Below are 54,453 nucleotides of genomic sequence, written 5' to 3'. Positions count from 1 at the left end.
TATGCACTCATCACCCGGTTGCCAACACTTTGAAACAACGAGGAATCCTGGTATGGAACAGCTATCGGATCGTTTCAGACGCTCAATAGTGTTTGCCGCGCTTTTGTCATTGACCGGGCTTGCCCACGCAGCCCAGACGGAAAAGACCAATATCCTGTTTATCGTCTCCGACGATACCGGCTATGGCGACCTGGGCCCCTACGGCGGTGGGGTCGGTCGAGGCATGCCCACGCCCAGCATCGATCAATTGGCGGCAGAAGGGGTCACCTTCTACTCGTTTTATGCCCAGCCCAGCTGCACTCCGGGTCGGGCGGCCATGCAAACCGGGCGTATCCCCAATCGTAGCGGCATGACCACCGTGGCCTTCCAGGGCCAGGGCGGTGGCTTGCCGGCAGCCGAGTGGACCTTGGCGTCGGTGTTGAAAACCGGCGGCTACGACACCTACTTCACCGGCAAATGGCACTTGGGCGAAGCCGATTATGCGCTGCCCAATGCCCAGGGTTATGACGTGATGAAGTACGTCGGCCTGTACCACCTCAACGCCTACACCTACGCAGACCCGACCTGGTTCCCGGACATGGATCCGGAAACCCGCGAGATGTTCCAGAGGGTCACCAAGGGCGCATTGTCCGGCAAGGCGGGGGAAAAACCGGTCGAGGAATTCAAGGTCAATGGCCAGTACGTGGACACGCCGGTCGTAGACGGCAAACCCGGCGTGGTCGGCATTCCGTTCTTTGATAACTATGTCGAAAAAGCCGCCCTGGAGTTTCTCGACACGGCGGCCAAATCGGACAAGCCGTTTTTCATCAACGTCAACTTCATGAAAGTGCACCAGCCCAACATGCCGGCGCCGGAGTTCGTTCACAAGTCCATGTCCAAGTCCAAGTACGCCGATTCCGTCGTCGAACTCGATACCCACATCGGCCGCATCATGGACAAGCTCAGGGCGCTCGGCCTGGATAAGAACACCCTGGTGGTCTACACCACTGACAACGGGGCCTGGCAGGATGTCTATCCGGACGCCGGCTACACCCCGTTCCGCGGCACCAAGGGCACGGTGCGTGAAGGCGGCAACCGGGTACCGGCCATTGCCGTCTGGCCAGACAAGATCAAGCCGGACAGCAAAAACCACGAAATACTCGGTGGCCTGGACTTGATGGCGACGTTCGCTTCTGTGGCTGGCGTGAAGTTGCCGGAGAAAGATCGCGAAGGTCAGCCCATCATCTTCGACAGCTATGACATGACCCCGGTACTCACCGGCAACGGCCCTTCTCCACGCAAGGAGTGGTTCTTCTTCACCGAGAACGAACTGTCACCGGGGGCGGCCCGTGTCGGCAACTACAAGGCCGTGTTCAACCTGCGCGGCGACAATGGCGCGCAAACCGGTGGTTTGTCGGTGGACACTAACCTGGGATGGAAAGGCGGCGAAAAATATGTGGCCGTCGTGCCGCAGGTCTATGACTTGTGGCAAGACCCGCAAGAGCGCTATGACCTGTTCATGAACAACTTTACCGAACGCACCTGGACAATGGTCCCGATCTCGGCCGCGATCATCAAGTTGATGAAAACCTACGTCGATTACCCTCCCCGCAAACTGCAAAGCATGGGTTATGACGGGCCGATCGAGCTGTCGCAGTACCAGAAATTCCAGTACGTGCGCGACGTCCTGAAAAAAGAAGGTATCAACTTGCCGATGCCAGCGGGTAACTGATCAGGCAGGCGAAGCATGGCGGCTTCATCAGGGGGTCGCCACTTCGCAAGCAGCGGAGAATGGAGCGATGGCAAATGACAGCTAAGCTTCCTCTGGAGTGAGCTCTTCACTACAACCTCGGAGGGGAGCCAATGAAACGCTTCGTCATGCTTATCACCATCACTTTGCTGACCACTGCTTGTCAGTCGGATGATTACGGCATCACCAAACTTGATAATTGTGTCTGCTATAAAACGCCCGAGGGACAACACATACAACTGTCGCAAGTGGCATCTATAGACCCTGACACCTTGCAGGAAAATTTCTCGCATTGCGTTTGCCGAGCCTTGGTTGACCTGAAGAAGGTCGATGATCCCGGTAAATTTTTCGTGCCCGGAACTGAAATCAAAACTCAAATCAAGTAAGGGTCTTGTGTCGGCAGCCTCATAGTTCGGGCATTGGCCGGCTTTCGTTCGGCGACGATTTATGCCACGGATAGCCCTTCGAACTGAGTTGAAAGGCGTAATCGAACAAACGCTTCATGTACTCGCCATCGAATTTGCGGGTGCGCGTAAAGTCAAAATCGGCGCCAATGTAGGCAAGGTTGAAGTCGGCTCCATCCTGCTGCGCCATACGGTAGATGCGCTCCAGGTCGCTGATCCCCTGGGTCTGGATCAACGCACTGATGGCCCGCCCGCCGATGCTCAACGTACGGCGCTTCGTCCCGGACCACTGCGGCTCCAATGTCCCGTTACGAATGACATAGAAATGCCGTTCCCGTCGCAAAGGGACTCCGGCAGCACGGTTCAGTCCCACCAAAGTGCCAGGCGGGTAAAGAAACACTTGGGTGATCACCCCGCCGTCCACGTGCATTTCATGAAACTGTTGGCCGTCTACTTCCACATCGATCATGACGGGTGAGACCGCGCCTGGAATGCTCATCGACGCGAGCATGATGCTACGGAACAGGTCGAGCGCGCCCGGTGCCTGGCTTGAGGCAATGGCGCCCATGTTCCAGGTGACGGGTCGCCCTGAATCAAGGTCGGTTGTGCCGATCAGCAGGATTCTTCCTTTGGCGTATTCCGAAGCTATCGCCGCAAGAATCCGCGTAGTGATGTATCTGGAAATGAGCCGCGACAGTGGCTTGCTGTCCGCGATACCGTCGCTGGCAAAACGGGTGAGCACGTTTCGCGAATGAAAGATGTCTTTGGGACCAACTGCGTTGGAGACGTAGCGAATCACACCGTCGTACTCAGGCCCCAGGTAAGCGAACGGGGCGATCAGGGCACCCGCGCTGATACCCGTGACCACCTTGAACACGGGCCGGGTTCCATGGGTAGTCCATCCAGCAATCAGCCCCGCGGCGAATGCGCCGGCATCACCGCCGCCGGAAACGGCCAACATGCTTGCCAGCGGCAGGATATCGTTCGGCTTCCCGGCCTTGGCCAGCTCCTCGCTTTCACGTTTGTTGGCCTGAACCGCATCCTGGATGAACGGTGTCAGGTCGTGGTCCAACCGGTAGCGGGCATTGGGTATACCCGGGATGACCGCTTTGTCCGTCAAGGTTTGCGGAACGGCGTCACGGCGAGGCAGACAGGCTTGAAGAAACATGTCCAGGGTCAAGTCGCCGGGTTTGAGCGGGAATGGTTTCACAACGCTTCCTCCGGTGCGTGAGACAGCTGCATGCCAGCCGAGCGCGACAGCTCATTCGAACGCCAGGTCGCTCAGTTTGCGCTCCTTTACAGGATAAAAAAACTTGAAAGCACCTGGCCGCGCTGCAAAGTTGTCTGTGAACCCATCCAACACTCATTCCAACAACGAAACCAACCGCGGCTCAATCAGACCGTCTTCAATTTCGAGCAATGCCAACGTCACCGGCAGCTTGAAACGCCGCGGCCCCGCGCTGCCTGGATTAAGGAATAGCCGCTCCCCACGCCACTCTATCCGCGGCTTATGAGAATGCCCGGTAATCACCAGCCTTGTACCTTCATCCAGTACCGCCGGTACGTCAGCCATGTCGTGAACCAGCAAGGTCAACCACCCATTGAGGTCGAAACTCAGGTGATCGGCGATGTGCTCCGCCCACGGGGCCGCCTGGTCATTGTTCCCGCGCACGACATGCAGCGGCGCAATCGCCGCCAGTTGTTCGAGGATTTGCGCTTTGCCGATGTCGCCGGCGTGAATGATCCGTTCACAGCCCTGCAACGCCGCGAGGGCTTCGGCGCGGAGCAAGCCGTGGGTATCGGAGATCACGCCAACTTTCATGCCAGGCTCCAGGAATGAATACAGGTCCCCATCGCGTTGTTTGCGTGTTCCGGGATCAGCTGCTTGACTCACTCCGGCACACGGTCAACGACAGGGATGTTCGCCAGCACTACCTTAGCCGAGTCCGGCCTGATCCACGATCTGCACTTTCATTGACTCAGGTCTGAAACCAGTGCGATTAGCTCTGGATAATATTTTTTTCAGGTTTTTCAATAGGCTATAGATGACCGCCCAACTCTTTGCTGTTCATGGCCTGGTGAGCTTCACGCTCGCTATCCTGCTGCTCTTCCTGGGCAAGACGCTGGTCCAGCACAGCACCTTGCTGCGCCAATACTGCATTCCCGAATCGGTGGTCGGCGGTTTTGTCTGTGCGGCGGTCACCAGCGTTTTGTACTTCGGTCTCAACATCCAGGTCGAATTTGACCTGCAAGTTCGCGACACCATGCTGCTGTACTTCTTTGCCGGCATCGGCTTGAAGTCGGACATGCGCCAGTTGATCAAGGGTGGGTGGCCGCTGATGATCCTGCTGGTGCTCGCCACCGTGTTCATCTTCCTGCAAAACGCGCTGGGCATGGGCATGGCCGAGGTCTTCGGGCTTGATCCCAAGGCAGGCCTGATGGTGGGTTCCATCTCCCTCACCGGTGGGATTGGCACTAGCCTGGCCTGGGCACCGCTGTTCGTCGAAAAGCTGGGCATCCAGAACGCGCACGAATTGGGGATCGCCAGCAACACCGTCGGCCTGATTGCCGCCTGTGTGATCGGCGGCCCTATCGCCAACCGGTTGATCCGCCGCCATCAACTCACGCCGTCCCGGGATGCGGGGCTGGAAGTCGGCATTCTCGAGCAACAGCAGAGCAAGCCGCTGGACTACTACGACGTGCTCTGGGCGTGGATGTGGCTCAACCTGACCTTGATGCTCGGTTATGGGCTCAACCTGGTGCTGGTCGACAGCGGGATCACCCTGCCCAAGTTCGTCAGTTGCCTGTTCGCCGGTATCGTCATTCACCACCTTGTTCGGGCACTTATTGGCGAGCAGCGCCTGAAGTCCTGGAGCGGTGCCAGCCAGGGCCTCGCGCTGATTTCCGACGTCTGCCTGGGCATGTTTTTGACCATGGCGCTGATGGGCTTGCAGTTGTGGCAGCTCAGCGGCGCGTTGCTGTTCATTGCTTGTGCGTTGACCCTGCAGATTCTGTTGACGGTGCTCTATACGTATTTTGTGGTGTTTCGTTTCATGGGTCGCAACTATGAAGCCAGCGTGATCGCTTCAGGCTTTGGCGGGATTGCGCTCGGTTCTACCGCGACCGCCATCGTCAATATGACCACCGTGACCCAGAAGTATGGTGCGGCGCACCAGGCGTTTCTTATCGTGCCGCTGGTGTGTGGGTTTTTCATTGATCTGGTTAATGCCGTGATCATTGGGATGTTCAGTGGTCTGTAGCGGGTGAAGCTCCACAAATGGCAGGCGCCTCGCAAGGGCGCCCGTTTTGCAGAAGCCACACAAAAATAATGCGAAATAAAATGTGAAGATTATTTCTCTCAAAGCGGATGAAAACAGCCAAAAACCCAATAATTTAGCGCTTGTTAAGCGGTCAACTATGTGAAATAAAATGTGAAGTCTTTTCACGCAGTGCAAACCGCTATGTCCCTGATCACATCAAAATCCTGGCTCGATCCGATACTTCCCGATGCGTTGCCCCCATCGATCATCGCCCTTGCGGATGCGCTGCCCAGAAAGACGCAATTTCTTGCTGGACGCTTACCGCCTGAAACCGCCGCACGCCTTCGCCGTCTCCTGCAAATCACCAATACGTACTATTCGAACCTGATCGAAGGGCAGTACACCGAGCCTGCCGATATGCAGAAAGCGCAGGCAGCCCCGGTCAAGGATCGCAAGCGGCTTAAAAGCCTGGCGGTTGAGCAGATGGCGGTCCAGGCTTTGTTCGAACGGACGTTAAGCCAGCGTGGACCGTTTCCCTGGAGCGCCATGTTTGCCCCTGAGCTGATAAGCACTGCACATGATCGGCTTTTTCGCGGTGCCAGTGATGCAGAACGCACGCTGTCCGATGGCTCAGTAATGCAGCCCGGCGCACTCCGGTCGATCACAGGCCAGAACGTTGTTGTGGGCAATCATGATGCACCGCACGCTTCTACAGTTGACGGGATGCTGCGACATCTCCAGGCAGGCTTTGGCCGGCAGACCGACCCGCGTCGTCAGCTTGTTTCTTCGCTTGCCTACCATCATCGTCTCGCATGGGTTCACCCCTTTGCTGACGGAAATGGTCGGGTTGCCCGGTTGATCACTCATTTGCAGTTGGTGCAACTGGGGCTGGAGCCGACACTCTGGTCGCTGTCTCGCGGACTCGCACGACAGCATCAGGATTACTACAGTGCCTTGACCATGGCCGACCGACCACGAGAAGGCGATTTGGACGGACGAGGCCAGTTATCTCAGCGACGCTACTTCGAATTTATCGAGTTCATGCTGCAGGTTTGTCACGATCAGGTGGATTACATGACCGCAGCGGTAGACCCGTCCAAGCTGCGAGAGCGCGTGATACGTGCGTTTCGCTTCAACGAGAAACTTCTACAGCAAGGCATTCGCCCGGAAAGTGCGCCAGCGATTATTGCGCTGATCACCCAAGGTAGCCTGCCGCGCAACGAAATAAAGACATTCACCGGCCTGACACCACGCCCGGCAATCGATGAGCTGTCGCGACTGATCAAAGTCGGCCTGGTGGAAAGCCGAACGCCCAAATCGCGAATCGTCACACCCGGACTGCCTGCGTGGTTTGCCCAGGATATTTTTCCGGATTTGCATCGACGGTTTCAGTAGAATTCATCGACCGCTTACGCTTCACGATGGCAGCTCCAGAGCTAGCGCGCAGCACTCCGGGTACCAGCAAACGCACTCGTACCCAGCCAGCGCCATAGGCTTTGCGCATCCTGCGCCGCGCCGTCTACCCGCAGCTCTTGCGACTGGAGCACTTCCTTAGGTGTACGGTCGCCCGCCCACACTTCGGTCAACGCGCGCACGCTGGAGTCGACGACGAGCGTCAATTCGCGTCCGGGGTCGTCGCGGCACAGGTCCGCCACACCCTCTTCGACCACCAGCCACCATTGCTGCTCACCGGGTCGCGCGTCGCGAAACTTGAACTGGATGATCACCGGCCGGGACGGGAACGTCTCGATGTGCACGAACCGGCGCACGTCCCACATGAGCAGGCCCGCGTCGAGTTGGTCGTCGCGCAGGCGACTGCCGATCCAGCGCGCGCCCCAATGCCCCAGCGCCATGATGATCGGGCGCAGTTCCTCACCCGCTTCGGTCAGGCTGTACTCCCAGACTTTGCCAACCGCCGTGCGATGCACCACGCCGATCTCTTCCAGATGGCGCAGCCGCTGCGCCAGCAGGTTGGTGGACATCCGGGGTACGCCGCGGTGCAGTTCATTGAAGCGTTTGCTGCCGCACAGCAGTTCGCGCACGACCAAGGGTGTCCAGCGCTCGCACAGTGCTTCGGCACCGCGCGCGACCGTGCAGAACTGACCGTAGCTTTCGTCCATCGCCTGCCCTCCCGCTGCTGCAACGCTTCAGATTCTGAACTAGCCGCGCGACTTCGCCACGCGCACGCTCAAGTCTCCTAACAGCCAACCGTCCCAGGAGAACGCCATGACCAGGATCGCCATCATTCAGCGCCCGCCCGTGCTGCTCGATCGCAGCGCGACGATCGCCCGGGCCGTGCAATCGGTCGCCGAGGCTGCGGCAGCGGGCGCCTCGCTGATCGTTTTGCCCGAATCGTACATTCCAGGTTACCCGTCATGGATCTGGCGGCTGGCGGCGGGAAAGGACGGTGCTGTAGTAGGTCAGTTGCACACGCGGCTGCTGGCCAACGCCGTCGATATCACCCACGGTGATCTGTGCCAATTGTGCGAGGCTGCCAGGGTCCACGCCGTGACGATCGTGTGCGGCATCAATGAATGCGACCGGTGCAATGGCGGCGGCACGCTCTATAACAGCGTAGTCGTTATCGGCGCGAGCGGCGCCGTGCTCAACCGCCACCGCAAGCTGATGCCGACCAATCCCGAGCGCATGGTGCATGGCTTCGGCGATGCGTCCGGCTTGCGTGCGGTCGATACACCGGTCGGTCGCGTGGGTGCGCTCATCTGCTGGGAAAACTACATGCCGCTGGCTCGCTATGCGCTGTATGCCCAAGGGGTGGAAATCTACGTCGCCCCCACCTACGACACCGGCGAGGGCTGGATCAGCACGATGCGTCACATTGCACTCGAAGGCCGTTGCTGGGTGCTCGGCAGTGGCAGTGCGCTGCGTGGCAGCGACATTCCCGATGACTTTCCGGCGCGTGCGCAACTGTTTGCCGATCCGGACGAGTGGATCAACGACGGCGACTCGGTGGTGGTCAACCCGCAAGGCCGGATCGTGGCCGGTCCACTACACCGCGAGGCAGGCATCCTGTATGCGGACATCGACGTCTCACTCGTGGCGCCAGCACGGCGGGCGCTCGACGTCACCGGGCACTATGCGCGCCCGGATATTTTCGAGCTGCAGGTGCGGCGTACGCCGGCGACCTCGGTTCACTACATCGACAGGTAAAGGCAGGCAACATTCAGGCGAGCGCTCGCCTGACCACTGATCAAGGAGTCATGCCATGAACAATGAACGGACGTACAAAGGCAGTTGTTTTTGCGGCGCAGTCCAGTTCACCGTCAGCGGAGAGCCGGCCGGGATGGGCTATTGCCATTGCGAGTCGTGCCGGCATTGGTCAGCCGGGCCGGTCAATGCCTTCACCTTGTGGAAGCCCGAGGCGGTGCACGTGACTCAGGGGGCTGACAACATTGGCACCTACAACAAGACACCACAGAGTTACCGCAAGTGGTGCAGGACGTGCGGCGGGCACCTCTTCACCGAGCATCCGGGGATGGGGCTGATCGATGTGTATGCCGCGGTCATCCCGGATCTTGAGTATTCGCCAGGGGTGCATGTCCATTATCAGGAGTCGGTGCTGCCCATTAAAGATGGTCTGCCCAAGTTCAAGGATGTGCCGAAAGAACTGGGGGGATCGGGTGTTAGCGTGGATGAGTAGGAGCAAGCTTGCTCGCGAAAAGATCGTGAACGATATTACGTGACCGGATACTTGCGACATCTTTGGATTTTTCGCGAGCGAGCTCGCTCCTACATTGGCATGACGGAGTTACCTACATGGAAGTTTCCAACCCATTGCAACCTGCAGAATGCACAGGAATGGAGGACATCAGACGCGAGATCGATGCCCTCGACCAGGCCGTTATCAAGCTGCTTGGCCGGCGTTTTCAGTACGTGCTGGCGGCTTCGAAATTCAAGACCTCTGCGGCTTCGGTGCGTGCCCGGGAGCGTTTCGATTCGATGCTGGTAACTCGTCGGGAGTGGGCTGAGGCAGAAGGCCTGAGCCCGGATGCGATCGAAAAGATGTATAGCGATCTGGTGAAGCATTTTATTGCCGAGGAGATGAAACACTGGTCGGCGCAATTGCCCGAGACCTGATTCTCAGGGATTGGATGCCCCTTTAATCAGCGGCGTGAATAAAAACGGACGCTGGGGACTTAAGCAGATCTGTAGGAGCCGGCTTGCTGGCGATAGCGCAGGTACAGTCGACCAAGTCTTCGCCTGACAATCCGCAATCGCCAGCAAGCCGGCTCCTACAGGATTGGGTCTTCACTGACATTTGTGCCGAGGACAGATCTTTTTCACTTCGACGCATTACATGGATCATCACGCCCACCAGGGGTGGGCCTCTGGCCCTATCAATCCCATCGATGTTCACAATCACCTCAATGAAGTTCTCTTAAAAACTCCGCGGCGTAACATCACCTCCATACCAACCAACAACACCCCGGAGTACACGATCATGAAACGCCAAACCCTCCTCAGCATCGCTTTCTCGGTTTTTGCAGTTAACGCTTTTGCCGCTACCTCCGTTCAGCCTGTTGTCGCTGAAGGTGGCTCGGATCGCCTGATTGAAAGCCGAGTGGCTGAGGGTGGTTCTGACCGCCTGATCGAAAATCGCGTCGCTGCCGATGGCTCGGATCGTCTGCAAGGCAACACCGTCGCTGCCGATGGCTCCGACCGTCTGCAAGGCAACACCGTCGCCGCCGATGGGTCCGACCGCCTGCAAGGCAACACCGTCGCCGCCGATGGCTCCGACCGCCTGCAAGGCAACACCGTCGCCGCCGATGGCTCCGACCGCCTGCAAGGCAACACCGTCGCCGCCGATGGCTCCGACCGCCTGCAAGGCAACACCGTCGCCGCCGATGGCTCTGACCGCCTGCAAGGCAACACCGTCGCCTGACCCCATCGCTACACCGCAGTACCCAACAAAAAGCCCGGCCTGATCAGCCGGGCTTTTTCGTGTTCACTGCGTTTCACCTGTCTATCAAGGCACTGCATCCATCTTGTTCACCGCCACTCCAGGCGCACCCCGGTTTTCAGCTTTTTCCATGGCCGCCACCAGGTCCTTGGCGCCCGCGCCCCATTTGGAGATGACTTTGAACGTATCGGTGAAGGACACGTCGAGGGGATGCACGCGGCTCGGCTCGAGGATGTAGATTGCGCCGGCCAGGGGTGTGGGTACCGAGGGGACGAAGATGGTGTAGCGGCCGTCGTCGAACACTTCGATGATGAACGCCGGGACCAGGGCATCTTCGATCTCGACCAGCGCGGGTTTCCACACGGTCTGGCGACTGTCCCCCGCTATCTGCTGGGTCAGGCTGCGGAACAAGCCATAGCCGGGAATGCGTTCGAACACGCCCGTCTCTACCCGTTTGCGGGCTATCTCGCCCAATCGGGTGCGCAGCGCCACGCCGATCAGGAAGCAGATCACCAACACCAGTATCAATGACAGGAGTTGCTCGGCCGGCAGCCATTCCGGAAGCAACTTCGTAAACGGTCGGACCAGTTGTCCGAGGGATTTCATGCCCTTGAGCAAGACCAGGATGGCGAGGTAGATGGGGATGATCACCAGCAAGCCGGCAATGACCCGTTTAGTGAAATACCCCAGTGCCTGGTTCATATGCGCTACCTTTTCTGGATGGGCAGAATGGCTCAGGACTTCTCGCGCCTGGGAGCTGAATTGGCTGCCGGCGCCCTGAAAAACAGCACTGCAAATGTGATATTTGACGATAGTACCCACCCGGCGGTCCCACAAGCACAGGCCGGTAAAGTTGGCTTGGTGGGACTATTGGGCTCGGAGTCGAAGGTATTGCGAGCAGATTTTTTTTGTTTGCTACTATCAATGCACGGCGTCGACGCCGAGGTCCGGGGTCTGCTCAGGCGGCCTGCATTTCCCGGCAATGATGCACTTATTGCAAATCTGCCTGACCACAGGGAGCTGTGATGCGCATTCCATTTTTCTACGCGTTGTCAGCGGTCCTTTTACTGAGCGGCTCCCCCTTCATGGCGCAGTCAGCGGATACAACCGCTACCCCGCCGCCCAACCCTCCCAGTACGGCACCCGTCGCGGCACCAACCAAAGACCCCGTATTCACCCAGGAACAACTGGACCAGATGCTGGCGCCCATTGCGCTCTACCCGGACCCGCTGCTGGCACAGATACTGATGGCGTCCACCTACCCCGGGGAAGTCGCCGAGGCGGTCACCTGGTCCAAGGCGCACCCGGACGCCAAGGGCGATGATGCGGTCAAGCAAGTGGCGAACCAGCCCTGGGACCCGAGTGTGCAGGCGCTGGTTGCCTTCCCGCAGGTTTTGGCGACGCTGGGGCAGGATCCGGTCTGGGTCCAGCGCTTGGGTGATGCTTTCCTCGCGCAGCCCGACGATCTCATGAACGGGGTGCAACGCTTGCGTCATCAGGCCCAGGCAGCCGGCAACCTGCAGAGCAACCAGTATCAGAACGTGACGATCCAGAATGCTGCGCCAGCGGCTCCAGCACCGGCGACCACGACTGCGGCGCCAGCCCCTGCTGAGGCCCCATCCAGCAGCAGCTCAACCATCATCATCCAGCCCGCCGATCCGCAGGTGGTATACGTCCCCACCTATAACCCGACAACCACCTACGGCACCTGGGCCTACCCCGCCTCGCCTCCTGCCTACTATCCACCGCCGCCCGCCTATTACCCCGGCCAGGCGCTGATGGCCGGGCTGGCGTTCGGTACCGGGGTGGCGATCGTCGGGGCGCTGTGGGGCGACTGTGACTGGGGCAATAACGACGTCGACATCGACGTCAATCGCTACAACAACATCAACGCCAACAACCGGATCGGCAACAATCAGAACAAGTGGCAGCATAACGCTGCGCATCGCAATGGCGTGCCCTATCGGGACAACAGGAGCCGTGAACAGTACGGCCGCCAGCTGGACGGTGCCAATCAACGTCAGGCCTATCGCGGCGACAACAACGCCCAGCGCGCCCAGGCGCGTGAAAATGCCCGCAGTTCAATGGACAGGGCCGGTATCGAACGGCCTGCCACCAGCAATCTGGAGGCCCGTGATCGGGCGCGCGAAGCCCAGTCCCGGGCTTCGGCCAGCAATCGGATGCAGGCCGGTGCAGACAGACCGAGGACTACCGACAGAAGCCAGGGCACTGCCAGAAACACCCGGGAGAATCAGCAGCCGAGGACTCAGCAAACCAGGAATCAGGCGAATCAACGCATACAGGGCAGCACACAGGCGCGCCAGACAACGCAAAAACGCCAGGCCGCACCTGCCGTCAATAGAGGCAGTGCCCGCAACAATGCCTTCGCAGGCGCGCGTTCACCGTCCCAGGCCAACATGCAAGCCAATCGTGGCCGGGCCAGCCAGGCATCCTATCAGCGCCCCAGCGCCTCACGAGCCGCCGGCCACCAGATCAGTCGGCCATCCAGTCCACCAGCGCGTTCAAGGGGGGGCCGCCGTTGAATAATCATCCTCGAGTAAAGGCAAGGGGCATGTTTGTACAGGCCCTGGCGATCACTGTCGGCCTGGCCTGGTCGTGCCTGGCAGCGGCGCAGCAGGAGTTTGCGACGCCGGAAAAGGCCGCTCAAGCGTTCGTCGAAGCGCTGGGTACGAAAAACGCCGATCAGAAACGCCTGACCGAGCTGCTGGGTGAAAACTGGCGCAGCTACATCCCTCGCGACGGCGCGGAACGCGAAGACGTGGAGGCGTTCCTCAAGCAATACCACCAGCAACACCAGATCGAAAAAATCGCGGACAACAAGGCGCTTCTATCGGTGGGAACTGACCACTGGACGCTGCCTATTCCCATCGTCAAAAGCGCGAACGGTTGGCGCTTCGACCCCAAGGGCGGCAGTGCCGAAATCCGTGCCCGGCAAATTGGCCGCAACGAGCTGGCCGCGGTGCAATCGGCACTGGCCTATCACGATGCCCAGATGGATTACGCCTCGGTGGATCGTGACGGTGACGGCGCACTCGAGTATGCGCAGAACATCTACAGCACCCCCGGCCAGCACGACGGACTCTATTGGGCCGACGACGATAGCGGCCAGATCAGCCCGTTGGGCCCCGAGTTCGGCAAGACCATTGCCGGCGAGCCCTGGCATGGCTACCACTTCCGTATCCTGCTGGGCCAGGGTCCTTCGGCACCGGGCGGGGCCTACAGTTACCTGATCGGCGACAAGATGAGCCGGGGCTTTGCCCTGATCGCCTGGCCGGCAAAATACGGTGAAACCGGGGTGATGAGTTTCATGATCAGTCATGACGGGCAGGTCTTCGAAAAGGACCTGGGACCGGATAGTGAAAAGTTGGCGCAGGCGATGAAACGCTTTGATCCGGATGACAGCTGGAAGGAAGTGCCGGACGACCAGGAGAAGCCGGATTGACTCCAGTTTTGGGCGGGCGAAGTCAATGAAATCGGGCGCGCCAGGCGCCCGTTTTTGTACTCGGTGTCCTGTCCTCAAGCCCCTTACCCGCCAAATGCGCATTAGTTGCCTCTAAAACTGACATTGTTCGCTGTCCACGCCATCGCTCACTTCCAGAGTGATGGCAAACAGCTACTCTCTTCCCGATTTCGCATGCACACCTCAACCAACCCAAAACGATGACCCTGTGGCGAGGGAGCTTGCTCCCGTTCAAACGTCCCGTGCTCGTGTGCAGCCGGAGCAAGCTCCCTCTCCACAGGGTCATCGTCATGAGTACCTGATTGGCAGCCCCCCCTGCTTCGTCCCGACTCCATGTCATGAAGTAAGCTTTCGTCGGTTTTTTTCAGCCTCCGCCAGTGCCTGGCGAACCAGCGCCCGCGCCGCCCAGGCGCTGGCGTCGAGTGACTCCTCTAGACTCGCGCCACTGATATCGCGCACGGCAATCAACGCTTCGGTGCCCATCACAATCGACAGCGCCTGCTTCAGGCGTTTGCGCGCCCTGGGAGCAAGCACGTCCTTCATCGAGTCGACAATCGGCTCGATGTAGCTCAGGCGACGGCCCGGTCGCAGGGGCTCGTGGGACTCGTTTTCGAGCCACACGGTCATGAACGAACGCTCCATCACGTGCAGGCCGACCTCGTCGCCGAGCAAGAGTTTGTTCAGCGCATTCGCCGCCAGGCCGATGCCCTTGACCGGATCGTCGCCCGGGCGCCAGACGCGCTCCAGCGGCGGCATGTCGCGATCGGCCGCCGTCTCGCTGATCAACGCTTCAACCGTGGGAAAGTAGCGATACGCCGTGGCGCGCGAGACCTTGGCGCGCTCGGCTGCTTGCGCCACCGTGGGCTGATGGCCCTCGTCGCGCAAGGCGACGGCGGCCTCGATCAGCGCCTGGCGGGTGCGCAGCTTCTGGTTGACGCGGCCTTGCGAATCGCCGTCGCCGACCGACGGGCCTGGCTCGGATCTTGACTTGGGGCTGGACATGGAATAAATGATACCTTGTCTTGTAATGAGACTCTTGTCTCATGATAGACCCACGGCACCGGACCTGCCACCGCACTTGCGGTCATCACGATTTCAGGGATTTTCCAGCAACTGAGCGCGCCTCAGGGCGCTTGAGGTGAATGCCATGAATCACACTCCCCGTTCGCGAACCTGGTTTCGACTCGCGGCCCTCTACTTTGCCATGGGCGTGCTGCTGGGGGTGGCCATGGGCGCCTCCGGCGACCACTCGCTGTTCGCGGTCCATGCCCATATCAACCTGTTGGGATGGGTGTCGATGGCGCTGTTCGGCGTCATCGCCACGTTGCACCCGTGCATGACCGAAGGTCGCGTTGCCACCGTGCAGTTCTGGACCTACAACCTGGGCGTGCCGGTGATGCTCGGCGCATTGACCCTGCGCATGAAGGGCTTCCCGGCGGTCGAACCGCTGATTGGCGTCGCATCGATCCTGATTGGCTTGAGCGTGCTGCTTTTTCTGTGGCTGGTGTTCTCGCGCATCGGCGTGGCTGCCGGGTACTTGAGCCGCGGGACAGGCGAATCGCGCCTGTCCTGACGCGGGTGACCGGCTCGTCACCCAGCCGAAGAACGCTGCCGTTTTATCCGGTACATATCGTCATCCGCCTGGCTGAGCAGCGTATCGGCGTCCTCCCCGTCCGCGGGATAACAGGCGATGCCGATACTGCAGGACGGCATCTTGACTGCACCGGATTCAGCGTCCAGCGGCTCGGCCATGACCGCGAGAATCCGCGCCACGGTCTCGCTGACGGCGCCCTCGGACTGGATGTCCGTCAGCAGTACCGTGAATTCATCGCCGCCCATTCGGGCCACCGTGTCCGTCTCACGCACGCAGCCCTCCAGCCGCCGTGCAATCGTGCTCAGCACACGATCGCCCGCAGCATGGCCATGGACGTCATTGATGCCCTTGAAGTCATCGATATCGAGGAACAGCAAGGCCAGCGTGCTGTTGTGCCGGCGCGCCGTGCGCAGGGCCGTGTCCAGGCGATCATTGAACAGCGCCCGGTTGGCCAGGCCTGTCAGCGGATCATGATGGGCGAGGAAACGCAGTTCCTCCTCGGCCTGCCAGAGGGCCGTCACATTGCGCGCGACACCGATGCGCGCCCCCACTTCCTCGGACCAGAAGGCCGCCCACAGGATGTGGACGATGCCGCCATCCTTGCGGACATAACGGTTGCGGAAGTCGACGTGAGGCTGGCCGTTCATGACCCGGACAATGGAGGCCCGAGTGATCGCCAGGTCGTCAGGGTGCATGTAGTCGGTGATCGCGGTACCGGTCAGCTCGTCGGCACGGTAACCGAGCAGTGCCTCGCAGGCATCGCTCACGAATACGATCTGGTTATGCCTGTCGACCACGAAGACCGTGTCCAGCATCAGATGGATCAGTTTGGGGTAGAGCGCTTGCAGGTCGACGGGCATAGGTCAGGGGAGTCCCGGTTCATATAGCCCGATCATGCCTGATCGCGAAGGGAGGCGGCTAGGCGTCCGGCAGACTTTTGGCTGGCGTGTGCAAAGTCGGGTGAGGGACAGCAAGCGGCCAGCAGCGATGGCCTGCGCAAATTGCGCAGGCCACAATACCGAACAGCTCGCCAGATGCGTCCCTAGCCAGCGCTGATGTTGCCGCAGAACAGCTCGCGACTGCCGTCTGCCGGGCTGGTGCGAACCAGCAAGGCATAGCCGCCCTTGGTCAGTTCGCTCAGCGCCACCGGTGCCTGGGCCCAATGCTGGGTACGCGGGGCCAGCGATGGGTAGTCGACACTGTTGGCCTGACGGGTCCGGTACGCCGGTTGTGCTCCCAATTGCTGGCACGAGCCTGCGTAGATAGCCGTGTCGAGGCGGCTGGATACGGCCATGTCGTGGGGGACCCCGCCGACAGTGAGCCAGATGCTGGTTTGGTTGCCCACCGGGCTGAGGGTGGCTCGAGCGATATGCTCTGCGTTTTGCGGGGTAGCATCGAGGGGGACATCGACAACATCATTTCTGCTCGCGCAGGCTGAAATCGTCCCAACCGCCACTACCAACGCCAGCCAAGATGTTCTGTTCATCACAGGTTTCCTGATTTGAGGTGCGTTGATGTCATCCCCCCTGTGAAGTCTAGTGGCCTGCTCCGGGCGCGGGCGCTGGCTGATGGGTGGTTATTGCTGGAGAGAATTGGCCGGGAAAAGCGTTAACGTGGTTTAACAGGCCAGGTGCAAAGCTGCCGTTGGTCGAAACGACATTGTTCTGTAGATGCAAGATGACTATCTTTGAATCTACAGATTCAAGGATAGGTAATGCAGATGGCCGTCGCCGCCCAGCCCCGCTCTTTCAGCAAAAACCAGTGCGTCACCGGCCTGCGCGCCGCCGTGGGCATTCTGGAAAAGTGGCGCGCCAGCAGCGAGCAGGCCTGCCAGATCCTGCGCATTTCCCGCAGCACCTACACCCGCGCGCGGCAGCCTGACCCCGACTGGTCGGTGGCGCTGGATGCCGATCAGATGCAGCGCATCAGTTTTGTCCTGAACATCCACGCCACGCTGCGCCTGGTGTTCGATAACCCGGACAACGTCTATGGCTTCGTGTCCATGGCCAACGACAACGAATTTTTCAATGGGCGTTCGCCGCTGGCGATCATGGCCCAGGGCGACATGGTTTCGCTGTACGAGACCTTTCGGCGCATCGATATGCTGCGGGGCGCGTTATGGTGAAGTTGAGCGCGCTGGCGGATTTTGCCGGGCAGGCGTTGCAGGCTTATCGGCTGGTCAACTCGAAGTTTCCACCGATTGCGTTGTTCGATGACGTGGCGAGCGCGGATGAATTCGAGGTGCTGTTCGAGATTCAGGCGCTGACCAATCCACGACTGAAGAATGAAGTCGGTCAGCTTGAGTTGATCCCGCGGGGCGAGATCCCGTTCGGGATTGCCGGCTGCTCGTACGCCACCGCCCCCTTCACTCACATCAACCCGGCGGGCTCGCGGTTCAGCGATGGCAGTTTTGGCGTGTTGTACCTGGCCGACTCCATGGAAACGGCCCTGGCCGAGGTGCGGCATCACCAGAGCCTGTACTGGTCGAAGCTGCCGGCCCTGAACTATGAGCGGTTTGTGTTCCGCGGCCTGACCTGTTCATTCATGGATACGGGAATGAAAGACGCCACCGCCCTGCCGATCAACGATCCGGTGTATGCACCTGACGACTACAGCCACTCCCGCGTGCTGGGCCGGGCGATCAGGAAGGCCGGTTGCCCTGGCCTGCGTTATCGTTCGGTGCGCCTGCCGGGCAGTGTCTGCTGGGCGCTGATGACGCCCCGGCCTGTCACTTCGATTATCCAGACCGCCCATTACGAGATGGTCTGGAACGGCCAGATCACCAGCGTCAGCCAGATCAACGAGGCCTGAGGCCAGCAGCCACGACCTGTGTCTGGACTCTCGATCTCAATGCCTGGACATCAGCCCATGCAGCACGCCCAGTCTCAACCCTGGTTCGGAGGGCGTCATGTGCAACACGCCAAACACCTTGAACGCCGCCAGCATCGCCACCAGGCCACCGGGCAGGATGCTCAGGCGATGGGCTTGCAGGCCCGCCAGCTTGAGTTGCCTGACATGCCCGACTTCCAGCAGGCGCAATGACAGGCGCAGCAGGCCGCTGTAGGTGATACCGTTTTGGCCGTCGTCGTTCAGCCCGTTGGCCTTGAGCACCTTGGCCAGCATCCGCGCGGTACCGGAAGAGCCAATGGCCTGCTGCCAACCCAGCGCGCGATAACGCCGTGCGACCTTTTCGAACTGCAGGGTGGCGACCCGCTCGGCTTCGAGCAGCGCCTTGGCCGTGATCACCCCGCCGGCAAAGTAGCGCGCCCCCAGGGTACCGCTGCCGATGGCGATGCTTTCGGTGACGAGGGGTTGTGCGCCCTTGCCCAGGATCAACTCGGTGGAGCCGCCGCCGATGTCCACCACCAGCCGCATGCGTTCGGGGTCGGGATTCGTATGCGCAACCCCGGCGTACACCAGCCGGGCCTCTTCATGCCCGGAGATGACATCGATACGAAACCCCAGGTGGCGCTCGGCGCTGGCGAGGAACAGTTGCGCATTTTCGGCTTCGCGCACGGCACTGGTGGCCACCGCCCGCACGCGACCGGCTTCGAAGCCGCGCAGTTTTTTGCCGAAGCGCGCCAGGGCTTGCCAGCCACGGTCCAACGCCAGCTCGTCGAGCGCGCCGCCCTGCAAGCCTTCCGCCAGACGTACGGGTTCTCGCAGGGTCTTCACTTCCTGGATCACGATCTGCTGGCTGCGCCGGACTTGTTGGCCAATCATCATGCGAAACGCGTTGGAGCCCAGGTCAATGGCCGCAAATAGCGAGGCGTCGCCTTTCATGGTGGGGGTTCCTGGCAAATTCATCGGCCCGTGACGGGTCTGTCGCCCATGGCGGTTGCGCGGATGTTGCCATGGGTTCAGTGACACCCTGATGACAGGGTGCACGCTCGGGTAGCCCGTCGATCAAGTACGGGTTATCGATTTCCAGGAAGAGCGCTGGCTGGGGCGGACATTCAAGCGCCTACAGGCAACAGCGTTTGCCGATCCGGCAAAAACACGATGCCGAAATCTCCACATCCGCCCGGGCCATGGCCAGGTTGAGGCGAACCTGCGCAGCGCCCGCTTCGGCATCGCGACCCAGTCGCTTCAAACATTCCACGTAGCCGTGCAGGCTCCACACATTGTCCAGGTGCCAGGACGAGCGACTGAGGGTGTTGTCCAGGCCCAGGTCGGCACGGTAGGCCTGCAGGGCTTCTTCCACCCTGCCCTGCTCCAGCAGCAGTGCGCCCAGGGCGTGGCGCACCGGTTGCATCCAGCCCCAGGGCTCGTCGTAAGGCAGGTGATCGTCCAACGACTGCGCTTCACGCAGATGCGCGAAGGCTTCGTCGAAGTTGCCTTTGCGGTACTCGATTTCGCCGCGCAGCATGCCCGCGGCCACGGCCAGGATATCGTTGCATTGGTTGTTGAAGAGGTAGCGTGTGTCCGGCACACGGGCCCAGGCCTCGAGGAACAGGTGATGCTCGGTTTCGGCCTCGGCGACCTGCCCGCAGGCCGCATGGGCCACGCCTTTGGCGTAGTGCAGCATGGCCGTGGTCACGCAGTACAGCGCCTGGTCGGCGGGCAGTGGCGTGGCGAGGATGTCTTGCCATCTGCCGAAGCGGATCTGCACGTGGAGCTTCATCGACACGAAGCTTTCCAGCCAGTCGGCCATGGGCGGTTTTTCCACCCGCAGCAGGTCTTCCTTGATGGTATCGGCCAGTTGTTCGGCGGCTTCCAGGGCCGGTTGATACTGGCCGAGGAACATCGCCGAGTAGAGTTTGAAGTGATAGTTATGGCTGCGGTACAGGGTGTAGAAATTGATCGGACCTTCCTCGGCCAGATACAGGCTGTCGGCCTGGATGGCCCGGTGATTGGTGATCATGGCCCCGCGGTAATCGCCGCAGAGCACGTCGATGTGCGACGGCATATGGCGCAGGTGTCCGGCATCCGGCACCAGGTCACGCAGGACATCACCGGCGCGCAAGGCCCGTTCCGGGTACGGCGACATTTCCAGGGTGTGGACGTACATGTGCAGCACGCCGGGGTGCGGTGCGTCGCCGTGTTGCTCCATGCGGTGCAGGGCCCGTTCGAGCACGGCCACCGTTTCGAGGGTGTCGGCACCGGCTGCTGGCTCGCCGGTTTTCAGGTCCCACAACTGCCAGGGCGTGCGGTCGATCAGCGCTTCGGCGAACAGCGCCACCACGTCGGGATCGTCGGGAAAGCCGTGGTAGACATCGCGCATGGACGCCGCATAGGCATCGTTCCAGGTGAAGAGTTCATCAACGCTGCTCGCCTGTTCGGCCTGGTAGCGTTGCTGCAGCGCGCGGATCAGGGCCTCTTCCACCGGCGTCGCGCCGTCGAGGTGCACCAGGGCGATTTGCGTCGCCAGGCGCGCCTGGGCCACGGCCTCCTTGAGCTCTTGTTCGATGAAGGCGTCCCAGCGCTTGTTGTAGTTGGGCCCCGAGGCATAGGCGATGCCCCAGTAGGCCATCGCGCAGTTGCGGTCGTGTTCCAGAGCCTTCTGGAAACAGCGGATGGCTTCGTCGTGGTTGTAGCCGTAGCACCACATCAGGCCGCGGTCGAACCACAGCTGGGCCTGGGGTGAACTGGTCGTCACGGGGCGGCTGTAGGTGCCCAGATCGTAATAGTCGTGCATCGGTTTATCCTCTCGATCAGAGTGCGGAACCTGCGAAAAACCAGCATACCCCTGCGCACCTGGCCCGGCGCCGCAACTGACGACAGGCTACGCCCTGTCATCACGCTCGCCACAGGTGTGGCGCTTGCTACATCAATACCGTCGATGTTCACCATCACGTCAATGAAGTTCTCTTAAAAATCCTGCGGCGTAACATTGGCTCATACCAACCAACAACACCCCGGAGTACACGATCATGAAACGCCAAACCCTCCTCAGCATCGCTTTCTCGGTTTTTGCAGTTAACGCTTTTGCCGCTACCTCCGTTCAGCCTGTTGTCGCTGAAGGTGGCTCGGATCGTCTGATTGAAAGCCGTGTGGCTGAGGGTGGTTCTGACCGCCTGATCGAAAATCGCGTCGCTGCCGATGGTTCTGACCGTCTGCAAGGCAACACCGTCGCTGCCGATGGCTCCGACCGCTTGCAAGGCAACACCGTCGCTGCCGATGGTTCGGACCGCCTGCAAGGCAATACTGTCGCCGCCGATGGCTCCGACCGCCTGCAAGGCAACACCGTCGCTGCCGATGGCTCCGACCGCCTGCAAGGCAACACCGTCGCTGCCGATGGCTCCGACCGCCTGCAAGGCAACACTGTCGCCGCCGACGGCTCCGACCGCCTGCAAGGCAACACTGTCGCCGCCGACGGTTCGGATCGTCTGCAAGGCAACACCGTCGCCTGACCCTATAGCTTCACCGCACCGACGAAAAAGCCCGGCCTGATCAGCCGGGCTTTTTCGTCGGTGCAATCAAGCCACGGCGTTGCAGGGTTCTTCCCCTGGTTCGTGATCGTCTATCCTGTGGGCCCGATTCTACCCGTGCCGCCGGAGACACCTGTGCCACCCCTGACAGCCCGAGAGGTTTACCAGCAACTGCGCGATGCCGCCCTGGGCCTGCGCCCGCTCAAGCGCCTTGACGAACGACCCGGTCCGGTACAGGTGGACATCGAGGGCTGGCGTTTGAGCCTCGATGTCGACGACAGCCGCCTGCACCACTGCCTGCATTGCCAGAGCCCGGACGGCCGAGCGTTCGACGGCGGGCCGCGTTTCGGTACCGACCCGGTGAGTTTGCTCAGCACCTGGGAGCTGGCGCAGATCGAGCGGCTGTTGGCCGGCGACTGAATTCGGACCGAGGCATCGCGAAAGTGTTCGTTCAACTATCGTTCATCTGTCTCAGCTGTGTTACATAAGACTTGATGCGCATCCCGTCACCAAGAGGTTGCTTATGTTCCACTGCCCACGCTTGCCGCAAGCGCTGACTTGCTCGCTGTTCGGCTTACTCGCCAGCGTCGCCAACGCCGCTGCGCCCTCCCCGGCACCCGAAACGCTGCAGCCACTGCTGAACACCATCAACGAGCGCCTGAACGTTTCCGATCTGGTGGCGCTGACCAAGTGGGACACAGGCAAACCGATCCAGGATACCGCCCGGGAAACCCTGCTGATCAATAACGCCAGGAAGCAGGCAACCGGTAGCAACGTGGACCCGGACGAAGCCGCCGACTTGATTGCCGCCCAGATCGAAGCCAACAAACTGGTGCAGTACGGCCTGATCGCGCAATGGCAAGCGGCGCACAAGGCGCCCGACATGCCACGCCCGGACCTCACCCAACTGCGGGCAAAGCAGGATGAGTTGCAAGCCCGCCTGTTGCAGCAATACGCCGATTTCGTGCCCTATCGCGTCGACCCGGAATGCCCGCAGTGGCTGGCTGAGCAGCGCGCCAGCCTGATCAAGGATGCCCTGCATGGCCAGGCGCTGATCCGCGCCACCGGGGAATTGTGCGTTACGGATCTATGATCGAAACCAACTCAATTCTCGCATCCATACTCGATCTACTGTGAGCGAGCCGGCTCCGGGGGGTGTTCCGACGATGGAGGTCGACGATGACGCGGGGAGCCTGACACCCCGCGGTGCTCTCAGGTTTTTCGCGAGCAAGCTCGCTCCTACAGAGTCTCGCGACAGACCATCAACGCCATCGAAAATGGCCGCTATGATCCAAGTCTGCCACTGGCATTTCAGATTGCCGGGACGTTTGTATTGCCCATCGAAAGCATTTTCGACGATGAATTCACTGGCTGATTCACCACACCCGCCAGGCAAGCTTCACACAACAACAAAAAACAGGAGTTGACTATGTCTGAGCTGCAACTGCACCCCAAAGCCGCAGAATCCTTGAGCCTGTGGCACGCGATGATCCGCACCGGCGATTTGCAGGCCTTGCCTGCGCTGCTGGACCCGGACGCGGTGTTTCGCTCGCCGATGGCACATACGCCGTATCCAGGCGCGCCAGTGGTTTCGATGATTCTCAACACGGTGTTCAACGTATTCGAAGACTTCACCTACCACCGCGAACTGGCGAGCGCCGACGGCTTGAATGTGGTCCTCGAATTCAGCGCCAGGGTCGGCGAGAAACAGCTCAAGGGCATCGACATGATCCGCTTCAACGAACAGGGAAAAATCGTCGATTTCGAAGTGATGGTCCGCCCCCTCAGTGGCCTGCAGGCGCTGGGCGAGGAAATGGGCCGGCGCCTGGGCGCCTACCTGGCCGCCAGCAAAGCCTGATCGTCGTGCAGCGCCGGTCGAACCTTGGATACCACCTGCAACTCGACCGGCTCACCGAGAAACGCACAGCAGCGCGAGCGTAACCAGCGCTGGCCGGGGTCATTGTGCACCGCTGCGCGCCAGACCATGGACAGTTCCGGCACGGGCAATTGCAGCGGTACCGGTTCGACTCGCATGCCTGCCACCGAGGCCATCGCCTTGGCCACGTAATCCGGCACGATGGCCAGCATGTCGGTTTGCGCCAGCAATCCCGGCAACGCACTGAACTGCGGCACGGTCAGCACCACTTTGCGCTGCCGGCCCAGCAGGCTCAGGGCATGGTCGGTGTCATCCGACGCATTGCCCATCGACGACACCAGCACATGAGGGCGCCGGCAAAACGCGTCCAGCCCCAACGGCCCGGGCCGGGTGTCAGACCGCAGCAGCATCGGGCGAATCGGCCGCAAGCCTTTGCGCCGGGCATTGGCCGGCAGGTCGAGGGTGTGACTGATGCCCACGCAGATGTCGCCATTGCCCAACCTTTGCGCCATCTGCTGTTGATCGACACGGCGCACGATCAAGGCGATGTTCGGCGCCTCGATTCGCAATTGTCGCAGCAGCCGCGGCAGCAGCGCGTATTCGACATCGTCCGACAGGCCGACATGAAACGTCGTCTCGCTGGTGCGTGGGTCAAACGACTGGCAACGGCTCAATGCAGCAGCGATGCCGTCCAGCGCCGGCGCCAGGTTGGCGAAAATTTCCTCGGCACGTGCGGTCGGTTCCATCATCCGCCCGCAACGAATGAACAGCGGGTCATCGAACAGTGCCCGCAAGCGGCCCAGGGCACCGCTGATGGTGGGTTGCCCGAGGAACAGCTTTTCGCCGACGCGGCTGACATTTCGCTCATGCATCATCGTCTCGAAAACCACCAGCAGGTTGATGTCGGCACGACGCAGGTCATTTCTGTTCATGAGGTTCACTACCCGGCACGCGGCCATTGAGTTCGGGAAGGGTATGAACAGGGTATGGCAGCGAATGAAAAACGTCTGTCGTACCTGGGGACAGCGCGATCATGCGTTAGATAACCGACTTGATACTTCGGTATAGCCCCCACTGAAAAACCTTAATTTGATTAATGACTTACGCACACATTCGAGCAGTGGGCGATTCGATGCCATGGCAGCTTTTTCGGGTTTTTTGTCCTAACGGGAGGCGACCCCGTGCTTCTAGGATTACTGAACCGATTCTCCGCCCCAGCCCGAACAAAAAAACGAGGCGCGCATGATCGACAACCAAAAAGGAACCTGCAGCAAAATGCTGTTCAACTCAGGCCAAAGGATCTCTCGCCTCTTGTCCGGTTTCAGCCTCAAGCCGGTGGAAAACGCCCTGGTGTGGTTGATGGGCCTGATCGTGGCCTGCGGAATCCTGCTCAATTGCGAAACCCGGACCGACTTCGCCACGACCACGCTGTACATCGCGTTGCTGCTGATGGCGATCAACCTGTTGTCGATCAGCGCGGTGATCGTGGTCGCGCTGTTCTGCATGCTGGTGCTGACGTCGATGTGCCTGTATCAGGGTGGCTTTCACCGCTGGGAGTCGACCATGGATTTGCTGCGCAGCCTGACGGTGCTGGCGGCGATCATCTTTCTGGCGCTGCGCAGCAAGCGGGTCTGCGACAGCCTGCGCCACAAGGAAGTCTACATGACCGGTGCCCAGCGCCTGACCCAGACCGGTTGCTTCGGCTTTCGCGCAGACCTCGCACGCATGGGCTGGTCGGAGCAGGTGGCACGCATGCTCGAATACCCGGCGGGCATGCCCTCCTCTGCGTCCTTGTACCTGGAGCGCACCCACCCCGATGACCTGCCCCTGGTGCTGGCCGGTTTCGAAAAGGCGGCGCGCCATGCGACCCTGATCGAGGTCAGGCACCGCCTGCTGATGCCCGACGGGCGCATCAAGCATTTGCACCTGTTCGCCACCCCGCTCTTCACCCGACACGGATGTTTTGAATACCTGGGCGCGCTGATGGACGTGACCGCCAGCAAACAGGCCGAAGAAGCGCTGTGCCGCGCCCAGACCCAGTTGGCCCATGTCACCCGCGTGACCTCCCTGGGTGAACTGGCCGCGTCCATCGCCCATGAAGTCAATCAACCGCTGGCGGCGATCACCAGCAGCGGCGAAGCCTGCCGCAACTGGCTGAGCCGCCCGCAGCCCGATCTGCTCGAAGCTCGCCAGGCACTGCAGCGGATCATCGCCAGCGCCCATCGAGCCAGTGAGATCACCCGCCGCGTTCGGGCCCTGTCGCGCAAGAGCGAGCCGCTGCGCCAGAACGAATCGCTCAACGACATTGTCAGCGAAACCTTGGGCCTGGTCCGCCATGAACTGGCGCATCACAAGATCAATCCGAACATCGAGCTGAGTGCGTTCGGCGGCCAGGTCAGTGCCGATCGCGTGCAACTGCAGCAAGTCATCATCAACCTGATCCTCAACGCCTGCCAGGCCATGGACGCGATCAACAGCGCGCAACGGGCCTTGTCGATTCGCACCTGGGTCAAGGACAACGAGGCCGTGCTGGAAGTGGCCGACCAGGGGCCGGGCATTGCCGCCGAGGTCCTGCCGCAACTGTTCACGCCGTTCTTCACCACCCGGGAAAACGGCCTGGGCATGGGGCTTGCCATCTGCCGCTCGATCATCGATTTCCACGAGGGCCGGATCTGGGCCACCAGCACACCAGGCCAGGGCAGTTCGTTTCTGTTTGCCCTGCCGATACGGGTCGCCAACGATGCGGGGTACGCCGCGGCCATTTGATACACAGGTATGAGTGCCGCCAGCCCGACCTGCATTAAAAGTTGCGCCCCGCGCCAGGAGCACAGCGCCGGGCGGCTGCACGTCCAACCCTTGGGAACCCGCCATGAACGAACAACACCCGCTCAACAAGATCAACCACAACGAGTCCCTGGTGTTCATCGTCGACGACGATGCGCCGCTGCGCGAATCCCTCGGCAGCCTGCTGCGCTCCATCGGCCTGCGGGTCGAGTTGTTCGGCTCGGTCGCCGACTTCATGAAGTACCCGCGCCCGGACACGGTCAGTTGCCTGGTGCTGGATGTGCGGTTGCAAGGCAGCAGTGGCCTGGACTTTCAGAACGAACTGGCCGCCGCCGGCATCAACGTACCCATCGTGTTCATCACCGGGTACGGTGACATCGCCATGACGGTACGGGCAATGAAAGCCGGCGCGGTGGATTTCCTCACCAAGCCCTTTCGCGAACAGGACCTGATCGATGCGGTGTGCGCCGCCCATGGCCGCGACAAACAGCGTCGCGAGTCCTCGCGACATGCCGAACAACTGCTTGCGCGCCACCAGACGTTGACCGCCCGGGAACAGACGGTGATGGCGCTGGCGGCCTCGGGCTTGATGAACAAGCAGATAGCCGGGGAAATCGGCCTGAGCGAAATCACCGTGAAGATCCACCGCGGCCAGGCCATGCGCAAGATGGGCGCGCGTTCCTTCGCCGATCTGGTGCGCATGGCCGAGGCGATCTCGTGCCAGCCCGCTAACCGCTGACTATACCCACGTATACTGTGCACCCTTTCAGGACGGCGTATCTTGCAATAATGGCGCGGTGCCTCTAAGTGCTCTGCGCTACCAGGCAGGACACCGCTATGCACAAAGAGGCAATGATTGCTGTAGTCGATAACGATGAATCGGTTCGAATGGCCCTGGACAGTTTATTGCGATCCAGTGGATATACCGTGCGAACTTATTCGGGGGCCCATGAGTTTCTCATTTCAGAGGGTCCGCTTATTACCACCTGCCTGATTTCCGATATACAAATGCCGGAAATGGACGGGATCAGCATGTATGAGGAACTGGCAACCAGGGGCATGCATATCCCGGTGATCTTCATTACCGGCAACCCCTGTGCACAGCGCCAGCCGGGCAGCCACGCCATGAAACCCATCGCCTTTTTCCCCAAACCCTTCTCCAGCGAAAAGTTGCTCGCCTGCATCGAAACGGTGCTCGATCGAAGCCACTGAAATCTGTTTATTCAAGCAACTAACACTTTGGTATAGCCGGTTAATACCTAGTCATACTCGCGCTGACCCTATGTAGCAGTGCCAGTTTCAAACCCCTCGAATAACATCTGTTCCAGATCCAGCCGATGCCGACTGTTTCGCATTGTTTAACGACATCGCAGACGATCAGCCACAGCGGTTATGCGGCAACAACTTTTTCATGCCCTCGATTGTTCTTCAGGAGCTAAACAATGAAACAGCAAATCTTGATTATTGGTGCAGGGTTCGGTGGGGTCTGGAGCGCGTTGAGCGCTGCCCGTCTGCTGGACAAGCATGATCGAAACGACGTCGAGATCACCGTGTTGGCTCCCCAGGCCGAGCTGCGCATCCGCCCGCGCTTCTACGAGCCGAACGTGCACACCATGAAGGCACCGCTGAACGAACTGTTCGACGCCGTGGGGGTGAAATTCGTCAAGGGTGCGGCCGAGTCCATCGATGAGCGCAGCAAACAGGTGAGCTACACCAACGCCGCGGGCATCCAGGGCACGCTGGGCTACGACCGCCTGGTACTGGCCGCCGGCAGCAAGCTGATGCGCCCGCCGGTCGACGGCATGCTCGAGCACGCCTTCGATGTCGATGAGATCGAATCCGCCACGCGCCTGGAAGCTCACATCAAGTCGCTGAAGGACAAGCCGGTCAGTGCCGCCCGCAATACCGTGGTGGTGGCCGGCGGGGGTTTCACCGGGATCGAAACCGCCACCGAAATGCCGGCGCGCCTGCGTGCCGTACTCGGTGAAAACGCCGACATCCGCGTAATCGTGGTTGACCGTGCCCCGCAAGTCGCCGCCGCCCTGGGCGATGGCATTCGCCCCTCGATCGTCGAAGCATCGGAGCACCTGGGCATCCAGTGGGTGCTCAACGCCACCGTTGCCGCCGTCGATGCCAATGGCGTCACCCTCGCCGATGGCCAGCGCATCGAGTCCAACACGGTGATCTGGACCGTGGGTTTTCGTGCCAACTCGCTGACCGAGCAAGTACAAGGCACCCGCGATCATCAGGGCCGCCTGCATGTCGATCAGCACCTCAAGGTGCGCGGTCACGCCGATGTGTACGCCAGCGGCGACGTGGCCTATGCCGCCACCGATGACCTGGGCAACTTCGCGGCCATGTCCTGCCAGCACGCCATCGCCCTGGGGCGTTATGCCGGCAACAACGTCGCCGCCGAACTCCTGGGGGTCGAGCCAATGGCCTACAGCCAACCCAAGTACGTCACCTGCCTGGACCTGGGTGCCTGGGGCGCGGTATTCACCGAGGGCTGGGATCGCCAGGTAAAACTGGTCAAGCAGGAAGCCAAGGAGCTCAAGACACAGATCAACACGATGTGGATCTATCCACCGGCGGCTGATCGCGCCGCGGCGCTGGCGGCAGCCGACCCGTTGATTCCAGTGGCCTGAAGACGATCGATGCGGCCGTGGCAACCACGGCCGTCACTCCCCTGGCACCGCCCGGGTGATATGAAGTTTCGCCTGTATCCCGACCAGCCCACTCCTTGCTGGACCGGGGCCTTTCCCAAGCGCCCGCCACTGGTTTTTCTGGCGGGCGTTTTTTCTTCAGTCCGATCAAGCACCAATCCCTCAAAGAGTTTGCCCGGCATCAGCGATGCCTTGCGAGTTGCCGTTCGATAGCAAAAATCCGGAAGAACAAATGTCTATCATCAAACGTTGCAAGAGACTTTTTTTTTCAGACCCGGTCGCCTGGCTGGCCGCCATTGCGGTCGGCAGCATGATCTTCATTACCAACTCGTTGCTCGACCTGGATGTCGCACCGACGCTGCTGTACATCACGCTGGTGTTCATGTCGGCGAACATCTTCTCCGTGCCGGTCTTCCTCGCCGTCGCCTTCAGTTGCGTGGCCATCCTGACCGCCAGTTTCATTATCGATGAAGGCTATCGTGATCACCGGCTCATCGCCGGCTTCGTGCGCTGCCTGATCGCGCTGACCACCATCACCCTGCTGGCGCTGCGCAGCAAGCGCGCCACCGACACGTTGCGCCGCAAGGAGGCGTTCTTTCTGGGTGCGCAAAAACTCAGCCATACCGGCAGTGTCGGCTTGATCATCGATGACCAGGTGATCGTGTCGTGGTCGGACGAGTCTTCACGCATTTTCGAATACCCGCTGGACGTTACGCCGACGCTTGGCATGGTTCGGGCGCGCACTCATCCCGATGACCTGTCGATTATCGACAGTGTCCTGGAGCAGGCCGCACGCCGGGAAAACCTGATCGAAGTGGAACATCGACTGGTCATGCCCGATGGGCGGATCAAGCACGTGCAGATGCTCGCCAACCCGCTGTTCAACCACGGTGGACGCATTGAGTACGTCGGCGCATTGATGGACGTGACCGCGTCCAGGCAAGCCGAAGAAGCACTGTTTCACTCCCAGGCCAAACTCGCGCATGTCACCCGGGTGACCTCCATGGGGGAACTGGCCGCCTCCATTGCCCATGAAATCAATCAACCCCTGGCGGCGGTGATCACCAGCGGGGAATCGTGCAAACGCTGGATCAATCGCCCTGAGCCGAACCTCGAAGAAGCCCGCCGTTCGCTGGACCGGATCATACAAAACTCGTCCAGGGTTGCCGATGTGATCGCCTGTATCAGGGCGCTGTCGCGCCAGAGCGAGGTGCAACGCAAGGCCGAAGCATTCGACGAGATCGTCCGCGACTCACTGACGCTCATGCAACATGACATCGGCAACCATCAGGTTCGCCCACACCTGCAACTGGGCGCACCTGGCTCGCACATAAAAGGCGACCGGATCCAGCTGCAGCAAGTCATCATCAACCTGATCATCAATGCCTGCCAGGCCATGGCCAACGTGCATGACCGCGCGCGAACGCTACGGATTCACACCTCGGTACAGGACAACGAGGCCGTGCTCGAAATCGCCGACTCCGGCACCGGCATTGCCGAAGACGTTCTGCCCTCGTTGTTCGATCCGTTCTTTACGACCAAACCCACCGGCCTGGGAATGGGCCTCTCGATCTGCCGCTCGATCATTGAATTTCATGGCGGCCGAATCTGGGTCAGCAGCACCGTAGGGGTCGGCACGCAGATGCTATTTGCGATTGCGCTGACACCCCCCGTACACGATGAATAACCTCATCCACCTCTGACGCCACGATTCGGCGACCTGGAGACAAGCAGTGCCCATCAATGAAATGAGCGACAACCTTGGAACGGCACAACCTCGCAGCATCATCTTCGTGGCCTATCCGCAAATGGGCTTGCTGGACCTGACCGGTGCCCAGACCGTGTTCTGGGCGGCGACCCGCAGCCTGGCCGAACGCGGTTTGCAAGGTTATGCCTTGCACACGGCCAGTCTGGACGGTGGGTCCATTCGCACGGGCGAAGGGCTGGAGGTACAGACCCGGCGCCTGAGTGAGTTCGCCGGTAGCCCGATGGATACGCTGATCGTTCCCGGCTCCCCGCACATCCGCCAGGCCATGGTCGAGAGCGCCCCGCTGGTGGAGTGGTTGCGCGCCGCTTCCAGCTCGGCCAGGCGTACCACGTCGGTGTGCAGCGGCTCGTTTTTTCTGGCCCGGGCCGGCTTGCTCGATGGCTTGCGTGTGGCGACTCATTGGGTGATGGCCGACCTGTTCGAGCGCCTGTTCCCGCAGGTCGAGCTCGACCGCGAAGCGATTTTCGTCCAGCAAGGGACGATATGGACCTCTGCTGGTGTCAGCGCAGGCATTGATCTGGCCCTGGCGCTGGTCGAGGCCGATCACGGTCGTGATGTGGCGATGCAGGTCGCCCGGCGCATGGTGGTGTACTACCGACGCCCGGACAACCAGGAACAATGGAGCCCGCTGCTGCGCTCGCAATACCCCACCGCTCATACCCAGGTATGACGGGCCTGACCCGATGTGCTAGCACGCTGTCTTGAGGTAGGAGTGTTATCGCGCACCCGTCGATTTAGGCTGGTCACCTCGAATGAATCAACTCATCGCGCCGATGCGCTGACCTGGGGACGATTGCCATGAACGCATTGCAAAAGCTGTACATCGTCAGTCATCCGCTGCGCATCAGTCGTTATGGCGCGCATACCTCCCTGTCCTCCGCCGAGCGCGTGGAGGTCATCGATGCATTGACGCAGACGCTGGGCACCACCCTGGGCATGCTCGCGCAACTCAAGCGGGGCCAGCAGCAACTGCGCAATGTCAGCTTCCTGCCAGTGCAACAGCTGTTCCGCCGCCTGGTGCGCGCCAATGCCGACTATGCCGATTTCCTCGCCAGTGCCATCACCGACCTGGGCGGCCACATCGAAACCGCGGCGCTCTACAGCCTGAACGACACCCGCGAGCCGCAGTGTTTTGCCGACTGCCTGACTGGTATTTGCCAGGGCAAGCTGCGACTGCGGGCCGTCGATGCCTTGCTGCATGATTGCCTTGAACGCGCCATCGCCAACAAGGACAACGCCAGCAAACGCTTTTTCGAAGCATGCGCACGGCACAACGCGCGTTTTCTGTCGGTGATCGAGGACAACCTGCCCCATGAACAACCAGGGTGAGGCAAACCGCTCAATGATATTGATAACCCATCGCAACTAACGCGAAATAACAACCCAACATACCCAAGTATACTATTGCACTTTTCTGCAGCGCGTATCTTGCAAGTATGGCGGGCGCCACTTAGCGCCACCCGCAACAACGCAAGGTTTCTACATGTTCAACTCAGCTATTATTTCGGTTGTTGATGATGACGAACTTATTCTTGTCTCACTGGACAGTTTGTTGCGTTCTTACGGTTACAGGGCAATCACCTACAACAGTGCCTGTGCCTTTCTTGAATCCAGCGGACCTGCGCAGACAGACTGCCTGATTTCGGATATTCAGATGCCCGGCATGTGCGGGGTGGAAATGTACGAAACGCTGGCGCGCAGAAACATCCACATCCCTACGCTGTTCATTACAGGAAAGCCCGGCCTGCCGCCGCAATTCAGTGCCAGCGTGCATAAACCCGAAGGCTATTTCCCCAAGCCCTTCTGCACCCATGCGCTGCTGGCGTGTATTGAACGGGCCTTGAAGCGCCGGGTTCCCGAGTGAACTGCAAGACGCCGCCATAACAAATAACGTTTTCTTTTTCAGCTTTCGGTTAGTTAAGCCGTTCACTCTTGCCACTCAACTAAAGTCCCAACTTGGAGAACCGTGCCATGCCCAGGAATAAACTGACTTCGATCAACGGCGCACCGGTCGTCGACAACTTCAACATCCAGACTGCCGGCCCCCGTGGCCCCGCGTTGTTACAGGATGTCTGGCTGCTGGAAAAACTTGCCCACTTCGATCGCGAGGTGATTCCTGAGCGGCGCATGCATGCCAAAGGCTCCGGCGCCTACGGCACTTTTACCGTCACCCACGATGTGACGCGCTACACCAAGGCCCGGCTGTTTTCGCAGGTGGGCAAGCAAACGCCGATCTTCACCCGTTTCTCCACCGTTGCCGGTGAACGCGGCGCTGCCGATGCCGAGCGCGACATCCGTGGTTTCGCCTTGAAGTTTTATACCGAACAAGGCAACTGGGACCTGGTGGGCAACAACACCCCGGTATTTTTTTTCCGCGATCCATTGCGCTTCCCCGACCTCAACCACGCTGTCAAACGCGACCCGCGCACCGGCATGCGCAATGCGCAAAGCAACTGGGATTTCTGGACGTCATTGCCCGAGGCCTTGCACCAGGTGACCATTGTCATGAGCCAGCGCGGCATTCCGCGCAGCTACCGGCACATGCACGGTTTCGGCAGCCACACCTTCAGCCTGATCAACGCCAACAATGAGCGGCACTGGGTCAAGTTCACCTTCAAGAGCCAGCAAGGCGTTGAGAACCTCAGTGATGAACAAGCACAACACCTCATTGGCCGCGACCGGGAAAGTCACCATCGGGATCTGTTCGACAGCATCGAAGCGGGCGACTTTCCACGCTGGACCTTTTACATCCAGGTCATGACCGAAGACCAGGCCCATGACCACCCGGTGAATCCGTTCGACCTGACCAAGGTCTGGCCGCACGAGGATTACCCGTTGATCGAAGTGGGTTACTTCGAACTGAACCGTAACCCGCAAAATGTCTTCGCCGAAGTCGAGCAAGCCGCGTTCTCGCCGTCGAATGTGGTGCCCGGTATCGGCTTCTCACCGGACCGCATGCTGCAGGCGCGCCTGTTTGCCTACGGCGATGCCGCGCGTTATCGCCTGGGGATCAATCACCACCAGATCCCGGTCAACGCGGCCCGTTGCCCGGTGCACAGCTTCCACCGCGACGGCGCCATGCGCGTGGACGGCAACTACGCCGAACAACTGGCGTACGTGCCCAACAGCGAGGGCGCCTGGGCCGACCAACCGGACTTTCGTGAACCGCCGCTGAAGATTTCCGGCGCTGCCGGGCATTGGGATCATCGCCTGGATGAAGACCACTTCGAGCAGCCGGGCAATCTGTTCCGCCTGATGTCCGACGCGCAGAAACAGGCACTGTTTGAAAACACTGCGCGTTCGCTCAGTGGCGTTTCACAGGAGGTGCAGCAACGGCATATTGCGCACTGCACCAAGGCAGATCCGTTCTATGGGGCCGGGGTGTCCAGGGCGTTGGCAGAACTCGACCGGTAAACACACACACCCTGTAGCAGCAAGCTTGCTCGCGATGGTCGCTAACGATAACGCTGGAAACCTGACACCCCGAGGCGTGCTCAGGTTCTTCGCGAGCAGGCTCGCTCCCACAGGATGATCAGTGGATTCAAATCCTCAGTGCGGCACGAAACTGGGAGGCTTGAAGCACTGGCGAGCATCGGCTGGTGAACAAAATGACCTGTGGGAATGAGCCTGCTCCCACAGGTGGCATCGGGATCACGGATGCGCAAGCCGAGCGTCGATGGCATCATCACCCGCTTCGAAGGTTTCGATGCCGACGGTGAACGGGTCATTCCGTTGTTCGGCGTACCCTGGCCGAAACCGCCACCGTCCTGAACGACTAAGGAAGCGTCCTGATGCGTATCAAATCACTGCTGGCCTGCGCCAGCGTGCTCCTGAGCCAAATGGCCGTGGCCGACGCCCCGCCCCAGCGCTGGGTCAGCGCCGGTGGCGCGTTCAGCGAATGGGTGGTCGCCCTGGGTGGCGAGGGCAAGCTGGTGGGTGTCGACAGCACCAGCCAGCACCCGCGCTCCTTGCACAGCCTGCCGAGCGTCGGTTACCAGCGGGCGCTGGCGGCCGAAGGCATTCTGGCGTTGAAGCCGGACATTCTGGTGGGCAGCGCCGAAATGGGGCCGCCGCCGGTTTTGGCGCAACTCAAGGCTGCCGGCGTGCGCATTGAGCTGCTCTCGGCCAAGGCCGACGTCCCCTCGTTGCAACACAACCTGACCGAGCTCGGGCAACTGCTCGGCAAACCGGCTGAAGCGCAGGCGCTGATGGCCGATTATCAACAGCGTCTGGAGCAGCAGGCAGCGTGGGTTAAACAGGTACAACAGCATAACCCCAGCCCTCGGGTGTTGCTGCTGCTCAGCCATGCCGGCGCCAATCTCCAGGCCGCGGGCAAGGACACACTGGCCGCCTGGATGATCGATCAGGCCGGCGGGAAAAACCTCACCGAGCACAACGGCTACAAGCCGGTATCCAACGAAGCCATGCTGGCCCTGGACCCTCAGGTGATCATTTTCGCCGGTGCCAAGCTTGAAGGCGATGCCGCGGGGGCAGCGCTGCTGGAGCAGAATCCGGTCCTGGCGCAAACCTCGGCCGGTCGCGAAGGCCGGGTGCTGGTGATCGACCCCACGCTGCTGGTCGGTGGCCTGGGGCCGCGTGTGCCGGACGCGTTGAACACACTGTCGAAAGCATTCTATCCGTCGGCACAGGTGCAGACTGCCGAGCGCAACCGATGACGGCCATCGTTCGGCCGCGGTCGATGCTGATTACTTTGGGTCTGTTGTTGGTGCTGGTGTTCTGGCTGTCCCTGGCCCTCGGGCCGGTCAGCCTGCCGCTGGGCGATACTCTGCTGGCCGGGCTGCGCTTGCTCGGGATGCCGGTTGACGGTGGTGACACGCAACAGGCGGAGCTGATCCTCGGCCAGATCCGCCTGCCGCGCAGTCTGCTCGGCATCGCGGTGGGTTCGGTACTGGCACTGTCGGGTGTGGCGATGCAGGGGTTGTTCCGCAACCCGTTGGCGGATCCGGGTCTGGTCGGTGTATCCGGCGGTGCCGCACTGGGTGCAGCCGTCGCAATCGTCGGCGGCAGCATGCTCGGCGGACTGCCGCCGGCCATCGAACCCTACCTGTTGTCAGTGAGTGCCTTCGTCGGTGGCCTGATCGTCACGGCGGTGGTGTATCGCTTCGGCCGCAGCGATGGCCAGACCAACGTCGCCACCATGCTCCTGGCCGGCGTGGCGATGACGGCCATGGCCGGGGCCGGCGTCGGTCTGTTCACCTACCTGGCCGATGACGCCACGTTGCGCACCCTGACCTTCTGGAACCTGGGCAGCCTCAACGGCGCCAGCTACCCGCGCCTGTGGCCGTTGCTGATCGTGGCAGTGGGCGTGGCGTTGTGGTTGCCGCGGCGCGCGGCGGCGCTCAATGCGATGCTGCTGGGCGAATCCGAAGCCCGTCACCTGGGGTTCAATGTCGAGCGGATCAAGCTTGAACTGGTGTTGTGCACGGCGCTGGGCGTCGGTGCCGCGGTGGCGGCGGCAGGCCTGATCGGCTTTATCGGTCTGGTGGTGCCGCACCTGATGCGCCTGCTGGTTGGCCCGGATCATCGGGTGTTGTTGCCGGCGTCGTTGCTCGCCGGTGCCAGCCTGCTGTTGCTGGCCGACCTGGTCGCCCGCCTGTTGCTGGCACCGGCCGAGTTACCGATCGGCATCATCACCGCACTCATCGGTGCACCCTTCTTCCTTTATCTGCTGGTACGGGGGCGTTCCTGATGCTGCGGGCCAACAATTTGCTGGTGCGGCGCGGTAGTCGCACTGTGCTGGCGGACATCGATATCGAGTTGCGTCCGGGTGAAGTCCTTGGCGTGCTGGGGCCCAACGGCGCCGGTAAAAGCACCCTGCTCGCCGCCTTGTGCGATGAGCTGCCGGCCAATGAAGGCACGGTCAGCCTCGACGAGCGTGCACTCGCCGACTGGCCGGGGCAGGAACGGGCCAGGCGCCTGGCGGTATTGCCGCAAAGTTCGAGCCTGAACTTCGCCTTCTCGGTCAATGAAGTGGTGGGCATGGGTCGTTTGCCCCATGCCAGCGGGCGTGTGCGCGATGCCGAAATCGTCGCCCAAGCCCTGAGTGCCGCCGACGCCTTGCACCTGGCGGGGCGCAGTTATCTGGCCTTGTCCGGTGGCGAACGCCAACGCGTGCACCTGGCGCGGGTGCTCGCGCAATTGTGGCCGGGTGCCGAAGGGCAGATCCTGCTGCTCGACGAGCCGACTTCGATGCTCGACCCCTTGCACCAGCACACTATTCTGCAAGCGGTGCGCGACTTCGCCGGGCGCGGTGCGGCGGTGCTGGTAATCCTGCACGACTTGAATCTGGCGGCACGGTATTGCGATCAGTTGCTGCTGTTGCATGAGGGACGTGCGCACGCCTACGGTCCACCGGATGAGGTACTGAACGCCGAAGCACTGCAGACGGTGTACGGGTTGCAAGTACTGATTCAGCGGCACCCGGAGCGCGGTCACCCGTTGATTATTGCGCGCTGATAGACGTCTACCGTCCAACAAGGAGATCCGATGCGCATCCTGCTGTTATGCCTGGTCAGCCTGCTGGCTGCCTGCCAATCCCATGACGTCACACCGCCACCGCCGGCGATCGCCTCGCAAGGGCGAGATCACGCCGATCTCGGGGTGATCCGCGAACTCGCCAGCGGGCGCACCCTCACCCCGCAAGAGCTGGTCGAGCGCCTGGCCGCTGCGCCGCGGGTGCTGGTCGGTGAACAACACGACAATCCCGACCACCATGCCTTGCAATTGTGGCTGCTGCGCCAACTGGCGGCGCAACGTCCGCAAGGCAGCCTGTTGCTGGAAATGCTCAACCCCGACCAACAGGCGAAAGTCGATGCCGCACAGGCCGCCAGCCGTGCCGGTCAAGCGCCGGCCGACCCGTACCAGGCGCTGTCCTGGCAAGCCAATTGGGACTGGAGCGTTTACGGCGCACTGGTGACTTACGCCCTGCGTCAACCCTACCCGCTGCTGTCGGCCAACCTGGACCGGGCGCAGATCATGCAGATCTATAAACAGCGCCCGACGCTCAGCGGCGAAGCGTCCACCACCCGACAGGTGCAAGCGACATTACTGGACGACATCCGCGAGTCCCATTGCGGCTTGCTGCCCGAAGCGAAGATGCCGGCGATGCTCGCCGTGCAGCAGCAGCGTGACCGACGCATGGCCGAGCGCCTGTTGGCGGCCCCGACGCCAGCCCTGTTGCTGGCCGGGGCGTTTCATGTGCGCAAGGACCTGGGCGTGCCGTTGCACCTGAAAGACCTCGGCGCGGGTGAAGGTAACGCGGTGCTGGTGCTGGCCGAGGTGGGCAAGACGGTCAGCGCCGATAGCGCGGATTACGTGTGGTACACCGCAGCGCAACCGGAACAGGACCACTGCGCGCAATTTCGTCGATAACACGCCCCCCTGTAGGAGCTGCCGAAGGCTGCGATCTTTTGATCTTGCCCTTGAAAGCAAATCAAAAGATCGCAGCCTGCGGCAGCTCCTACGGGATCGAGGTACATCCACCAGGATCAGGGTGTCTGGAAGGTCTGCAAGTAGGCCAGCAGATCATCGATTTTCTCCTGATCGCTGATCCCCCAGAAAATCATCCGCGTACCCGACACCACCGCCTTCGGATCCTCGATGTACGCGGCGAGTTTATCCCGGGTCCAGACGATCCCGGATGATTTCATGGCATCGGAGTATTGATAGTTCGTGGTGCTCCCGGCGGTGCGCCCGACAATACCGTTGAGCTGCGGACCAAAAAACGCCCGTGCGCCCTCACCGACCTGATGGCAGCCACCGCACACCCGCTTGAACAGTTTCCCGCCCGCCTCGGCATCACCTTGTGCGTGCGCCTGCATGCCGAACAGACCCAGGCTCAGGGCAAGGGTCATCATCGCTGTTTTGTTCATCAAGCCAGTACCCACGCAAAAATGGCCGCCATTTGATCATGATCCGGCTTCCTGCGAAATAAATGCCTGCCGTCCATCCCGCCAATGCATCGCGTTGTTATCCCCGCCTAGACTTGAAGGTCAGTCCATCTCCACCAGGCTCACGCACACCCAACAGACGGAGGCAAACATCATGAAAATTGTCGTGATCGGCGGAACCGGGTTGATCGGCACCCAGCTCTGCGAACGGCTGCGCGAGGATGGGCATGATGTCCTGCCCGCCTCGCCGAAATCGGGGGTCAACGCGGTGACCGGGGAAGGCTTGCAGGCTGCCCTGCAAGGCGCCGACGTGGTGGTCGACGTTGCCAACTCGCCCTCGTTCGAAGATGCCGCCGTGCTCGATTTCTTCGAAAAATCCGCGCGCAACCTCGCCGCTGCCGAGAAGGCCGCCGGGGTCAAGCACCACGTCGCACTCTCGGTGGTGGGCACCGAGCGGATGCTCGAAAGCGGTTACTTCCGCGCCAAGATGGCCCAGGAGGAATTGATCAAGAAAGCCGGCGTGCCCTATTCGATCCTGCGTGCCACGCAGTTTTTCGAGTTCATCGGCGCCATTGCTCAATCCGGTGCACAAGGCGACAGCATCCGCCTGACTTCCGCCGCCCTGCAACCGATCGCCTCGGCCGACGTGGCCTCGGCACTGGCCACGATTGCCGTGGCGGCGCCCACCAACAAGACCTCGGAAGTGGCAGGTCCAGACAAGCAGCCGCTGGTCTCGTTCGCCAAGACCTGGCTGCAACACAACAAGGATCAGCGGGAAGTGATTACCGACGACAACGCCGGCTACTTCGGCGCGATCATCAACGACCAGTCACTGACCCCGGGCGCCAATCCCATCGTCGGCAAGACTCACTTCGATCAATGGCTCAAGAGCGCCGGCGCCTGACAGTCAGCCCGCCCACTTCATCAGGAGCGTCCCATGCGAACCCACGTTCTCCTCGCCCTGCTTGCACTGTCCACCCTGCCGCCCCAGGTCCTGGCCGCCGACGCACCGCCCCCGGACGTCAAGGAGGTATCTGTCACCGCGCTTCCCGATTACCCCGGCAAGGAAGTGCTGATGCTCACCGTCGAGTACCCGCCGGGCGGTGCCGACCCGGTTCATCGGCACGACGCCCACGGCTTCATCTATGTGCTCGAAGGCTCGATCGTCATGGGGGTCAAGGGTGGCAAGGAAGTCACGCTGATGCCCGGGCAAAGCTTCCACGAAGGCCCCAATGACATCCACACCGTGGGCCGTAATGCGAGCAAGGACAAGCCGGCGAAATTCGTCGTCTTTCTGTTGAAGGATCAGGGCAAGCCACCGGTCCTCCCGGTCGATTGACGGTCGCTGGTCATACTTGCGTATAAGGCGCCAAGAAGGCGCCACCGACCGCATCAAGGAAAGACAACTGGCCGCCGACGGGGCGGAGCGCCTCAAGCAGGATCAGGTCGCTGAAGGTGGCGCTGATCGTCTGAAGGAACGGCAACTGGCCGAGGGTGGTGCCGATCGTTTGAGAGAGCGGCTACTGGCATCGGACGGTTCCGACCGGCTGAAGCAAAACAGCGTTGCCGCGGGCGGTTACAACTCGATGCGCGGTACTCGGGTTGCAGAAGGCGGCTCTGACCGGTTACGGCAGAACCATTACGCAGATGGCAGCAATGGCTACGATGCCAGCTCCGACGTCATGCCCTATTTCTGTATGGAATGCCGCTGATCAAAAACCTGTAGGAGCCGGCTTGCTGGCTCCTACAGGGTTTCACCTGAGTCAGTCCTTGAAATCGGTGGACAGCGCCAGCTCGTTCCACTCGGCCAGTTCCTGGGCGACAAAGCGGTTTTTCGCCGCTATGCGCGCGATGGTATCGCTGCCCAGCGCCAGCCGTTGCGGCGGTTTCGGCGCATTGACCAGAGCGAGCATGGCCTCGGCGAATTTCACCGGGTCACCCGGCTGGGCGTGGTTGGCGGCCTCGGCATGCTTGCGCATGGCGCCCACGGTGTCGTCGTAGTCCGACAGTTCCAGCGCGGTCTTCACCAACGACTGCTCGTCGAGGAAGTCGGTGCGGAAGAAGCCCGGTTCCACCACCGTGGCGTGGATGCCCAGCGGCGCCAGTTCCTGGTGCAGCGCCTCGCTGATGCCTTCCACCGCGAACTTGGTGGAACCGTAGACGCCCCAGCCCATGTAGGCCTGGTAGCCGCCGATGGAGGAAATGTTGATGACATGCCCGCCGCGTTGGCGACGCATGTGCGGCAGCACCGCGCGGGTCACGTTGAGTACGCCGAAGACGTTGGTGGCGAATAGGCGCTCGGTCTCGCTCGCACTGGTTTCCTCCACCGCGCCCAGCACACCGAATCCGGCATTGTTGATCAGCACGTCGATTCGGCCGAAACGCTTGATGCCTTCTGCCACGGCCTGATGCGCTTCTGCTTCGCGGGTCACGTCCAGACGCACGGCCAGCAGGTTTGGATGATCGCCGAGTCTGGCGATGATTTCTTCGGGTTTACGGGCGGTGGCAATGACCGCGTCGCCGGCACGCAGAGCACGATCTGCGATGAGAGTACCAAAACCACGGGAAGCCCCAGTAATGAACCAAGTACGCATTTCAACTCCTCCTGGCAGCGACCCGAACGTTATTGTCGGGCCTTCTTGATGAGTTGACGCAACTTTAATTCTGCATTACTGATGTGATAATCCCAGTAATTTTGCATGACTTTGTGAACGGTATTCACATATGAAGGCCCCTTCGGCGGCAGATCTCTCGACCTTCCTGTGCGTGGCCAACCACCTGAACTTCAGCCGTGCGGCGGTGGAACTGGGGCTGACCCCTTCTGCGCTGAGCCATGCGGTGCGCACCCTGGAGAACCGGCTTGGCGTGCGGCTATTCAACCGCACCACCCGCAGCGTCGGCCTGACCGAGGCCGGCGAGCGTCTCTTTGCACGATTGAAACCGGCCTTTCGCGATATCGACGATGCCCTGGAAGACCTGAACCATTTTCGCGAAAAACCCTCGGGCAACCTGAGAATCACCGCGGGTCGCCAGGCCGCCGAACTGGTGCTGCTGCCAATGGCCGGCCGGTTCCTGGAAGCCTATCCGGACGTGAAACTGGAGATCGTGACAGACGACGCGCTGGTCGATGTGGTGGCTCAGGGCTTTGACGCCGGAGTGCGCTTCGGTATTCGGTTGGAGGCGGACATGGTCTCCCTGCCGATTGGCAGCACCCTGCGCTCCGTGGTCGTGGGCTCCGCGGAATTTTTCCGCAAGCATCCCGTTCCACAGAAACCCGAAGACCTGCATGGCCTGCCGTGCATCCGCCATCGCTTCCCCAGTGGCACCTTGTATCGCTGGGAGTTCGAACGTGGCGGGATCACCCAGGAAATCGAGGTGGACGGCCCGCTGACCCTGGGCGACGTGAGCCTGATGGTCGGCCCGGCGTTGCAGGGTGTCGGCATGGCTTACGTCTTCGAGGACATGGTCAAGACGCAGATCGCCGACGGCAGCCTGGTTCAGGTGCTGGGTGACTGGTGCCCCTACTACCCCGGCCTGCATCTGTACTACCCAAGCCGACGACATGTGCCCGCAGCGCTCAAGGCTTTCATCGAGTTTGCCCGTACCGCACGGGGGAATGTGTTCTCTTGAGATCAGGTCGTCTGTCAGGCCGCCATCGCCGGCAGGCCAGCTCCCACAAAATCGCTCTGCGCCATGGCGTCCACCAGGCCTGTTGTCTACCATCGGCGGCGAGCACTTCATAAACTTAGTCAGCGAGAAAAAAGATGGTCACCTGCTACCTGAAATATGTGCTGGACCCGTACAAGCTCGACGCATTCGAACACTACGGCAAACTGTGGATTCCACTGGTGGAGAAATTTGGCGGCCAGCATCACGGCTACTTCCTGCCGTCCGAGGGTGCCAATAACATTGCTCTGGCGATGTTCACTTTCCCAAGCCTGGCGGCCTACGAAACCTATCGCCAAGAGTCGATGAACGACGCTGAATGTATCGCCGCCTTCAAGTACGCGGAAGAAACCCGCTGCATCCTCAGTTATGAACGCTCCTTCTTCCGGCCCGTGTTCGGTGAGCCGAAACAGTAAACCGCTTGATCGTAGTCAACGAAAATGTCGCCTGTCGGGCGGCATTTTTTATTTCTCGAACATGGGCTGTCACTGCGCAATAAAACGTCAGATGAATGGTCAGCCAATACAGGGCGAGTTGCCATTGGTAGGACTAACTTTATAAGTCCGCATTGCCAACCCGGCATTCTTACCGCGGTGACCTCCCATGGAAAACATCTCTGTCACCCGCATCACTGGAGCAGTTCTTGCCCTGACCATCGGATTGAGTACACCAACAGCACAGGCCGATGAAGCCTATGCCAAGACGCTGCTCAAGAAGATGTCCGACTATATGTCAGCGCAAAAAAATATATCGTTCAACTACGACACCATCCTTGAAGTGGTCACCAAAGATAAGCAACGACTGGCACTGGCAGGCTCCGGTACAGTCGCCATCACCCGGCCTGACAAGTTGCGCAGTACCCGCGCCAGTGGTTTTGCCGACCTGGAGATGGTGTTTGATGGCAAGACCCTGACCCTGTTGGGCAAAGGCAAGAACATCTACACCCAGGTCGAAGTCCCGGGCACGCTGGATCATCTGCTCGATACGCTACGGGATAAATACAACCGGCCGCTTCCCGGCGCAGACCTGTTCATGTCCAATCCCCAGGATCAATTGATGGCCGGCGTGACCGACATCAAGGATCTGGGCAGTGGCGTTATCGGCGGTACCGAATGCGATCACCTGGCTTTCAGGAAGAAAGAAGTTGATTGGCAGATCTGGATCGCCCAGGGCGACAATCCCTACCCTTGCCGTTATTCCATCACTTCAAAAACCATTGCCGGCAGTCCGCAGTACAGCATTCAGCTCAGCGACTTTAAAAGTGGCGATGCCGCACCGGCTGATGATTTCGCCTTCAACAACTCGACCAATGCCCAGAAAATCGATCTGAAAGACTTGCCTAACGCCGAGGACCTGCCCAGCAACTTTGTGCGAGGAAAAACCAAATGAACCTCTTGATCAAATCCTGCGGCTTCCTGCTGATGGGATTGGTAGCGGTGTGCGCGCTGGAGCTTGGAGAAACCTTGTCGATCCCAGGCGTGCACAGTGTTATTCCTCAAGCCGAGGCGGTGGTCGGGCGTCCACTGACGCCGGTCAGTGTTGCCGGCGTCGCGAGGCGATCGGCGCGGCGCGATTGACAGCTTGAAAAACGATCAACGCTGCAAGTCCAGGCAGTAGGTGTAGTAGCCCGAATCGCGCACGTAACCCAGGGACTCATACAGACGCTGGGCACTGAAGTTGTCGGTGGCGGTTTCCAGGGTCATGCCCTTGGCGCCCATCAACCGGGCAAAGTCGCGGGCGGTGTTCATCAGCAGCGTGCCAACCCCTTTGCCCCGGGCGGCGGGCGTCGTGAACAGGTCGCCGAGCAGCCAGGTGCGGTGTGCGTCGATGGAGGAAAAGGTCGGGAACATCTGCACGAAACCCAGGGTTTCGCCGTCGGTATCCTCGGCGAGAAAGATCACCGACTCGTCACGGGCGATGCGTTCGGCGATGAAGTTGCGCGACTGTGGCAGGTTCGACGGCTGGCCGTAGAAGCCGCGATAGGCGTCGAACAAGGGGGCGATTTTTTCGATGTGCGAGGCGTCTGCGCGCAGGGCCAGGATAGGCATGAGGGTGCTCCATTGCGGTCTCAAGGATCTACAGCCTAGCAACCACAACGAAAAAATTCCTGAAAGCACCGCGCCTCCTGTGGGAGCCAGCCTGCTGGCGATAGCGGACTGTCAGTCAACATCACTGTTGAACCTGAAGGCCTCATCGCCAGCAGGCTGGCTCCCACAATGGATCGCGGATCGCAGTTAGACCCGCACGTTACGCCCCGGCAATGTCGTGCGCTGGCTGTTTTCCCAGTTCTCCACCAGCCCCACCGGCACATCCGCCGCTGGCAACATATTCACCCCACGCACCAGATCCGAAGCCCGCTCGGCAAGCATGCGCAACCTTTGTGGGAGCGGGCTTGCTCGCGAAAGCAGAGTGACAGTCGACACATGTATTGATTGACACTCCGCCTTCGCGAGCAAGCCCGCTCCCACAATGGATCGTGGATCGCAGTTAGACCCGCACGTTACGCCCTGGCAATGTCGTGCGCTGGCTGTTTTCCCAGTTCTCCACCAGCCCCACCGGCACATCCGCCGCCGGCAACATATTCACCCCACGCACCAGATCCGAAGCCCGCTCGGCGAGCATGATGGTCGGCGCATTGAGGTTGCCGTTCGGCTCGGTCGGGAACACCGAGGAGTCGATCACCCGCAACCCCTGGATGCCATGCACCCGCAGTTCGGAGTCCACCACCGCCATGTCGTCCTCGCCCATGCGGCACGAGCCACACGGATGGTAAGTGCTTTCGAGGTTGTCACGGACAAAGGCATCGAGGTCTTCGTCACTGGTCACCAGCGCGCCGGGGGCGATTTCGCCGTCGCGGAAACGGTCCATGGCTTTCTGGCCGATGATCTCGCGGGTCAGGCGGATGCAGCGGCGGAAGCCTTCGCGGTCCTCTTCGCGCTCCAGGTAGTTGAAGCGGATTTCCGGATGCTCGTAAGGGTCGGCCGAACGCACCCGCACATAACCCCGGCTTTTCGGTTTGTTGGGACCGGTGAGCACCATGAAACCGTGGCCCTTGATCGGCTTGTTGCCGTCGTAGCGCATCGCTGCCGGCAGGAAGTGGAACTGGATGTCCGGCCAGCGCAGGCCCTTCTCGGAGCGGATGAAACCACCGGCCTCGAAGTGGTTGGTGGCCCCCAGGCCGTCCTTGAACAGCAGCCAGCGCAGGCCGATCATCAGTTTGCTCAGCGGGTCCATCTTGCTGTTGAGGGTCACCGGTTCCTTGCAGCCGAACTGGATGTACACCTCGGCGTGGTCCTGCAGGTTCTCCCCTACCCCCGGCAGGTCATGGCGCACGCCGATCCCGGCCTTGCGCAGGACCGCGGCCGGGCCAATGCCCGAGCGTTGCAGCAGGTGCGGCGAACTGATCGGCCCGGACGCGATCAGCACTTCGCGGTTGCAGTACACCTGGTGGGTCTGGCCCCCGTGGTCATACATGACCCCCACCGCACGCTTGCCTTCAAGGATGACCTGGCGGGTCATCGCATGGGTGATCACCGTCAGGTTCGGACGGCCCATGGCCGGGCGCAGATAGGCGTTGGCGGTGGAACAGCGCACGCCGTTCTTCACGGTCATGTGCATCGCGCCGAAACCTTCCTGCATGTAGCCGTTGCAGTCTTCGGTCTTGATGTAGCCCGCCTCGGCACCGGCTTCGACCCAGGCCCCGTACAACGGGTTCTTCATGTTGTTGCCGTTGGTGGTGTGCAGCGGCCCGGTCTGCCCGCGATAGCTGTCGCCGCCGGACTCGTAGCTTTCGGCACGCTTGAAGTACGGCAGGCAATGCTTGTAGCCCCAGCCCTGGGCGCCAAGGGATTCCCATTCGTCGAAATCCAGGGCGTGGCCGCGGATGTACACCAGGCCGTTGATCGACGAGGAACCACCCAGCACCTTGCCCCGTGGGCAGTGGATGCGCCGGCCGTTGAGGTAGGTTTCCGGCTCGGTTTCGTAGCGCCAGTTGTACTTTTTGGTGTTCATCGGGATCGAGAATGCGCTGGGCATCTGGATCACTACGCTCTTGTCACTGCCGCCGAACTCCAGGACCAGCACCGAGGTGGCCGGGTCTTCGCTCAGGCGGTTGGCCAACACACAACCTGCCGAGCCTGCGCCAATGATGATGTAGTCGTATTTTTGTGTAGACATTCTTTGCGTGGTCATAGCTATCTCCCGACCGTCGATTCAGTGAATACCGGTTGTGGTGACTGTTTGTGGGTCAGCGTGTCGCCGGTGGTGTATTGCGGGGAGGTCTTCTCGATCTGTTGGATCACCGCTTCTTCGCGCTTGAGGTCGATCGAGCGGCTCAGCCAGTAGTACGCCAGGCCCGAGACGATCAGCCCCACCAGCCAGGCGACGTCGATGCTGCCAAGCGCCTTGGCCAGAGGGCCGACATAGACTTCGCGCTGCTCGACGCCGTCGTAGATGTAGAAGAACGGAATCATCGAGAGGAAGCCGATGGCATAGGCGGCGATACCGCGCAGGCCCCAGCTGCCGTAGATGTTGCCGTGGGGCATGAAGAAGTGCGGGATGGCGTAGCGGCCCTTGCGCACGAAGAAGTAGTCGGTGAGGTTGACCGAGGTCCAGGGCACCAGGAAGTACAGCATCACCACCAGGTAGATGCCGAGCACCGACAGGCCTTTGCCGGAACTCTGGATGCTCAGGGCCACGCCCAGTTGCAACAGGATCACGAAGGCGATGGCGAGGATCCGCGCCTTGCGGGTTGGTTCGATGTGCTTGATCGAATCGACACAGGTCAGGGTGGTCAGCTTGGCGCTGTAGATGTTCATCGCGATCACCGGCAGGAACGCCAGGATGGTCACCACCACGACCGCGGTGCCGATCAGCGGCGACACGGTGTTGCCGACTTGACCCAGGGCCACCAGCACGTCGGTTGAGTGCAGGTGATCGGCCAGCCAGCCACCGACGGAAATCATCCACGCACCGGACAGCGAAGCACCGAGGAACACCACGGCGATCAACTTGCCGCTGGAGGTGTTCTTCGGCAGGTAGCGCGAGTAGTCCGATACGTATGGGGCATAGGCGATGTTGTAGCTCGCCGCCGCCGCGAACTGGGCGATGAAACCGGTCCAGTTGAAGCCCAGCGGCGCCGGGGCCACTTCGCCTTCGGCCAGTGCCGGCAAGACCGCATCCGGCACCCAGCCCATCACCACCGCCAGGGTCACCAGGCCGTACAGCGGCAGCGACAGGTACAACGCCCATTTGAAGCTGCGGTGCATCCAGTCATGGCCGAGGATGGCCAACACCGCCGCCGGAATGGTCACCGCCACCGCGATCACCGCAGGGTTGAACCCGAACAGCGTGTGCAGGCCCTGCATCATCAGGACCAGGTTGACGATGTTGAACCCGGCGAACACGAACAGCGTCGCCAGCAGCACCAGGATCACGCCGCGGTAACCGAACTGCGCACGGGACTGGATCATCTGCGGCAAGCCCAGGTGCGGGCCTTGGGATCCGTGAAACGCCATGAACAAAGTGCCGAACATGATGCCCAGGGTGCCGGCGAGTGTGGTCCACAGCGCGGTCAGGCCGACGCTCGGGCCGACGAAGCCGATGGTCATGGTGAAGAAGGTGAAGTTGCCGAGAAACCAGAACGGGCCCTGGCTCGACAGTCTGTCGGTGCGTTCGTCCTCGGGGATGAAGTCAATCGAATGCCCCTCGACGACGGACTTGTCATCGAGGGAGGACACACTCGTGGCGGACTTGGCGTTTGTGTTCATGATGGACTCTTATTGTTGGAAGATCATGACGAGATAACCGCATTCTTCGGGTGAACGACGCCCGGGGGGCCTCCATGCCGTTCCTGATGTTCAAACGTGTAAATGACGAAAAACCTGTGGGAGCGGGCTTGCTCGCGAAAGCGTTGGGTCAGGCAACATATTTGTCGAATGTGCCGGCCTGTTCGCGAGCAAGCTCGCTCCTACAAAGGGCAGGCGTCAGGCTGGCAGCGTGATCCACACCGCCTTGGTTTCGAGCAGGTAGTCGAGCTGCTCCGCGCCCAGGTCCTTGCCGAAGCCGGACTGCTTGTAGCCACCGAACGGCATCGACGGGTCCAGGGTGCCGTGGGCGTTGACGTAGACCGAGCCGGCCTTGAGGCGTGGAATCAGGCTGTGCACCTTGCCCAGGTCGTTGGAGTACAGGGCCGCCGCCAAGCCGTAGACCGAGTCATTGGCCAGGGCCAGCGCCTCTTCCTCATCGTCGAAGGGTGCGGTGACCAGCACCGGACCGAAGATCTCTTCCTGGACGATGCGCATGTCGTTGCGGCAATTGGCGAAGATGGTCGGCTCGACGAAGAAGCCAGGGCCATCCACCGGTTGGCCGCCGTAGACCAGTTCGGCGCCTTCGGCCTTGCCGGTCTCGATGTACTCGGTCACGCGCTGCTTTTGCAGGGCCGAGACCAGTGGGCCGATGAAGCAGTCCGGGTCCAGGCCCGGGGCCATTTTCAGGGTGCGCGTATAGGCGATCAGCTCACCCAGGAATTGCTCGTAGACACTGCTATGAATATAGGCCCGCGTGCCGGCGTCGCATACCTGCCCGGAGTTGAAAAACACCCCGTTGGCGACCGCTTGTGCCGCCGCCGGAATGTCGGCATCGGCAAACACGATGACCGGTGACTTTCCGCCCAGCTCCAGGGTCAGGCGCTTCATGTCGTCCAGCGCCGAGCGGCCAACGGTAAGGCCGACCGGGGTCGAACCGGTGAAGGTCAATTTGTCGATGCCGGGATGGGTGGTCATGGCCGCACCGACCACGCTGCCACGCCCGGTGACGATATTGATCACGCCGTCCGGAATGCCCGCTTCCTGCACCAGTTCAGCGAAACGCAAAGCCGAAAGCGAGGTCAGCTCAGCGGGTTTGACCACCACGGTGCAACCGGTGGCCAGCGCCGCGCCGAGTTTCCAGGCCATGGTTTGCAGCGGGAAGTTCCACGGCACGATGGCACCGACCACGCCCACCGCTTCCTTGCGGGTATAGGCCAGGTAATTGCCCGGCAGTGAAGGCTCGACGGTACGGCCGTGGAGCTTGGTGGCCCAACCGGCGAAGTAACGCAGGGTATCGACGGTGCCCTGGATGTCGACGTCCTTGGCGAAGGCGACCGACTTGCCCATGTCGATCGATTCGATCTGCGCGAGTTCGGCGGCGTTCTGTTCGATCAGGTCCGCCAGGCGCTGGATCAGGCGTTCCCGTTGCGCCGGTTTGGCCTGGCTCCATTCGCCACCGTCGAACTGCGCACGGGCGGCTAACACGGCGCGGTCCAGGTCAGCGGTGGTGCCCATGGGAATGCGGGTGATCAGGCCTTCGGTCGAGGGCTCGATCACATCGGAAGTCTGGCCGTCGCTGGCTTCGACCCAGGCGCCGCCGATGAACATCTTCTGCACTTTGCTGAGGAAGGTCTGGGTGGCTTCGCTCACGCCGAACTTCTGCAGGTAACTCTTGACGATCGTGTCCATTTTTATTCTCTCTGCCCGGCAGTCAGGCACTGCCGGGGTATGGGTTTCGATGTTCAGGCCTGCTCTTAAGCCAGTGTCGCTTCACTCTCGGTGGCCGCCCGTACCTTGCCGCGCTCGTGGAAGATGAAACCGATGCTGTTGAGCAGCAGTTGCGCGGCGAGGATCGAGGTCATGCCGGTCGGGTCGTACACCGGTGCAACCTCCACCAGGTCCATGCCGACGATGTTGCCCTTGCTGCGCTTGGCCAGGGCCTGGATGATTTCCAGCACTTCGTAGTAGAGGAAGCCGCCGTGGCTCGGAGTGCCGGTGCCCGGGGCGATGGACGGGTCGAAACCGTCGATGTCGATGGTGATGTAGTAGTTGATGTTTTCCGGGATCAGCGCCAGTACGCCGTCGACGCCGAGGCGACGCACATCGCGCACCGAGAGGATCTTCGAGCCCGCTTCGTGGGCCGCTTCGTAGTCGTCGCGGTTGGACGACGAGACGTTGCGGATGCCCATCTGGGTCATGCCGACGATGTGGTTCATTTCCGAGGCGCGGCGCAGCGGGTTGCCGTGGCCGTAACGCACGCCGTGGCGCTCGTCGACGAAGTCCAGGTGCGCATCGAAGTGGATGATGTGGATCGGACCACGGCCTTCGAAGGCCTTGATCACCGGCGCGTGCACCGAGTGATCGCCGCCGAGCACCACCGGCATCACACCGGCATCGAGGATCTTGCGCACGGCGTATTCGGTGTTCTTGTTACTGGTGGCCATGTCGGTGTGGACGATGTCGGCATCACCGACGTCGACCATGCGCACGTCCGAGGCGGTGAGGTACATCACGTCATCTTCGTGATCGTAGGCGCCGGCGTGGCCGAAGGAAAACAGCGTCGATGCTTCACGGATCCCGCGTGGTCCGAAGCGTGCGCCGGAGCGCCACTGGGTGCCCATGTCGTTGGGCACGCCAAGCACCGCGACGTCGGCATCCAGGGCGTCCCAATCGGTGCACACCGGGGATTTGCCAAAGGTGCAATGACCCACGAATGGCAGGTTCAGACGACCGGATTCATAACCGTTGTTCGACATTTCTAGCCTCTCCACTTCTTGTTATCGGCTTGGCGGAACTGCAAGGCGACCGCCGTTGGAGTGACTATGGGCGCAGGTTTTCGTGGAAAAAATGCTAAACATCAGATACTCATATCGGCATTACCGATGCATCCACAGGCCGGAGGTCAACGTGATTCAACTGCACGATGTCGATCTGAAGTTGCTCAGGGTGTTTGCCACGATTGTCCGCTGCGGCGGTTTCTCCGCCGCCCAGGCGGCGTTGAATGCCGGGCAGTCGACGATCAGCGAACAGATGACCCATCTGGAAACCCGCCTTGGGGTCAAGCTGTGCCAGCGCGGGCGCAGCGGTTTCCGCCTGACCGAGCAAGGGGTGGCGATCCATGAGGCGACCCAGCGCCTGCTGTCGGCGGTGGAAAATTTCTGCATGGACGCCGACGTGCTCAAGCAGCACATCAGCGGCAAGCTCAACCTGGGGATCATCGACACCACCATCACCGACCCGGACTCGCCCATTCCGCGCACCACCCAGCGCTTCGTGTCGCGCGGGCATGACGTGCACCTGAACGTGTACGTCGGCACCCCCGCCGAGCTGGAAGAACGGGTGCTCGACGGACGCCTGCACCTGGCCATCGGGCACTTTCCGATCCATGTGCCGGGCCTGCTGCAATCGCCGCTGTACCAGGAAGCGCTGGGCTTGTATTGCGGGCGCCGGCATCCGCTGTATGGCAGCCAGGCTGAGGGTGAGGAACTGCTCGAAGAAGTCGCGGCCGGGCGGATTGTCGTGCGCGGCTACATGCAGCAATACGACCTCGAACACCTGGGCGTGAGCAAGGCTGCCGCCACCGTGGACAACATCGAAGCCACCGCGATCCTGATCATTTCCGGCGCCTACCTGGGCTTCCTGCCGGAGCACTTTGCCGCCCAATGGGTCAAGAGTGGCGAGATGCACCAGTTGGCCCCGGGGAGTTTGCGCTTGCGATCACCGTTCGACGTGATCACCCGGCGCGGCGTGGCACCGCCGCCGATCCTGCAGGCGTTCCTCGAGGACCTGGCGGCCAGTGCGCGTAAAACCGGCAACCCGTGACATCGCGCTCGCCAAATTCCAAGAGCCCCCGGCATACTGATTTTCGTTTGCCACTTTTGCAGGTCCGTCATGCGCATCCACGTCACCTTCATCGACCGCGTCGGCATCACCCAGGAAGTGCTGGCCCTGCTCGGCGGCCGAAGCTTCAATCTGGACGCCGTGGAGATGGTGCCGCCGAACGTCTATATCGACGCCCCGACCCTCGGCACCGAAGTGCTGGAAGAGTTGCGCGAGGCCCTGTTCGGCGTGCGCGGCGTGCAGGCGGTGACCATGGTCGACATCCTTCCCGGGCAACGTCGGCGCCTGCAACTGGATGCCCTGCTCGCCGCCAGTTCCGACCCGGTGCTGGCGGTGGACGATCGCGGGTATGTGCTGCTGGCCAATCCGGCATTGATCGCCCTGTGCGGTCGCGAACCGGCCGGTGAATCCCTGAGCGCACTGTTCGACGACGCCGATCTGCAACGCACCTTGATCGCCCACCACTTCCGCCTGCCCATGCACGAGGTCAGCCTCGGCGGCCACACCCTGCTACTCGATGCCATGCCGATCACAGACGCCGGCGCCCTGCTCACCCTGTACCAACCCAACCGCATCGGCGAACGCCTGTCGGCGCTGCACCATGATCACGCCGAAGGTTTCGATGCGCTGCTCGGTGAATCGCCGCCGATCCGCTCGCTCAAGGCCCGCGCGCAACGGGTGGCGGCCCTCGATGCGCCGCTGTTGATCCAGGGCGAAACCGGCACCGGCAAGGAACTGGTGGCCCGCGCCTGTCACGCCATCAGCGGTCGGCGGGACGCGCCCTTCCTGGCCCTGAACTGCGCGGCGCTGCCCGAGAGCCTGGCCGAAAGCGAGCTGTTCGGCTACGCCCCCGGCGCGTTCACTGGCGCGCAACGGGGCGGCAAGCTCGGGCTGCTGGAACTGGCCGACCAGGGCACGGTGTTTCTCGACGAAGTCGGCGAGATGTCGCCGTATCTGCAAGCCAAGTTGCTGCGCTTCTTGAGCGATGGCTGCTTCCGTCGGGTCGGTGGCGATCGTGAGGTCAAGGTCAACGTGCGGATCCTCAGCGCGACCCACCGCGACCTGGAAAAGATGGTCAGCGAGGGGCACTTTCGCGAAGACCTGTTCTACCGCCTCAACGTGCTCAACCTGCAAGTACCGCCGCTGCGCGAACGGGGCCACGACATCCTGTTGATGGCCCAGCACTTCATGCAACAAGCCTGCGCACAGATCCAGCGCCCGGCCTGCCGCCTGGCGCCCAGCACCTTTCCCGCCCTGCTCGGCAACCGCTGGCCGGGGAACGTACGGCAACTGCAAAACGTGATCTTTCGCGCGGCGGCGATTTGTGAGAATCCGTTGGTGGACATTGATGATCTCGACATTGCGCGCACGGCGGTGGAGCGCAAGAACGATGGTGAGGTGGGCAGCCTGGAAGAGGCTGTCGAAGGGTTTGAACGGAACTTGCTGGAGCAGCTTTACCAGAGTTATCCGTCCAGCCGACTGCTCGCGGCGCGGTTGCAAACATCCCATAGCGCGATTGCCATTCGGCTGCGCAAATACGGAATTCCCAACAAACCTTAATCTCATTGCCGCCCCCTGTGGGAGCCAGCCTGCTGGCGATGGGGCCATGTCAGTCGATATCTTTGCTGCCTGTCACACCGCATCGCCAGCAGGCTGGCTCCCACAGGGGATGGGTGTGTATTGGCCATTTTGTGTGCAAATCGATACACCGTATCGAAATCAAGACAAAACCCTCTCAACCTGTCTGGCCCGGGCTTTGGCCCCTTCCCCTCGCCTGCCTGTATTGATTTCAATACGCAAGCCGCCCCCGAAACAGCCTTATAAAACACTAAGCCATTGATTTAAAACAACAAATCAACCTTGGCACCGCCCTTGCTATCTCTCCTCCAGCCAAGCTCCAACGCGAGCCTGCCCATCGCCCTCCGCCACCTGCAGCGGATGAGTCTGAACAATGAGGAGTTGATATGAGCGAATTGCGTTTTACCGTCGATCACGAATGGCTGCGCACCGAAACTGACGGCACTGTCACCGTTGGCATCACGGCGTTTGCCCAACAGGCCTTGGGGGATGTGGTGTTCGTTCAGGTGCCCGAGCTGGGCAGCTTTGATGCCGGTGCCGAAGTGTCGGTGCTGGAATCGGTGAAAGCCGCCAGCAGCATCGGCATGCCGCTGGACGGCGAGGTGCTGGAAGTGAATTCGGAATTGGACAGCACCCCGGAGCTGGTCAACGAAGATCCGCTGGGCGAAGGCTGGTTCTTCCGCTTCAAACCCGCTGACGCTGCGGCGGTCGGCCAACTGCTGGACCAGGCTGCCTACGAGCGCCTGATCCAAGACCAGACCGACGCGTGAGGACACCCCATGACCATCCGCCTCGACACCCATG

Annotated in this window: 60 protein-coding genes and 1 pseudogene; 43 read left to right on the top strand and 18 right to left on the bottom strand. The window is 61.2% G+C overall.

Annotated elements, in window-relative coordinates; translation table 11 throughout:
* Window positions 1-52: 52 nt before the first annotated feature.
* Both NPS56_RS22345 and NPS56_RS22340 read left to right on the top strand, forming a co-directional pair.
* Entirely contained in the window at window positions 53-1,711 is a 1,659-nt protein-coding gene (locus tag NPS56_RS22345; protein ID WP_274076631.1) for an arylsulfatase, read from the top strand.
* A gap of 131 nt (window positions 1,712-1,842) precedes the next feature.
* Window positions 1,843-2,115: a hypothetical protein gene (locus tag NPS56_RS22340; RefSeq protein ID WP_274076630.1), complete on the top strand. Its 273-nt coding sequence runs from the start codon at window positions 1,843-1,845 to the stop codon at window positions 2,113-2,115.
* 19 nt (window positions 2,116-2,134) lie between these two features.
* Here the strand turns inward: NPS56_RS22340 and NPS56_RS22335 are convergent, their stop codons facing one another.
* On the bottom strand, window positions 2,135-3,343 hold the full coding sequence (locus NPS56_RS22335) for a patatin-like phospholipase family protein (RefSeq protein WP_274076629.1): 1,209 nt from the start codon (window positions 3,341-3,343) through the stop codon (window positions 2,135-2,137).
* A 153-nt stretch (window positions 3,344-3,496) separates the two neighbouring features.
* Complete coding sequence (locus NPS56_RS22330; RefSeq protein WP_274076628.1) at window positions 3,497-3,955, bottom strand: metallophosphoesterase family protein; 459 nt, start codon at window positions 3,953-3,955, stop codon at window positions 3,497-3,499.
* A gap of 223 nt (window positions 3,956-4,178) precedes the next feature.
* On the opposite strand from NPS56_RS22330, the gene gltS reads away from it, so the two are divergent.
* Entirely contained in the window at window positions 4,179-5,393 is a 1,215-nt protein-coding gene (gltS, locus tag NPS56_RS22325; RefSeq protein WP_274076627.1) for a sodium/glutamate symporter, read from the top strand.
* Window positions 5,394-5,594: 201 nt separating this feature from the next.
* Window positions 5,595-6,788 (top strand): Fic family protein, encoded by a 1,194-nt coding sequence (locus NPS56_RS22320; protein ID WP_274076626.1) that lies wholly within the window; start codon window positions 5,595-5,597, stop codon window positions 6,786-6,788.
* A 41-nt stretch (window positions 6,789-6,829) separates the two neighbouring features.
* Here NPS56_RS22320 and NPS56_RS22315 read toward each other — a convergent pair whose 3' ends face one another.
* The gene (locus NPS56_RS22315) at window positions 6,830-7,513 is read right to left on the bottom strand and encodes a winged helix-turn-helix transcriptional regulator (RefSeq protein ID WP_274076625.1); all 684 of its coding nucleotides are present in this window, start codon (window positions 7,511-7,513) and stop codon (window positions 6,830-6,832) included.
* Between the two features lie 106 nt (window positions 7,514-7,619).
* Here NPS56_RS22315 and NPS56_RS22310 point away from each other — a divergent pair, with 106 nt between their 5' ends.
* The 4 genes from NPS56_RS22310 to NPS56_RS22295 all read left to right on the top strand — a co-directional run bounded on the left by NPS56_RS22310 (window position 7,620) and on the right by NPS56_RS22295 (window position 10,293).
* Window positions 7,620-8,561 carry a carbon-nitrogen hydrolase family protein gene (locus tag NPS56_RS22310; RefSeq protein WP_274076624.1) on the top strand — a complete coding sequence of 314 codons (942 nt, stop codon included), beginning with the start codon at window positions 7,620-7,622 and terminating at the stop codon, window positions 8,559-8,561.
* 55 nt (window positions 8,562-8,616) lie between these two features.
* Window positions 8,617-9,051, top strand: coding sequence for a GFA family protein (locus NPS56_RS22305; protein ID WP_274076623.1), 435 nt, complete (start codon window positions 8,617-8,619; stop codon window positions 9,049-9,051).
* A 116-nt stretch (window positions 9,052-9,167) separates the two neighbouring features.
* A complete protein-coding gene (locus NPS56_RS22300; protein WP_274076622.1) occupies window positions 9,168-9,488 on the top strand; it encodes an isochorismate lyase in 321 nt (106 codons plus the stop codon).
* A gap of 364 nt (window positions 9,489-9,852) precedes the next feature.
* Window positions 9,853-10,293, top strand: coding sequence for a hypothetical protein (locus NPS56_RS22295; protein WP_168757556.1), 441 nt, complete (start codon window positions 9,853-9,855; stop codon window positions 10,291-10,293).
* A gap of 84 nt (window positions 10,294-10,377) precedes the next feature.
* On the opposite strand, the gene NPS56_RS22290 is transcribed toward NPS56_RS22295, so the two are convergent.
* A complete protein-coding gene (locus NPS56_RS22290) occupies window positions 10,378-11,013 on the bottom strand; it encodes a DUF502 domain-containing protein (RefSeq protein ID WP_274076621.1) in 636 nt (211 codons plus the stop codon).
* A gap of 27 nt (window positions 11,014-11,040) precedes the next feature.
* Between NPS56_RS22290 and NPS56_RS22285 the strand changes: the two genes are divergently transcribed.
* The 3 genes from NPS56_RS22285 to NPS56_RS22275 are packed head-to-tail and all read left to right on the top strand — an operon-like array spanning window position 11,041 to window position 13,774.
* Window positions 11,041-11,337, top strand: coding sequence for a hypothetical protein (locus NPS56_RS22285; protein ID WP_274076620.1), 297 nt, complete (start codon window positions 11,041-11,043; stop codon window positions 11,335-11,337).
* A complete protein-coding gene (locus NPS56_RS22280) occupies window positions 11,337-12,854 on the top strand; it encodes a DUF3300 domain-containing protein (protein ID WP_274076619.1) in 1,518 nt (505 codons plus the stop codon). The genes NPS56_RS22285 and NPS56_RS22280 overlap by 1 nt, the downstream gene beginning before the upstream one ends.
* Before the next feature lie 29 nt (window positions 12,855-12,883).
* Entirely contained in the window at window positions 12,884-13,774 is an 891-nt protein-coding gene (locus NPS56_RS22275) for a DUF2950 domain-containing protein (RefSeq protein ID WP_274076618.1), read from the top strand.
* Window positions 13,775-14,128: 354 nt separating this feature from the next.
* Here the strand turns inward: NPS56_RS22275 and NPS56_RS22270 are convergent, their stop codons facing one another.
* Window positions 14,129-14,794 carry a TetR/AcrR family transcriptional regulator gene (locus NPS56_RS22270; RefSeq protein ID WP_274076617.1) on the bottom strand — a complete coding sequence of 222 codons (666 nt, stop codon included), beginning with the start codon at window positions 14,792-14,794 and terminating at the stop codon, window positions 14,129-14,131.
* A 145-nt stretch (window positions 14,795-14,939) separates the two neighbouring features.
* Here NPS56_RS22270 and NPS56_RS22265 point away from each other — a divergent pair, with 145 nt between their 5' ends.
* Entirely contained in the window at window positions 14,940-15,365 is a 426-nt protein-coding gene (locus NPS56_RS22265; RefSeq protein ID WP_274076616.1) for a hypothetical protein, read from the top strand.
* Between the two features lie 17 nt (window positions 15,366-15,382).
* Here NPS56_RS22265 and NPS56_RS22260 read toward each other — a convergent pair whose 3' ends face one another.
* Together NPS56_RS22260 and NPS56_RS22255 are read right to left on the bottom strand one after the other, a co-directional pair.
* The gene (locus tag NPS56_RS22260) at window positions 15,383-16,246 is read right to left on the bottom strand and encodes a sensor domain-containing diguanylate cyclase (protein WP_274076615.1); all 864 of its coding nucleotides are present in this window, start codon (window positions 16,244-16,246) and stop codon (window positions 15,383-15,385) included.
* Between the two features lie 182 nt (window positions 16,247-16,428).
* On the bottom strand, window positions 16,429-16,872 hold the full coding sequence (locus NPS56_RS22255) for a hypothetical protein (protein WP_274076614.1): 444 nt from the start codon (window positions 16,870-16,872) through the stop codon (window positions 16,429-16,431).
* A 234-nt stretch (window positions 16,873-17,106) separates the two neighbouring features.
* Here NPS56_RS22255 and NPS56_RS22250 point away from each other — a divergent pair, with 234 nt between their 5' ends.
* Window positions 17,107-17,511: an antitoxin Xre-like helix-turn-helix domain-containing protein gene (locus tag NPS56_RS22250; RefSeq protein WP_274076683.1), complete on the top strand. Its 405-nt coding sequence runs from the start codon at window positions 17,107-17,109 to the stop codon at window positions 17,509-17,511.
* Window positions 17,505-18,197 carry an RES family NAD+ phosphorylase gene (locus tag NPS56_RS22245; RefSeq protein ID WP_274076613.1) on the top strand — a complete coding sequence of 231 codons (693 nt, stop codon included), beginning with the start codon at window positions 17,505-17,507 and terminating at the stop codon, window positions 18,195-18,197. Before NPS56_RS22250 ends, NPS56_RS22245 begins: the two co-directional genes overlap by 7 nt.
* Before the next feature lie 36 nt (window positions 18,198-18,233).
* Here the strand turns inward: NPS56_RS22245 and NPS56_RS22240 are convergent, their stop codons facing one another.
* Window positions 18,234-19,169, bottom strand: a complete 936-nt coding sequence (locus NPS56_RS22240) for a Ppx/GppA family phosphatase (RefSeq protein ID WP_274076612.1) — start codon at window positions 19,167-19,169, stop codon at window positions 18,234-18,236.
* A gap of 181 nt (window positions 19,170-19,350) precedes the next feature.
* Window positions 19,351-21,024, bottom strand: a complete 1,674-nt coding sequence (locus NPS56_RS22235) for a hypothetical protein (RefSeq protein WP_274076611.1) — start codon at window positions 21,022-21,024, stop codon at window positions 19,351-19,353.
* Between the two features lie 235 nt (window positions 21,025-21,259).
* On the opposite strand from NPS56_RS22235, the gene NPS56_RS22230 reads away from it, so the two are divergent.
* The 5 genes and pseudogenes from NPS56_RS22230 to NPS56_RS22210 all read left to right on the top strand — a co-directional run bounded on the left by NPS56_RS22230 (window position 21,260) and on the right by NPS56_RS22210 (window position 23,615).
* Complete coding sequence (locus NPS56_RS22230) at window positions 21,260-21,739, top strand: hypothetical protein (RefSeq protein WP_083348560.1); 480 nt, start codon at window positions 21,260-21,262, stop codon at window positions 21,737-21,739.
* A 153-nt stretch (window positions 21,740-21,892) separates the two neighbouring features.
* Window positions 21,893-22,177, top strand: a complete 285-nt coding sequence (locus tag NPS56_RS22225; protein ID WP_274076610.1) for a DUF7693 family protein — start codon at window positions 21,893-21,895, stop codon at window positions 22,175-22,177.
* 103 nt (window positions 22,178-22,280) lie between these two features.
* Window positions 22,281-22,850 (top strand): chorismate mutase, encoded by a 570-nt coding sequence (locus tag NPS56_RS22220; protein WP_274076609.1) that lies wholly within the window; start codon window positions 22,281-22,283, stop codon window positions 22,848-22,850.
* A gap of 147 nt (window positions 22,851-22,997) precedes the next feature.
* Window positions 22,998-23,132, top strand: a pseudogene (locus tag NPS56_RS22215) (helix-turn-helix transcriptional regulator); the annotation flags it as partial.
* Window positions 23,133-23,186: 54 nt separating this feature from the next.
* Window positions 23,187-23,615: a nuclear transport factor 2 family protein gene (locus NPS56_RS22210; protein WP_274076608.1), complete on the top strand. Its 429-nt coding sequence runs from the start codon at window positions 23,187-23,189 to the stop codon at window positions 23,613-23,615.
* Here NPS56_RS22210 and NPS56_RS22205 read toward each other — a convergent pair.
* A complete protein-coding gene (locus NPS56_RS22205) occupies window positions 23,591-24,565 on the bottom strand; it encodes a LysR family transcriptional regulator (RefSeq protein WP_274076607.1) in 975 nt (324 codons plus the stop codon). The genes NPS56_RS22210 and NPS56_RS22205 overlap by 25 nt on opposite strands.
* Window positions 24,566-24,944: 379 nt before the next feature.
* Between NPS56_RS22205 and NPS56_RS22200 the strand changes: the two genes are divergently transcribed.
* The 4 genes from NPS56_RS22200 to NPS56_RS22185 all read left to right on the top strand — a co-directional run bounded on the left by NPS56_RS22200 (window position 24,945) and on the right by NPS56_RS22185 (window position 29,062).
* Entirely contained in the window at window positions 24,945-26,399 is a 1,455-nt protein-coding gene (locus tag NPS56_RS22200) for a sensor histidine kinase (RefSeq protein WP_337994683.1), read from the top strand.
* 103 nt (window positions 26,400-26,502) lie between these two features.
* Window positions 26,503-27,156, top strand: coding sequence for a response regulator transcription factor (locus tag NPS56_RS22195; protein ID WP_274076605.1), 654 nt, complete (start codon window positions 26,503-26,505; stop codon window positions 27,154-27,156).
* A 98-nt stretch (window positions 27,157-27,254) separates the two neighbouring features.
* Window positions 27,255-27,629: a response regulator transcription factor gene (locus NPS56_RS22190; protein ID WP_274076604.1), complete on the top strand. Its 375-nt coding sequence runs from the start codon at window positions 27,255-27,257 to the stop codon at window positions 27,627-27,629.
* A 230-nt stretch (window positions 27,630-27,859) separates the two neighbouring features.
* Window positions 27,860-29,062, top strand: coding sequence for an NAD(P)/FAD-dependent oxidoreductase (locus tag NPS56_RS22185; RefSeq protein WP_274076603.1), 1,203 nt, complete (start codon window positions 27,860-27,862; stop codon window positions 29,060-29,062).
* Window positions 29,063-29,242: 180 nt separating this feature from the next.
* On the opposite strand, the gene NPS56_RS22180 is transcribed toward NPS56_RS22185, so the two are convergent.
* The gene (locus NPS56_RS22180; RefSeq protein WP_274076602.1) at window positions 29,243-29,401 is read right to left on the bottom strand and encodes a hypothetical protein; all 159 of its coding nucleotides are present in this window, start codon (window positions 29,399-29,401) and stop codon (window positions 29,243-29,245) included.
* On the opposite strand from NPS56_RS22180, the gene NPS56_RS22175 reads away from it, so the two are divergent.
* The 10 genes from NPS56_RS22175 to NPS56_RS22130 all read left to right on the top strand — a co-directional run bounded on the left by NPS56_RS22175 (window position 29,391) and on the right by NPS56_RS22130 (window position 38,240).
* On the top strand, window positions 29,391-30,767 hold the full coding sequence (locus NPS56_RS22175; protein ID WP_274076601.1) for a sensor histidine kinase: 1,377 nt from the start codon (window positions 29,391-29,393) through the stop codon (window positions 30,765-30,767). The genes NPS56_RS22180 and NPS56_RS22175 overlap by 11 nt on opposite strands.
* 46 nt (window positions 30,768-30,813) lie before the next feature.
* Window positions 30,814-31,518, top strand: a complete 705-nt coding sequence (locus NPS56_RS22170; RefSeq protein WP_274076600.1) for an AraC family transcriptional regulator — start codon at window positions 30,814-30,816, stop codon at window positions 31,516-31,518.
* Window positions 31,519-31,646: 128 nt separating this feature from the next.
* Complete coding sequence (locus NPS56_RS22165) at window positions 31,647-32,177, top strand: hypothetical protein (RefSeq protein WP_274076599.1); 531 nt, start codon at window positions 31,647-31,649, stop codon at window positions 32,175-32,177.
* 154 nt (window positions 32,178-32,331) lie between these two features.
* The gene (locus NPS56_RS22160) at window positions 32,332-32,712 is read left to right on the top strand and encodes a response regulator transcription factor (RefSeq protein WP_274076598.1); all 381 of its coding nucleotides are present in this window, start codon (window positions 32,332-32,334) and stop codon (window positions 32,710-32,712) included.
* Between the two features lie 107 nt (window positions 32,713-32,819).
* Window positions 32,820-34,262, top strand: a complete 1,443-nt coding sequence (locus NPS56_RS22155) for a catalase (RefSeq protein ID WP_274076597.1) — start codon at window positions 32,820-32,822, stop codon at window positions 34,260-34,262.
* A 207-nt stretch (window positions 34,263-34,469) separates the two neighbouring features.
* Window positions 34,470-34,619, top strand: coding sequence for a hypothetical protein (locus NPS56_RS22150; protein ID WP_274076596.1), 150 nt, complete (start codon window positions 34,470-34,472; stop codon window positions 34,617-34,619).
* 20 nt (window positions 34,620-34,639) lie between these two features.
* Window positions 34,640-35,524 (top strand): heme/hemin ABC transporter substrate-binding protein, encoded by an 885-nt coding sequence (locus tag NPS56_RS22145; protein WP_274076595.1) that lies wholly within the window; start codon window positions 34,640-34,642, stop codon window positions 35,522-35,524.
* 50 nt (window positions 35,525-35,574) lie between these two features.
* On the top strand, window positions 35,575-36,558 hold the full coding sequence (locus NPS56_RS22140; RefSeq protein WP_274076682.1) for a FecCD family ABC transporter permease: 984 nt from the start codon (window positions 35,575-35,577) through the stop codon (window positions 36,556-36,558).
* A complete protein-coding gene (locus NPS56_RS22135) occupies window positions 36,558-37,325 on the top strand; it encodes a heme ABC transporter ATP-binding protein (protein ID WP_274076594.1) in 768 nt (255 codons plus the stop codon). The genes NPS56_RS22140 and NPS56_RS22135 overlap by 1 nt, the downstream gene beginning before the upstream one ends.
* A 30-nt stretch (window positions 37,326-37,355) precedes the next feature.
* Window positions 37,356-38,240: a ChaN family lipoprotein gene (locus NPS56_RS22130; protein ID WP_274076593.1), complete on the top strand. Its 885-nt coding sequence runs from the start codon at window positions 37,356-37,358 to the stop codon at window positions 38,238-38,240.
* A 116-nt stretch (window positions 38,241-38,356) separates the two neighbouring features.
* On the opposite strand, the gene NPS56_RS22125 is transcribed toward NPS56_RS22130, so the two are convergent.
* On the bottom strand, window positions 38,357-38,740 hold the full coding sequence (locus NPS56_RS22125; RefSeq protein ID WP_274076592.1) for a c-type cytochrome: 384 nt from the start codon (window positions 38,738-38,740) through the stop codon (window positions 38,357-38,359).
* 172 nt (window positions 38,741-38,912) lie between these two features.
* Here NPS56_RS22125 and NPS56_RS22120 point away from each other — a divergent pair, with 172 nt between their 5' ends.
* The 3 genes from NPS56_RS22120 to NPS56_RS22110 are packed head-to-tail and all read left to right on the top strand — an operon-like array spanning window position 38,913 to window position 40,470.
* Entirely contained in the window at window positions 38,913-39,662 is a 750-nt protein-coding gene (locus tag NPS56_RS22120; RefSeq protein WP_274076591.1) for an SDR family oxidoreductase, read from the top strand.
* A gap of 33 nt (window positions 39,663-39,695) precedes the next feature.
* Window positions 39,696-40,097 (top strand): cupin domain-containing protein, encoded by a 402-nt coding sequence (locus NPS56_RS22115; protein WP_274076590.1) that lies wholly within the window; start codon window positions 39,696-39,698, stop codon window positions 40,095-40,097.
* 16 nt (window positions 40,098-40,113) lie between these two features.
* Window positions 40,114-40,470 (top strand): hypothetical protein, encoded by a 357-nt coding sequence (locus tag NPS56_RS22110; protein WP_274076589.1) that lies wholly within the window; start codon window positions 40,114-40,116, stop codon window positions 40,468-40,470.
* 51 nt (window positions 40,471-40,521) lie between these two features.
* On the opposite strand, the gene NPS56_RS22105 is transcribed toward NPS56_RS22110, so the two are convergent.
* Window positions 40,522-41,352, bottom strand: coding sequence for an oxidoreductase (locus NPS56_RS22105; protein ID WP_274076588.1), 831 nt, complete (start codon window positions 41,350-41,352; stop codon window positions 40,522-40,524).
* A gap of 130 nt (window positions 41,353-41,482) precedes the next feature.
* On the opposite strand from NPS56_RS22105, the gene NPS56_RS22100 reads away from it, so the two are divergent.
* The 4 genes from NPS56_RS22100 (at window position 41,483) to NPS56_RS22085 (ending at window position 44,001) form a co-directional block, all read left to right on the top strand.
* A complete protein-coding gene (locus NPS56_RS22100; protein WP_274076587.1) occupies window positions 41,483-42,388 on the top strand; it encodes a LysR family transcriptional regulator in 906 nt (301 codons plus the stop codon).
* Window positions 42,389-42,522: 134 nt separating this feature from the next.
* Window positions 42,523-42,840 (top strand): NIPSNAP family protein, encoded by a 318-nt coding sequence (locus tag NPS56_RS22095; RefSeq protein ID WP_274076586.1) that lies wholly within the window; start codon window positions 42,523-42,525, stop codon window positions 42,838-42,840.
* Window positions 42,841-43,027: 187 nt separating this feature from the next.
* Window positions 43,028-43,813 (top strand): DUF2092 domain-containing protein, encoded by a 786-nt coding sequence (locus NPS56_RS22090; protein WP_274076585.1) that lies wholly within the window; start codon window positions 43,028-43,030, stop codon window positions 43,811-43,813.
* A complete protein-coding gene (locus tag NPS56_RS22085) occupies window positions 43,810-44,001 on the top strand; it encodes a hypothetical protein (protein ID WP_274076584.1) in 192 nt (63 codons plus the stop codon). The genes NPS56_RS22090 and NPS56_RS22085 overlap by 4 nt, the downstream gene beginning before the upstream one ends.
* 15 nt (window positions 44,002-44,016) lie before the next feature.
* Here NPS56_RS22085 and NPS56_RS22080 read toward each other — a convergent pair whose 3' ends face one another.
* The 5 genes from NPS56_RS22080 to speB form a co-directional block, all read right to left on the bottom strand.
* Complete coding sequence (locus NPS56_RS22080; RefSeq protein ID WP_274076583.1) at window positions 44,017-44,472, bottom strand: GNAT family N-acetyltransferase; 456 nt, start codon at window positions 44,470-44,472, stop codon at window positions 44,017-44,019.
* A gap of 439 nt (window positions 44,473-44,911) precedes the next feature.
* On the bottom strand, window positions 44,912-46,600 hold the full coding sequence (gene betA, locus NPS56_RS22075; protein WP_274076681.1) for a choline dehydrogenase: 1,689 nt from the start codon (window positions 46,598-46,600) through the stop codon (window positions 44,912-44,914).
* A 17-nt stretch (window positions 46,601-46,617) separates the two neighbouring features.
* Entirely contained in the window at window positions 46,618-48,192 is a 1,575-nt protein-coding gene (locus tag NPS56_RS22070; protein ID WP_274076582.1) for a purine-cytosine permease family protein, read from the bottom strand.
* Window positions 48,193-48,408: 216 nt separating this feature from the next.
* Window positions 48,409-49,920: an aldehyde dehydrogenase family protein gene (locus tag NPS56_RS22065; RefSeq protein ID WP_274076581.1), complete on the bottom strand. Its 1,512-nt coding sequence runs from the start codon at window positions 49,918-49,920 to the stop codon at window positions 48,409-48,411.
* Between the two features lie 65 nt (window positions 49,921-49,985).
* Complete coding sequence (speB, locus tag NPS56_RS22060) at window positions 49,986-50,987, bottom strand: agmatinase (RefSeq protein ID WP_274076580.1); 1,002 nt, start codon at window positions 50,985-50,987, stop codon at window positions 49,986-49,988.
* A 151-nt stretch (window positions 50,988-51,138) separates the two neighbouring features.
* Between speB and NPS56_RS22055 the strand changes: the two genes are divergently transcribed.
* The 3 genes from NPS56_RS22055 to gcvH all read left to right on the top strand — a co-directional run bounded on the left by NPS56_RS22055 (window position 51,139) and on the right by gcvH (window position 54,419).
* The gene (locus tag NPS56_RS22055) at window positions 51,139-52,053 is read left to right on the top strand and encodes a LysR family transcriptional regulator (protein WP_274076579.1); all 915 of its coding nucleotides are present in this window, start codon (window positions 51,139-51,141) and stop codon (window positions 52,051-52,053) included.
* Window positions 52,054-52,122: 69 nt separating this feature from the next.
* Entirely contained in the window at window positions 52,123-53,631 is a 1,509-nt protein-coding gene (locus tag NPS56_RS22050; protein ID WP_274076578.1) for a sigma-54-dependent transcriptional regulator, read from the top strand.
* Window positions 53,632-54,035: 404 nt separating this feature from the next.
* Entirely contained in the window at window positions 54,036-54,419 is a 384-nt protein-coding gene (gene gcvH / locus NPS56_RS22045) for a glycine cleavage system protein GcvH (RefSeq protein WP_274076577.1), read from the top strand.
* The last annotated feature ends 34 nt before the right edge of the window (window positions 54,420-54,453 follow it).

The organism is Pseudomonas putida, from assembly GCF_028682635.1.
In the GTDB taxonomy this organism is placed as follows: domain Bacteria; phylum Pseudomonadota; class Gammaproteobacteria; order Pseudomonadales; family Pseudomonadaceae; genus Aquipseudomonas; species Aquipseudomonas putida_AE.
This window is presented reverse-complemented; position numbering and strand designations above follow the sequence as displayed.

What these genes read in the sequence shown, in the direction of transcription:
- NPS56_RS22345 (WP_274076631.1), top strand. Translation starts at nt 53, where the DNA reads ATGGAACAGCTATCGGATCGTTTCAGACGCTCAATAGTGTTTGCCGCG.
- NPS56_RS22340 (WP_274076630.1), top strand. Translation starts at nt 1,843, where the DNA reads ATGAAACGCTTCGTCATGCTTATCACCATCACTTTGCTGACCACTGCT.
- NPS56_RS22330 (WP_274076628.1), bottom strand. Translation starts at nt 3,955, where the DNA reads ATGAAAGTTGGCGTGATCTCCGATACCCACGGCTTGCTCCGCGCCGAA.
- gltS (WP_274076627.1), top strand. Translation starts at nt 4,179, where the DNA reads ATGACCGCCCAACTCTTTGCTGTTCATGGCCTGGTGAGCTTCACGCTC.
- NPS56_RS22320 (WP_274076626.1), top strand. Translation starts at nt 5,595, where the DNA reads ATGTCCCTGATCACATCAAAATCCTGGCTCGATCCGATACTTCCCGAT.
- NPS56_RS22315 (WP_274076625.1), bottom strand. Translation starts at nt 7,513, where the DNA reads ATGGACGAAAGCTACGGTCAGTTCTGCACGGTCGCGCGCGGTGCCGAA.
- NPS56_RS22310 (WP_274076624.1), top strand. Translation starts at nt 7,620, where the DNA reads ATGACCAGGATCGCCATCATTCAGCGCCCGCCCGTGCTGCTCGATCGC.
- NPS56_RS22305 (WP_274076623.1), top strand. Translation starts at nt 8,617, where the DNA reads ATGAACAATGAACGGACGTACAAAGGCAGTTGTTTTTGCGGCGCAGTC.
- NPS56_RS22300 (WP_274076622.1), top strand. Translation starts at nt 9,168, where the DNA reads ATGGAAGTTTCCAACCCATTGCAACCTGCAGAATGCACAGGAATGGAG.
- NPS56_RS22295 (WP_168757556.1), top strand. Translation starts at nt 9,853, where the DNA reads ATGAAACGCCAAACCCTCCTCAGCATCGCTTTCTCGGTTTTTGCAGTT.
- NPS56_RS22290 (WP_274076621.1), bottom strand. Translation starts at nt 11,013, where the DNA reads ATGAACCAGGCACTGGGGTATTTCACTAAACGGGTCATTGCCGGCTTG.
- NPS56_RS22285 (WP_274076620.1), top strand. Translation starts at nt 11,041, where the DNA reads ATGGCTCAGGACTTCTCGCGCCTGGGAGCTGAATTGGCTGCCGGCGCC.
- NPS56_RS22280 (WP_274076619.1), top strand. Translation starts at nt 11,337, where the DNA reads ATGCGCATTCCATTTTTCTACGCGTTGTCAGCGGTCCTTTTACTGAGC.
- NPS56_RS22275 (WP_274076618.1), top strand. Translation starts at nt 12,884, where the DNA reads ATGTTTGTACAGGCCCTGGCGATCACTGTCGGCCTGGCCTGGTCGTGC.
- NPS56_RS22270 (WP_274076617.1), bottom strand. Translation starts at nt 14,794, where the DNA reads ATGTCCAGCCCCAAGTCAAGATCCGAGCCAGGCCCGTCGGTCGGCGAC.
- NPS56_RS22265 (WP_274076616.1), top strand. Translation starts at nt 14,940, where the DNA reads ATGAATCACACTCCCCGTTCGCGAACCTGGTTTCGACTCGCGGCCCTC.
- NPS56_RS22260 (WP_274076615.1), bottom strand. Translation starts at nt 16,246, where the DNA reads ATGCCCGTCGACCTGCAAGCGCTCTACCCCAAACTGATCCATCTGATG.
- NPS56_RS22255 (WP_274076614.1), bottom strand. Translation starts at nt 16,872, where the DNA reads ATGAACAGAACATCTTGGCTGGCGTTGGTAGTGGCGGTTGGGACGATT.
- NPS56_RS22250 (WP_274076683.1), top strand. Translation starts at nt 17,107, where the DNA reads ATGGCCGTCGCCGCCCAGCCCCGCTCTTTCAGCAAAAACCAGTGCGTC.
- NPS56_RS22245 (WP_274076613.1), top strand. Translation starts at nt 17,505, where the DNA reads ATGGTGAAGTTGAGCGCGCTGGCGGATTTTGCCGGGCAGGCGTTGCAG.
- NPS56_RS22240 (WP_274076612.1), bottom strand. Translation starts at nt 19,169, where the DNA reads ATGAAAGGCGACGCCTCGCTATTTGCGGCCATTGACCTGGGCTCCAAC.
- NPS56_RS22235 (WP_274076611.1), bottom strand. Translation starts at nt 21,024, where the DNA reads ATGCACGACTATTACGATCTGGGCACCTACAGCCGCCCCGTGACGACC.
- NPS56_RS22230 (WP_083348560.1), top strand. Translation starts at nt 21,260, where the DNA reads ATGAAACGCCAAACCCTCCTCAGCATCGCTTTCTCGGTTTTTGCAGTT.
- NPS56_RS22220 (WP_274076609.1), top strand. Translation starts at nt 22,281, where the DNA reads ATGTTCCACTGCCCACGCTTGCCGCAAGCGCTGACTTGCTCGCTGTTC.
- NPS56_RS22210 (WP_274076608.1), top strand. Translation starts at nt 23,187, where the DNA reads ATGTCTGAGCTGCAACTGCACCCCAAAGCCGCAGAATCCTTGAGCCTG.
- NPS56_RS22205 (WP_274076607.1), bottom strand. Translation starts at nt 24,565, where the DNA reads ATGAACAGAAATGACCTGCGTCGTGCCGACATCAACCTGCTGGTGGTT.
- NPS56_RS22195 (WP_274076605.1), top strand. Translation starts at nt 26,503, where the DNA reads ATGAACGAACAACACCCGCTCAACAAGATCAACCACAACGAGTCCCTG.
- NPS56_RS22190 (WP_274076604.1), top strand. Translation starts at nt 27,255, where the DNA reads ATGCACAAAGAGGCAATGATTGCTGTAGTCGATAACGATGAATCGGTT.
- NPS56_RS22185 (WP_274076603.1), top strand. Translation starts at nt 27,860, where the DNA reads ATGAAACAGCAAATCTTGATTATTGGTGCAGGGTTCGGTGGGGTCTGG.
- NPS56_RS22175 (WP_274076601.1), top strand. Translation starts at nt 29,391, where the DNA reads ATGATCTTCATTACCAACTCGTTGCTCGACCTGGATGTCGCACCGACG.
- NPS56_RS22180 (WP_274076602.1), bottom strand. Translation starts at nt 29,401, where the DNA reads ATGAAGATCATGCTGCCGACCGCAATGGCGGCCAGCCAGGCGACCGGG.
- NPS56_RS22165 (WP_274076599.1), top strand. Translation starts at nt 31,647, where the DNA reads ATGAACGCATTGCAAAAGCTGTACATCGTCAGTCATCCGCTGCGCATC.
- NPS56_RS22160 (WP_274076598.1), top strand. Translation starts at nt 32,332, where the DNA reads ATGTTCAACTCAGCTATTATTTCGGTTGTTGATGATGACGAACTTATT.
- NPS56_RS22155 (WP_274076597.1), top strand. Translation starts at nt 32,820, where the DNA reads ATGCCCAGGAATAAACTGACTTCGATCAACGGCGCACCGGTCGTCGAC.
- NPS56_RS22150 (WP_274076596.1), top strand. Translation starts at nt 34,470, where the DNA reads ATGAGCCTGCTCCCACAGGTGGCATCGGGATCACGGATGCGCAAGCCG.
- NPS56_RS22145 (WP_274076595.1), top strand. Translation starts at nt 34,640, where the DNA reads ATGCGTATCAAATCACTGCTGGCCTGCGCCAGCGTGCTCCTGAGCCAA.
- NPS56_RS22135 (WP_274076594.1), top strand. Translation starts at nt 36,558, where the DNA reads ATGCTGCGGGCCAACAATTTGCTGGTGCGGCGCGGTAGTCGCACTGTG.
- NPS56_RS22130 (WP_274076593.1), top strand. Translation starts at nt 37,356, where the DNA reads ATGCGCATCCTGCTGTTATGCCTGGTCAGCCTGCTGGCTGCCTGCCAA.
- NPS56_RS22125 (WP_274076592.1), bottom strand. Translation starts at nt 38,740, where the DNA reads ATGAACAAAACAGCGATGATGACCCTTGCCCTGAGCCTGGGTCTGTTC.
- NPS56_RS22120 (WP_274076591.1), top strand. Translation starts at nt 38,913, where the DNA reads ATGAAAATTGTCGTGATCGGCGGAACCGGGTTGATCGGCACCCAGCTC.
- NPS56_RS22115 (WP_274076590.1), top strand. Translation starts at nt 39,696, where the DNA reads ATGCGAACCCACGTTCTCCTCGCCCTGCTTGCACTGTCCACCCTGCCG.
- NPS56_RS22105 (WP_274076588.1), bottom strand. Translation starts at nt 41,352, where the DNA reads ATGCGTACTTGGTTCATTACTGGGGCTTCCCGTGGTTTTGGTACTCTC.
- NPS56_RS22100 (WP_274076587.1), top strand. Translation starts at nt 41,483, where the DNA reads ATGAAGGCCCCTTCGGCGGCAGATCTCTCGACCTTCCTGTGCGTGGCC.
- NPS56_RS22095 (WP_274076586.1), top strand. Translation starts at nt 42,523, where the DNA reads ATGGTCACCTGCTACCTGAAATATGTGCTGGACCCGTACAAGCTCGAC.
- NPS56_RS22090 (WP_274076585.1), top strand. Translation starts at nt 43,028, where the DNA reads ATGGAAAACATCTCTGTCACCCGCATCACTGGAGCAGTTCTTGCCCTG.
- NPS56_RS22085 (WP_274076584.1), top strand. Translation starts at nt 43,810, where the DNA reads ATGAACCTCTTGATCAAATCCTGCGGCTTCCTGCTGATGGGATTGGTA.
- NPS56_RS22080 (WP_274076583.1), bottom strand. Translation starts at nt 44,472, where the DNA reads ATGCCTATCCTGGCCCTGCGCGCAGACGCCTCGCACATCGAAAAAATC.
- betA (WP_274076681.1), bottom strand. Translation starts at nt 46,600, where the DNA reads ATGTCTACACAAAAATACGACTACATCATCATTGGCGCAGGCTCGGCA.
- NPS56_RS22070 (WP_274076582.1), bottom strand. Translation starts at nt 48,192, where the DNA reads ATGAACACAAACGCCAAGTCCGCCACGAGTGTGTCCTCCCTCGATGAC.
- NPS56_RS22065 (WP_274076581.1), bottom strand. Translation starts at nt 49,920, where the DNA reads ATGGACACGATCGTCAAGAGTTACCTGCAGAAGTTCGGCGTGAGCGAA.
- speB (WP_274076580.1), bottom strand. Translation starts at nt 50,987, where the DNA reads ATGTCGAACAACGGTTATGAATCCGGTCGTCTGAACCTGCCATTCGTG.
- NPS56_RS22050 (WP_274076578.1), top strand. Translation starts at nt 52,123, where the DNA reads ATGCGCATCCACGTCACCTTCATCGACCGCGTCGGCATCACCCAGGAA.
- gcvH (WP_274076577.1), top strand. Translation starts at nt 54,036, where the DNA reads ATGAGCGAATTGCGTTTTACCGTCGATCACGAATGGCTGCGCACCGAA.